Source organism: Kaistella haifensis DSM 19056, assembly GCF_000735695.2.
Lineage (GTDB): Bacteria > Bacteroidota > Bacteroidia > Flavobacteriales > Weeksellaceae > Kaistella > Kaistella haifensis.
Window position 1 is genome coordinate 1 of record NZ_JASZ02000018.1, and the last position, 48,203, is coordinate 48,203.

General features: G+C 36.4%; 46 protein-coding genes, 1 rRNA gene and 1 pseudogene. 31 read left to right on the top strand and 17 right to left on the bottom strand.

Going from position 1 to position 48,203, the window contains the following annotated elements:
- Positions 1–189: 189 nt before the first annotated feature.
- A 5S ribosomal RNA gene (gene rrf / locus AP75_RS08935) occupies positions 190–297 on the top strand.
- Between the two features lie 140 nt (positions 298–437).
- Here rrf and AP75_RS08940 read toward each other — a convergent pair.
- Positions 438–902 carry a DUF2059 domain-containing protein gene (locus AP75_RS08940; protein ID WP_031501581.1) on the bottom strand — a complete coding sequence of 155 codons (465 nt, stop codon included), beginning with the start codon at positions 900–902 and terminating at the stop codon, positions 438–440.
- 3 nt (positions 903–905) lie between these two features.
- The gene (gene hutH / locus AP75_RS08945; RefSeq protein WP_031501576.1) at positions 906–2,393 is read right to left on the bottom strand and encodes a histidine ammonia-lyase; all 1,488 of its coding nucleotides are present in this window, start codon (positions 2,391–2,393) and stop codon (positions 906–908) included.
- A gap of 128 nt (positions 2,394–2,521) precedes the next feature.
- On the opposite strand from hutH, the gene uvrC reads away from it, so the two are divergent.
- A complete protein-coding gene (uvrC, locus tag AP75_RS08950; protein WP_088264355.1) occupies positions 2,522–4,324 on the top strand; it encodes an excinuclease ABC subunit UvrC in 1,803 nt (600 codons plus the stop codon).
- A 12-nt stretch (positions 4,325–4,336) separates the two neighbouring features.
- Here uvrC and AP75_RS08955 read toward each other — a convergent pair whose 3' ends face one another.
- The 3 genes from AP75_RS08955 to AP75_RS08965 are packed head-to-tail and all read right to left on the bottom strand — an operon-like array spanning position 4,337 to position 7,081.
- The gene (locus AP75_RS08955; protein ID WP_143755847.1) at positions 4,337–5,086 is read right to left on the bottom strand and encodes a hypothetical protein; all 750 of its coding nucleotides are present in this window, start codon (positions 5,084–5,086) and stop codon (positions 4,337–4,339) included.
- Between the two features lie 25 nt (positions 5,087–5,111).
- Positions 5,112–6,194, bottom strand: a complete 1,083-nt coding sequence (locus AP75_RS08960) for a putative type IX sorting system protein PorV2 (RefSeq protein ID WP_031501579.1) — start codon at positions 6,192–6,194, stop codon at positions 5,112–5,114.
- Complete coding sequence (locus AP75_RS08965) at positions 6,194–7,081, bottom strand: DMT family transporter (protein WP_031501580.1); 888 nt, start codon at positions 7,079–7,081, stop codon at positions 6,194–6,196. Before AP75_RS08965 ends, AP75_RS08960 begins: the two co-directional genes overlap by 1 nt.
- Before the next feature lie 362 nt (positions 7,082–7,443).
- Here AP75_RS08965 and AP75_RS08970 point away from each other — a divergent pair, with 362 nt between their 5' ends.
- Both AP75_RS08970 and AP75_RS08975 read left to right on the top strand, forming a co-directional pair.
- A complete protein-coding gene (locus tag AP75_RS08970) occupies positions 7,444–9,072 on the top strand; it encodes an acyl-CoA carboxylase subunit beta (RefSeq protein WP_088264359.1) in 1,629 nt (542 codons plus the stop codon).
- Positions 9,073–9,090: 18 nt separating this feature from the next.
- Complete coding sequence (locus AP75_RS08975) at positions 9,091–9,696, top strand: hypothetical protein (RefSeq protein WP_031501798.1); 606 nt, start codon at positions 9,091–9,093, stop codon at positions 9,694–9,696.
- A gap of 42 nt (positions 9,697–9,738) precedes the next feature.
- On the opposite strand, the gene ygiD is transcribed toward AP75_RS08975, so the two are convergent.
- Positions 9,739–10,566 (bottom strand): 4,5-DOPA-extradiol-dioxygenase, encoded by an 828-nt coding sequence (gene ygiD / locus AP75_RS08980; protein WP_088264361.1) that lies wholly within the window; start codon positions 10,564–10,566, stop codon positions 9,739–9,741.
- A gap of 82 nt (positions 10,567–10,648) precedes the next feature.
- Positions 10,649–11,158 carry a YceI family protein gene (locus AP75_RS08985; protein ID WP_088264363.1) on the bottom strand — a complete coding sequence of 170 codons (510 nt, stop codon included), beginning with the start codon at positions 11,156–11,158 and terminating at the stop codon, positions 10,649–10,651.
- A gap of 270 nt (positions 11,159–11,428) precedes the next feature.
- Here AP75_RS08985 and AP75_RS08990 point away from each other — a divergent pair, with 270 nt between their 5' ends.
- A complete protein-coding gene (locus tag AP75_RS08990) occupies positions 11,429–13,567 on the top strand; it encodes a S9 family peptidase (protein WP_088264365.1) in 2,139 nt (712 codons plus the stop codon).
- 73 nt (positions 13,568–13,640) lie between these two features.
- On the opposite strand, the gene AP75_RS08995 is transcribed toward AP75_RS08990, so the two are convergent.
- Positions 13,641–14,189 (bottom strand): L-threonylcarbamoyladenylate synthase, encoded by a 549-nt coding sequence (locus AP75_RS08995; protein WP_031502075.1) that lies wholly within the window; start codon positions 14,187–14,189, stop codon positions 13,641–13,643.
- Between the two features lie 101 nt (positions 14,190–14,290).
- Between AP75_RS08995 and AP75_RS09000 the strand changes: the two genes are divergently transcribed.
- Positions 14,291–14,539 carry a VF530 family protein gene (locus AP75_RS09000; RefSeq protein ID WP_031502076.1) on the top strand — a complete coding sequence of 83 codons (249 nt, stop codon included), beginning with the start codon at positions 14,291–14,293 and terminating at the stop codon, positions 14,537–14,539.
- 1 nt (position 14,540) lies between these two features.
- Here the strand turns inward: AP75_RS09000 and AP75_RS09005 are convergent, their stop codons facing one another.
- From AP75_RS09005 to gldB, 6 genes are all read right to left on the bottom strand, one after another.
- On the bottom strand, positions 14,541–14,915 hold the full coding sequence (locus tag AP75_RS09005) for a YchJ family protein (RefSeq protein ID WP_031502077.1): 375 nt from the start codon (positions 14,913–14,915) through the stop codon (positions 14,541–14,543).
- Between the two features lie 40 nt (positions 14,916–14,955).
- Entirely contained in the window at positions 14,956–15,393 is a 438-nt protein-coding gene (gene tnpA / locus AP75_RS09010) for an IS200/IS605 family transposase (protein WP_055041481.1), read from the bottom strand.
- Between the two features lie 242 nt (positions 15,394–15,635).
- The gene (locus AP75_RS09015) at positions 15,636–16,139 is read right to left on the bottom strand and encodes a DinB family protein (RefSeq protein WP_088264367.1); all 504 of its coding nucleotides are present in this window, start codon (positions 16,137–16,139) and stop codon (positions 15,636–15,638) included.
- A 168-nt stretch (positions 16,140–16,307) separates the two neighbouring features.
- A complete protein-coding gene (locus AP75_RS09020) occupies positions 16,308–17,447 on the bottom strand; it encodes a cystathionine gamma-synthase (RefSeq protein WP_088264369.1) in 1,140 nt (379 codons plus the stop codon).
- Between the two features lie 87 nt (positions 17,448–17,534).
- Complete coding sequence (gldC, locus tag AP75_RS09025; RefSeq protein ID WP_088264371.1) at positions 17,535–17,861, bottom strand: gliding motility protein GldC; 327 nt, start codon at positions 17,859–17,861, stop codon at positions 17,535–17,537.
- A 35-nt stretch (positions 17,862–17,896) separates the two neighbouring features.
- Complete coding sequence (gene gldB, locus AP75_RS09030) at positions 17,897–18,877, bottom strand: gliding motility lipoprotein GldB (protein ID WP_088264373.1); 981 nt, start codon at positions 18,875–18,877, stop codon at positions 17,897–17,899.
- A 125-nt stretch (positions 18,878–19,002) separates the two neighbouring features.
- Here gldB and AP75_RS09035 point away from each other — a divergent pair, with 125 nt between their 5' ends.
- Genes AP75_RS09035 through AP75_RS09050 form a run of 4 tightly spaced genes read left to right on the top strand, consistent with a single transcriptional unit; the run spans position 19,003 to position 21,193 of the window.
- A complete protein-coding gene (locus AP75_RS09035) occupies positions 19,003–19,533 on the top strand; it encodes a GNAT family N-acetyltransferase (protein ID WP_031502335.1) in 531 nt (176 codons plus the stop codon).
- An 8-nt stretch (positions 19,534–19,541) separates the two neighbouring features.
- On the top strand, positions 19,542–20,333 hold the full coding sequence (gene nadE, locus AP75_RS09040) for an NAD(+) synthase (RefSeq protein WP_088264375.1): 792 nt from the start codon (positions 19,542–19,544) through the stop codon (positions 20,331–20,333).
- A gap of 28 nt (positions 20,334–20,361) precedes the next feature.
- Positions 20,362–20,871, top strand: a complete 510-nt coding sequence (locus AP75_RS09045; protein ID WP_088264376.1) for a ribonuclease domain-containing protein — start codon at positions 20,362–20,364, stop codon at positions 20,869–20,871.
- A 31-nt stretch (positions 20,872–20,902) separates the two neighbouring features.
- A complete protein-coding gene (locus AP75_RS09050) occupies positions 20,903–21,193 on the top strand; it encodes a barstar family protein (protein WP_031502334.1) in 291 nt (96 codons plus the stop codon).
- Positions 21,194–21,271: 78 nt separating this feature from the next.
- Here AP75_RS09050 and AP75_RS09055 read toward each other — a convergent pair whose 3' ends face one another.
- Together AP75_RS09055 and AP75_RS09060 are read right to left on the bottom strand one after the other, a co-directional pair.
- Entirely contained in the window at positions 21,272–22,492 is a 1,221-nt protein-coding gene (locus AP75_RS09055; RefSeq protein ID WP_088264378.1) for a hypothetical protein, read from the bottom strand.
- Positions 22,493–22,524: 32 nt separating this feature from the next.
- Positions 22,525–25,131, bottom strand: coding sequence for a TonB-dependent receptor plug domain-containing protein (locus AP75_RS09060; protein ID WP_088264380.1), 2,607 nt, complete (start codon positions 25,129–25,131; stop codon positions 22,525–22,527).
- A gap of 192 nt (positions 25,132–25,323) precedes the next feature.
- Here AP75_RS09060 and AP75_RS09065 point away from each other — a divergent pair, with 192 nt between their 5' ends.
- From AP75_RS09065 to AP75_RS09115, 11 genes are all read left to right on the top strand, one after another.
- On the top strand, positions 25,324–26,001 hold the full coding sequence (locus AP75_RS09065; RefSeq protein ID WP_088264382.1) for a response regulator transcription factor: 678 nt from the start codon (positions 25,324–25,326) through the stop codon (positions 25,999–26,001).
- 9 nt (positions 26,002–26,010) lie between these two features.
- Positions 26,011–27,045 carry a sensor histidine kinase gene (locus tag AP75_RS09070; protein WP_088264384.1) on the top strand — a complete coding sequence of 345 codons (1,035 nt, stop codon included), beginning with the start codon at positions 26,011–26,013 and terminating at the stop codon, positions 27,043–27,045.
- Positions 27,046–27,171: 126 nt separating this feature from the next.
- Entirely contained in the window at positions 27,172–27,759 is a 588-nt protein-coding gene (locus AP75_RS09075) for an IS1096 element passenger TnpR family protein (protein WP_031503732.1), read from the top strand.
- Positions 27,760–27,898: 139 nt separating this feature from the next.
- Positions 27,899–29,251, top strand: a complete 1,353-nt coding sequence (locus AP75_RS09080) for an alpha-amylase family glycosyl hydrolase (RefSeq protein ID WP_088264386.1) — start codon at positions 27,899–27,901, stop codon at positions 29,249–29,251.
- A 6-nt stretch (positions 29,252–29,257) separates the two neighbouring features.
- Positions 29,258–29,698, top strand: a complete 441-nt coding sequence (locus AP75_RS09085) for a hypothetical protein (RefSeq protein WP_088264388.1) — start codon at positions 29,258–29,260, stop codon at positions 29,696–29,698.
- A 72-nt stretch (positions 29,699–29,770) separates the two neighbouring features.
- Entirely contained in the window at positions 29,771–30,565 is a 795-nt protein-coding gene (locus AP75_RS09090; RefSeq protein ID WP_031503736.1) for a thymidylate synthase, read from the top strand.
- 71 nt (positions 30,566–30,636) lie between these two features.
- A complete protein-coding gene (locus AP75_RS09095; protein ID WP_088264390.1) occupies positions 30,637–30,879 on the top strand; it encodes a hypothetical protein in 243 nt (80 codons plus the stop codon).
- Positions 30,880–30,932: 53 nt separating this feature from the next.
- Positions 30,933–31,184: a hypothetical protein gene (locus tag AP75_RS09100; RefSeq protein WP_031503738.1), complete on the top strand. Its 252-nt coding sequence runs from the start codon at positions 30,933–30,935 to the stop codon at positions 31,182–31,184.
- Between the two features lie 77 nt (positions 31,185–31,261).
- The gene (locus AP75_RS09105; protein WP_031503740.1) at positions 31,262–31,489 is read left to right on the top strand and encodes a hypothetical protein; all 228 of its coding nucleotides are present in this window, start codon (positions 31,262–31,264) and stop codon (positions 31,487–31,489) included.
- A 15-nt stretch (positions 31,490–31,504) separates the two neighbouring features.
- The gene (locus AP75_RS09110) at positions 31,505–34,015 is read left to right on the top strand and encodes a M1 family metallopeptidase (RefSeq protein WP_031503742.1); all 2,511 of its coding nucleotides are present in this window, start codon (positions 31,505–31,507) and stop codon (positions 34,013–34,015) included.
- Between the two features lie 102 nt (positions 34,016–34,117).
- Entirely contained in the window at positions 34,118–35,443 is a 1,326-nt protein-coding gene (locus AP75_RS09115) for a hydroxymethylglutaryl-CoA synthase family protein (RefSeq protein WP_031503744.1), read from the top strand.
- A 79-nt stretch (positions 35,444–35,522) separates the two neighbouring features.
- Here AP75_RS09115 and AP75_RS09120 read toward each other — a convergent pair whose 3' ends face one another.
- Complete coding sequence (locus AP75_RS09120; protein ID WP_088264392.1) at positions 35,523–36,752, bottom strand: dicarboxylate/amino acid:cation symporter; 1,230 nt, start codon at positions 36,750–36,752, stop codon at positions 35,523–35,525.
- A gap of 91 nt (positions 36,753–36,843) precedes the next feature.
- Here AP75_RS09120 and AP75_RS09125 point away from each other — a divergent pair, with 91 nt between their 5' ends.
- The 10 genes and pseudogenes from AP75_RS09125 to AP75_RS09175 all read left to right on the top strand — a co-directional run.
- Entirely contained in the window at positions 36,844–41,067 is a 4,224-nt protein-coding gene (locus AP75_RS09125; protein ID WP_088264394.1) for a T9SS type B sorting domain-containing protein, read from the top strand.
- Between the two features lie 290 nt (positions 41,068–41,357).
- Positions 41,358–41,729, top strand: coding sequence for a PadR family transcriptional regulator (locus AP75_RS09130; RefSeq protein ID WP_055041457.1), 372 nt, complete (start codon positions 41,358–41,360; stop codon positions 41,727–41,729).
- Between the two features lie 4 nt (positions 41,730–41,733).
- A complete protein-coding gene (locus tag AP75_RS09135) occupies positions 41,734–43,431 on the top strand; it encodes a PspC domain-containing protein (protein ID WP_088264396.1) in 1,698 nt (565 codons plus the stop codon).
- Between the two features lie 318 nt (positions 43,432–43,749).
- Positions 43,750–44,316: a 1-acyl-sn-glycerol-3-phosphate acyltransferase gene (locus AP75_RS09145; protein WP_031504874.1), complete on the top strand. Its 567-nt coding sequence runs from the start codon at positions 43,750–43,752 to the stop codon at positions 44,314–44,316.
- A 15-nt stretch (positions 44,317–44,331) separates the two neighbouring features.
- Complete coding sequence (locus tag AP75_RS09150; RefSeq protein WP_031504872.1) at positions 44,332–44,760, top strand: PaaI family thioesterase; 429 nt, start codon at positions 44,332–44,334, stop codon at positions 44,758–44,760.
- A gap of 2 nt (positions 44,761–44,762) precedes the next feature.
- The gene (locus tag AP75_RS09155) at positions 44,763–45,740 is read left to right on the top strand and encodes a chorismate-binding protein (protein WP_088264398.1); all 978 of its coding nucleotides are present in this window, start codon (positions 44,763–44,765) and stop codon (positions 45,738–45,740) included.
- Between the two features lies 1 nt (position 45,741).
- On the top strand, positions 45,742–46,122 hold the full coding sequence (gene gloA2 / locus AP75_RS09160; protein WP_088264400.1) for an SMU1112c/YaeR family gloxylase I-like metalloprotein: 381 nt from the start codon (positions 45,742–45,744) through the stop codon (positions 46,120–46,122).
- A gap of 43 nt (positions 46,123–46,165) precedes the next feature.
- Entirely contained in the window at positions 46,166–47,281 is a 1,116-nt protein-coding gene (locus tag AP75_RS09165; RefSeq protein WP_088264402.1) for a 5-(carboxyamino)imidazole ribonucleotide synthase, read from the top strand.
- A 78-nt stretch (positions 47,282–47,359) separates the two neighbouring features.
- Positions 47,360–47,860 (top strand): 5-(carboxyamino)imidazole ribonucleotide mutase, encoded by a 501-nt coding sequence (purE, locus tag AP75_RS09170; RefSeq protein ID WP_031501744.1) that lies wholly within the window; start codon positions 47,360–47,362, stop codon positions 47,858–47,860.
- 130 nt (positions 47,861–47,990) lie between these two features.
- A pseudogene (locus AP75_RS09175) lies at positions 47,991–48,203 on the top strand (IS5/IS1182 family transposase); the annotation flags it as partial.

A 48,203-nucleotide genomic window follows, 5' to 3' on the forward strand; every position in this document is an offset into this window, starting at 1 on the left:
GTAACAGCATAGCCGAGTAGTACTAATTACCCGTAGATTTATAGCCTAATAAGGCGCACCGTAAGTGCATCAAAGGTTTACTCTTTGTGAAAGTTTTTATCGATAAATAGACATCAGATGTAAGACATCAGAAATCAGACCATAAAGTCTGAAATCTCTTATCTGAAATCTGCCATCTAAATACATATTTAGGGTGGTTTTAGCAGAGGGGCTCACCTGTTCCCATTCCGAACACAGAAGTTAAGCCCTCTAGCGCCGATGGTACTGCGAAAGCGGGAGAGTAGGTCGCCGCCAGTTTTTTTTAAAGCTCAATCATTTTTTTGATTGAACTTTTTTTTGTGCCTAAATTACTACTATTAAAAAATAATAGAAGGTATTATACTAAAAACCCCTTCGATTAAGATGATCGAAGGGGTCTTTATAATCTGCTATTCTACTTATTTAGTATTCATCGGAGGTGGTGAGGAATATTCTACTTTCGTAGAAACCGAAACTTCTTTTTCAATTTTTTGAGCCAATTCAATACCCCATTTTCTTCCAACTTCCATACTTTCTTGAAGGACTGTAGGCATTTTTTCAATCATCTTCTTTCCGGTCGATGTATTGTAAAAATTCAAAAGATCGACAATTTCCTGCTCTGTAAAATGTTTTGAATATACAGGAACCAGCTTTTGCACGAGTTCATTATAGTCAACATGTTTTAAGGAATTATCCCAATATTCTGACGAGATTTGTGGATTATTTTGTTTGTAATAGTTTATCATATACTCAAATGATGTTTTCATCGCTTGAGTACTGCCCATTGTTTCTAGCAATTCGGCAATTTTGACGTCTTTGCTAGATTGTGCATTTGTAAAAACTCCGAACACCAGAAAAGCGATTGCTAAAATATTTTTCTTCATCTTTTAAATTACTTCAAATTTTCTTTCACGAATTAATTCAGCAATAGCCAACATATCTTCGCCTATAAGTCGGTCATCTTCTAATTTTTCCACTTTTGTGCGGATGAGAGCGTATGCATTTTCAACATATTTCGAACATTTTGCGGGTCTTCGGAATTCTAATCCTTGCGCTGCAAACATCAATTCTACCGCGAGTATATTCTCTAAATTTCCTAAAACCTGATTGAATTTTCGTCCCGAAATACTACCCATCGAAACATGATCTTCTTGCCCTAAACTTGTCGGAATAGAATCCGCGGATGCCGGAAAGCATAAAGTTTTATTTTCGGTAACCAACGCAGCAGAGGTGTACTGTGGAATCATAAAACCTGAGTTTAAGCCCGAACTTTCGGTTAATAATCTTGGTAATCCAAATTTACCTTCAAGGAGCAAATAGCTTCTTCTGTCAGAAATATTTCCGAGTTCCGCTGCTGCCAAAGTGCAATAGTCTAACGGTAAAGCGAGCAATTGACCATGAAAATTACCGCCTGAAATAGATTCTTCAGCACTTAAAACAATTGGATTGTCGGTAACTGAATTTAGTTCTATTTCAGCAAGATTTTTCAGGTGCTCGTACGCGTTTCGGCTTGCGCCATGAACTTGTGGTACACATCGCATAGAATAAGAATCTTGTACGCGATGACAAAATTCGTGTGCGTGTAGATTTTCAGAATCTTTCAAGAATTTTAGCATTCTGGCTGCGACTTTTTTGCTACCGGAAAAAGGGCGAATATCGTGAAGTTCTTTTTTGAAAGGACTTGCGCTTCCTCGATATGCTTCTAAACTTAAAGCTGCAGTTAAATCTGCCAAATCAAGAAGATATTCGAATTTATTTAAACCTAAAATTGCATGAGCCAAGATAAATTGAGTCCCATTGATGAGTCCTAGACCTTCTTTTGGTCCTAATATTAAAGGTTTAATTCCTTTTTCAGCTAAAACGTCAGCCGTATTTCTGATTTCATTATTTTGCCAAACTTTTCCCAGTCCTAAAAGTGGTAAAACTAAATGAGCCAAAGGCGCCAAATCTCCGGAAGCTCCCACGGATCCTTGTTCTGGTACTACCGGAATAATATCCTCTTGAAGCATGAAAATTAATCTTTCAATAACTTCCAACGAAACTCCCGAAAATCCCTTTGAGAGGGCATGAATTTTCGAAATCATCATTACTTTTGAAAGTTCTTTCGCAATAGGTTTTCCAACGCCCACTGCGTGAGAAATAATTAAATTATGTTGAAGTTGAGCAGTTTCTTCCTCAGATATTTTCACATCGCATAAAGGTCCGAAACCTGTATTAATCCCATAAACAGTACGATCCGACGCGACAATCTGTTGCACGTTTTGCTGCGATTGCAGGACTTTTTGTTTGGATTCTTTGGTAAGTTTTGCTTTTTTGGGATCATCAAGGATCGCCATGATATCAGAAATTGTAAAGGTATCGATGCCGTAAATCATGAATATAAAATTTGCTTAAAAATACAATTATTTGCATAAAAACCTAAATCTTCTTTGCAGGTTTAAAATGATCTTATCTCCATCATAATCGATGACCAAATCAAAAATCAATTCCTTATTTTTGTAAGATGAATCCCGACCTTGAACTTCAACTCAAAACTTTGCCTTCGGAACCCGGAGTTTATCGTTATTACGACAAGAATAATCAGCTTTTGTATGTAGGAAAAGCCAAACATTTGAAGAAAAGGGTACTTTCTTATTTTAACAAAAATCTTTCAGGTTACCGAACCCGCATTATGGTTGGTAAAATCCATCGCTTGGAAACCACGATTGTTCCTAGTGAATATGATGCACTGTTGCTTGAGAATAATCTTATCAAAGAACATCAGCCATTTTATAATGTGATGTTGAAAGATGATAAATCGTATCCGTGGATTTGCATTAAAAATGAAGATTTTCCGAGAATATTTTTGACCAGAACAAAAATTAAGGATGGTTCGGAATATTTCGGACCTTACGCAAAAGTTCGTCCTGCGAAAGTTTTGCTCGATACCATTAAACATATTTACAAAATCCGCACCTGTAATCTGAATCTAGCTCCGGCAAAAATTGCAGAAGGAAAATATAAGGTTTGTCTGGAATATCACATCAAGAACTGCGAAGGTCCGTGTGAAATGCTCGAAACCAAAGAAAATTACGACCAGAAAATTGATGCAATACGGGGAATTATCAAGGGAGATTTCCGTCAGGCGAAAGAGTATCTGGTAAAGCAAATGACAAGGTATGCTGAGAATCTTGAATTCGAAAATGCCCATATCATCAAGGAAAAAATTGATCTCCTCGAAAATTATCAGCACAAACACACCGTGGTGAATCCAAATATTGATGATGTAGATGTTTTCGGGATGACGAGTGACGAAACTGCGGCGTATGTAAATTACTTCAAAATTCAGAATGGAAGCATCATCCAAAGTTTTACCACAGAAATTAAAAAAGTGTTAGAAGAAACTGATGAAGATATTTTGGAAGAAGCCATGATAGAAATTCGTCAGAAATTTAATTCTGATTCCAAAGAAATATTGATCCCGTTTCATCTGAGTCTGGAAATTCCCAATGTAAAATTGATTGTTCCAAAAGTTGGCGACAAAAAAAGAATCGTAGAACTATCTGAAAAAAATGCGAAAGAATACCGGATTGAAAAACTGAAAGCAGTACAGATTATAGATCCGGAACGTCACACCAACCGCATCATGGCGGAGATGCAAAAACTTCTGAGAATGCCCGAAGAACCGCGTCATATTGAAGGTTTCGATAACTCGAATATTCAGGGAACTAATCCTGTTTCTGCGTGTGTAGTTTTCAAGAATGGAAAACCAAGCAAGGAAGATTACCGTATTTTTCACCCAAAAACGGTGGTGGGACCGGATGATTTTAAAACGATGGAGGAAGTGATTTATCGCAGATACAAACGGCTTCTTGATGAAAATGATCCGCTTCCGCAACTGATCTTAATTGATGGAGGAAAAGGGCAGCTTTCCTCGGCGGTGAAAAGTTTAAAATTGCTAGGACTTTATGGAAAAATCACGATTATAGGCATTGCAAAACGCTTGGAAGAAATTTATTTCCCTGAAGATTCTATTCCTTTATATTTAGACAAAAAATCGGAAACGTTGAAAGTTTTGCAAAGAGTGCGCGATGAGTCGCATCGTTTTGGAGTGAGACACCACCGAACGCGAAGAAAAAATTCGACGATTAAATCTGAACTCGAAGAAATTCCAGGAATTGGCGAAAAAGCGATTAAACTTTTGCTCTCTAAACTGAAATCGGTGAAAAGGGTGAAAGAATCTTCCAGAGAAACTTTAGAGGAAATTTTGGGAAAAAGCCGTGGTACAAAGGTTTGGGAGTTTTTTAATCCTTCCGAAAACGGATAATTTCCAGACGATTTATTTCTTCAGAAACTCTTCTTTTGTATAACTTCCATCGGAATTAGGAATTTCAATCACGATTTTTCCGTTTTCCCAATAACCCAAAGTGTGGCTTCCATTTTCCAGTTGAACGTGGTAAACATCTTTTTTCGTAGATGTTTTAAAAATGGCAAAAGGAACGGAATTGTTTGGATTGGCAAGGATAAATTGATTTGGAGAAATAGTGATTTTGTTGAAAGTGAAAGTTCCGTTGCTGAAACTTTCTGCTTTGTTTTCTGTTGGAGCTTCGTTTTTTAGATTAGAATTTTCTGCTTTGGTTTCAGGTTTTTTTTCAGAAATTGGTTCCGATTTTTCTTTTATAATAGTTGTTTCAGTACTTTTTGGAGCTGAAACTGCAACATTATTTAGAGCAAACTGCAATGCTTCCTTCATTCCCGGTTCGAATTCTTTGATGCCCGATTTTCCTTCGTAGTTTGCAATCACTTTATCATTACAATCTTTAAAACTAAGCTGCACTTTATTTTTTATAAAATTGCTCGTATCCGAGACTTCCGCTTTAAGCATTTCGCAGCTAAATTCGGCTGCATTTTCTACGATGACGAACTTTTTTGCTTTCAATTTGCTTTTCAAGACATCTTTCAAACCATATTTGTTGGCCTTTGCATCAGCGAATTCTTTCGGAATGTAGATAGATCGATAATCTGAAATATTTTGGCTAAAAGCCGTTGTGAAAATCATCAACAAGGAAAAAGACATCAATTTTTTCATGAATAAAATTTTAATTAAAGATAAATTAATTTCTGAAATCTCCCATATCAAGTTTCAGGGAAAAGAAATTGGAGAAGAAATTAGAGCCTCCAACTCCGGAATTGGTAATTGCATAATCCAAAGTTAAACCGTGATATTTAATGCCGATTCCGCCACTTGGCTGAAAAGAAACTTTACGTTTTAAATCTTCCATATCTGTTACCGTTTGGAAGCGATTTACTCCTAAACGCACAAAAATCATATCTTGAAATTTCAGTTCAGCTCCGGCATATGGGGTGATACTGGCAAAATCTGTGGAAATTACTGCTGCTGTTTTTGCGAAATCGATGTTTAGACCAGCTTCTGGTTGCAATGTCAAATCTCGGTTGATTTCGAAATTTCTACTTATTCCTACATTGAGTTTTGGCATGGTGATTTCCATCTTATCTTTTGGAGCAGGGTTAAATTCTTCGCCATTTACCACTGCGGAAAGCTCTTTTTGGTTTACTGTCCAGAAATTAACGGTGGTAGTTGCATCTCTCAACATCGCTCCATAATTCCATCCGGAATCGGCATTATAGAGAACTCCGGCATCAAATCCGAAACCGTAACCGCTCGCAAATTTTCCCACATTTCGATATACCAATTTGGCATTCACCCCAACAGAAAGCCGATGATTGCCACCAGGACGAAACGCATAAGAAAGTAACGCTGCATAATCGGATTGGGAAAAACTGGTAATCTTATCGTAGTCAATATTTCCTTCAGAATCAATCATTTGTGTGGTGTTCAAAATATTATCAACACCTAGTCGAACCACGGAAATGGCAAAAACACCACTGTTATTATCTAAAGCTTTTGCATAAGCCAGATAATCATATTTTGCGATAGATTCGAAATATTCGGCGTGCATCGCTGCTCCTTGCCAATCTCTGTCGACTCCTATCAAACCAGCTGGATTCCACATCGGAGCATATACATCATTTTGGTTGGTAATTACTGCCCCGCCCATTGCAAGGCCTCTCGCGCCGGCTCCGATATTGAGAAATTCATTAGAATATTTTCTGATGATTTGCGCATCGGAAAATATACCGTAAAAAATAAAAAGGGTAAAGAGTATTTTTTTCATCAAATTTCTATTTTTTTATTGGCTTTTCTTGCTTTAATGATGCCATTTGCAATAATTGCCAAAATCATTACCGACGAAGCGGCATAAAAAATCGGGCTCATTTCTTCGGATTCTCCAAAGATAAAAAACGCAAGGATAATTCCGTACACGGGCTCTAGGTTTACCGTAAGAATGAGGGTGAAAGGAGAGATGTATTTCATCAGTTTCACCGATTCCAACATCGGAAATGCCGTAAAAAGACTTGCCAATAATATGATTAACGCTAAATCGCGGTAACTTATTTCATAGACTTGCGAAAGTTGGCCTGTAAAAAGATAAAATACCGAAAGAATTAGAAATCCTGAAAATATTTCGTAAAAAATGATATTTTCGGCAGAGGTTTTTCCGTAGATTTTTCCATTGAAAACTGAAAATATAGTTCCGAAAAGTGCTGCCAACACCCCAAAAAAGATTCCTACTTTATAATGAAACTCTGTTTTGAAAATAAGTCCCATACAAATCACGATTACGATTCCCATGATCACTTCAGAAATATCGATTTTGCGCCGGAAGATTATGGGTTCCAAAATAGCTGCAAATAGCGTGGAAAGCGACAAACAACTTAGCGCAATCGCCACATTGGAAACTTTGATTGAATAGAAAAAACATAACCAGTGAAACGCCATGAAGCCACCAATTACTGCCAATTGTAAGAACAGCTTTTTAGAAATTTTTAAGCGAACTTTCTTCACGAAACGGATGAAAATATATAAAAAAACCGCTGCAAAAAACATCCTGTAAAAAACCAAGACATGAGCATTGGCATGAATGAGTTTTCCTAAAATGGCGGTGAATCCCCACAAAAAAACAATAAGATGTAAACGAAATAGCGCAGAATTTTTGAACACAGATTTTTTAGATTTTATTTCTTGCAAATCTACAATTCCGTTTTAAATTATAGCAAAATTATCCGTTCAATTCCCGATTATTCCATAAAAAACCCCAAAAATCTTTGCAACTTTTGGGGTCTTCAAATAATAAACTATTAAAAAAATAAACTAGGAACCGGTTTGCTCAAACAAAAACCAAGAAACTATTTTAGGATTTCATTTCTATAAACGAAAAATCCGGAAAAATATTTTACAGAAATTATTTTTATATTTATTTTATGATTTAATTAAAATATTGAGATTCAGAATGTTAAACTCTGAGATTATTCTGCAAAGAAATATCCGCAAAAAACTTATCTTTAGACAAATTTTTTTCAACAATGGATTTAGAATTTAATAAAAGAGAAGATAAAAACAAATTAAAACTCGCAGAAATCAACCGATTGCTTGCCGAAATAAAGAAAGGAGGCGGTGAAAAACGTTTACAAAAACAAAGAGACGAAGGAAAACTAACTGCTCGCGAGAGAATTGAATATTTACTCGACAAAAATTCTGAATCAATTGAAATCGGCGCTTTTGCAGGTTTCGAAATGTATGAGGAACAAGGTGGTTGCCCAAGTGGAGGCGTGGTTGTGGTGATGGGATATGTTTCCGGGAAGCAATGTTTGGTGGTTGCCAATGACGCTTCGGTGAAAGCTGGCGCGTGGTTTCCGATCACGGCGAAGAAAAATCTCAGATCTCAGGAAATTTCGATGGAAAATAAGTTGCCTATCATTTATCTTGTGGATTCTGCGGGAGTTTTTCTGCCGATGCAAGATGAAATTTTCCCGGATAAAGAACATTTTGGACGAATTTTCCGAAATAATGCCAAGATGAGTTCAATGGGAATTATTCAGATTTCTGCGGTGATGGGAAGTTGTGTTGCCGGTGGCGCGTATCTTCCGATTATGAGTGATGAAGCGATGATTGTGGACAAAACTGGATCTATATTTTTGGCAGGAAGTTATCTCGTGAAGGCTGCAATTGGCGAAACCATTGATAATGAAACTTTGGGCGGAGCAACTACCCATTGCGAAATTTCGGGCGTTACCGATTATAAAGCGAAAGATGATAAGGATGCACTCGATAGAATTAAAAATATCATGAAATCGATTGGCGATTACGAAAAAGCCGGTTTCGATCGAATAGAAAGTGCACCTCCGAAAGAAAAAATTGAAGATATTTTCGGACACATGCCGGTTTCTCGAGCGGATCAGTATGATACTTTTAACATCATTAAATGTTTGGTTGATCATTCCGAATTCGAAGAGTACAAGCCCGATTATGGCAAATCGATTATTTGTGCAACCGCAAGAATTGATGGTTGGAGTGTAGGAATTGTTGCTAACCAAAGAAAACTGGTGAAAAACGGAAAAGGGGAAATGCAGTTCGGAGGCGTAATTTATTCCGATTCTGCGGATAAGGCAACAAGATTTATCGCGAATTGTAACCAAAGAAAAATCCCGTTAATTTTCTTGCAAGACGTGACCGGTTTTATGGTTGGGTCGAAATCTGAACACGGCGGAATCATCAAAGACGGAGCGAAAATGGTGAATGCAGTTTCAAATTCAGTCGTTCCGAAATTTACTGTAATTACTGGGAATTCGTATGGAGCAGGAAATTACGCAATGTGCGGAAAAGCGTATGATCCAAGGTTGATTGTAGCTTGGCCATGGGCAGAACTTGCGGTGATGGGTGGTGCACAAGCAGCAAAAGTTCTTGCACAAATACAAACTTCGACTTTAAAAAAACAAGGAAAAGAAATTTCAGAGAAAGAACACCAGGAAATTCTGGATTCAATCGCAAAAAAATATCAGAAACAAACCGAAGCTACGTACGCAGCTGCAAGATTGTGGACCGACGCAATTATCGATCCTGTTGATACCAGAAAATGGATTTCAATGGGAATTGAAGCGGCAAATCACGCTCCGATTACCGAAAAATTTAATTTGGGGGTAATCCAGGTTTAATCATTAAAAAAAATTAGCATGAAAAAGTTTTTACTATTTTTTGTAGTATGGAATGGTATTTTGTCTGCTCAATGTACCATCACCGGTGCAGAAGCTATTGAAGTTGGAGAAAAACAGATTTATAAAGTAACTGCACAAGGCGATGCTTGCGCAGATTGTTATGATTGGAGTTATCCTGATGAAAAGATTATTTTCGAAGCAGAAACCAACAAAAGTGAAATTAAACTAAAAGGATCGGTTCCCGGAGATGCTGTATTTTCGGTAAAAATTAATGCAAAAAATAATCCTTTAATATGCAGCAAACAAATTACAGTTATCGAACCTGCTACCAAATTCAGAGCGGGCGATACTGAGAAATGTGAAATTCCGGTTACGGATTTCAAAGAAATAAAAGTTGGGGACAAGAAGGTAGCTTTCGAAGCGGTAGCAGCCGAAGAAAATTATACTTATCTCTGGACCGCTTTTTACAGAGATGGAACTCAAAAAAAATCGACGGATCGGAAGCCGCAATTCGAAGTTACCAATGATCATGTGATCGATAAAGTAGAAGTTCAGGTAACCTTAAAGACCTGTACCAAAAAGATTTCGAAATCTTATCATTCCAATTTTTGGTATTTTTTCTAATAAAAAAAGAGACTGTCACGAAAAGGCAGTCTCTTTCTTTTTTTATCCGATTTTCACACTGGTCATGCTCAAACTTCCGCCGATGAGTTCGTCATTAAACAACGAAAGCGAATCAGATTTTTCTTTTAAACCTAAAGAATAAATCAAAGGTAAATAATGATCGGGAGTTGGTACCGCTGTTTGCAGTGCAACTCCGTGTTTTTGGTAATCTATTAAATTCTGAAAATTACCATCCAAAAGCCAATTGTTGGTTTTTTCGCGAGCTTCAATTGCCCAATCCCAACCTGCTCCAACAGTGTTGATGTTTTTCCAATCCACCATTCGGAGGTTGTGAACGATATTTCCACTTCCTATGATCAGGATTCCTTTTTCTCTCAGTTTTTGGAGTTTTTTGGCAAGATCAAAATGATATTGAGGTGGCTTGGTATAATCGATGCTCAGCTGAATCACAGGGATTTCAGCATCCGGATAAAGATGTCTAATAACACTCCAAGCTCCGTGATCCAAACCCCAATTGTGGTCTTCTTCTACAATTTCCGGGAGCAGAAGGGTGGCGGTTTCGCGGGCAAGTTCCGGACTTCCCGGAGCGGGATATTCTACCTCAAAAAGTTCTTTCGGAAAACCATAAAAATCGTGGATGGTTTTGGGCATATCCATCGCCGTTACAAAGGTTCCGTTGGTAAACCAATGCGCAGAAATACAGAGAATTGCGTTGGGTTTAGGAATTTCTTTGGAGATATTCCGGAAACCCTGTACAAACTGATTTTCTTCAATTGCATTCATCGGGGAACCGTGGCCCAGAAAGAGAACAGGCATTTTTTCAGTATTTTGAAATTGGCCTGAAATTTTGGTTAAATCGTTGATATTCATGATATATTCTTATCTAAAAAAATCAAAGTTCATCACAAGAAATCCCGGATGAACTTTGAAAAAAAATAAACTATGAAATTATTTACGCTTTCACGTATTGCAGTTCCCCTGCAATTTTCACTTCATCGGAAACCATTACGCCTCCTGCTTCCAGTGCAGCATTCCAGTTCAGTCCGAAGTCGCTTCTTTTTATTTTTCCTTCAAAAGAGAAACCTGCTTTGGTATTTCCCCAAGGATCTACATTAATTCCTCCGAATTCTACGTCTAAAGTAACCGGTTTTGTAATACCATTAATGGTTAAATTACCAGTAATTTCATCATTTAAAGAATTGGATTCAAAAGTAATCACAGGATTTGCGGCAACATTGAAAAATTCTTCACTTTTCAGGTGGTTGTCACGATCGGCGTTGTTGGTATTTACAGAATCTGTTTTAATGATAGTTTTTACCGTAACGTTTTTAAAAGTATCATCTTCACTTTCCAATTCCGAGGTGAAATCAGTGAAAGAACCTTTTACGTTAGAAATCATCATGTGTCTTACTTTGAAAGTAATTTCGCTATGAGTTGGGTCTAAATTCCATTTTGTAGCCATAATTTTTTATTTTTTTGATTAATATTTAAATTTCTTGATGCAAAGATAGTTCAGTCTGTCAACTCGCTACATTGATGTAGGTTAAGAAAGTATTTTTTAATTTTTTTTAATGGTATAAAATTTTTCATTAAAACCTTAATTTCTTTATTTAAATTAATTGAATATAAAATTGCAGCATTTTATTGATTAGCAGTGGTATTCCAACTAATCTTAACATTTTTTTAACAACTCGTTTTTATTTCTTACTTTTAGCCATCTAATTCTTAAGTAATGAAATTCTCAAAATTTTCTTTATTATTCCTAGTTGCAGGAAGCTCTTTATTTGCTCAAAGCCAAAAATTCACCATCGCAGAAGCAGTAAATGGTTTGAGGAGCAATCTCGCAACTAAAAACATTTCCCAATTTTCTTGGAGTGATGATAACAAATCCTTTTATCAATCAACTAAAAATGCGTATTTAACCACTGAAGTTGCCAATTTGAAACAGGATACTTTGGTTTCCCTTTATCAAATTAATAAAAATCTTGCACCAAACCTCCAACTGAAAAGTTTTCCAAGAATTACTTTTATCAATGGAAATAAAGGATATTTTACCCAAAATTCTCAGTATTTCTGGATTGAAAAAACCGGAAAAGATTGGAAAGTAAAAGAATGGATTGCGCTCGACAAAGCTGCGGAAAATGTAGAAATTCTCGGGAATAATCAAGGTTTTGTTTATACTATTAATAACAACCTTTATTTAAATTTAAACGGAAAAATCACCGCAATTACCAATGATGAAAACGAAGATATCGTCAACGGACAAGCGGTTCATCAGCGCGAATTCGGAATTGACAAAGGAGTTTTCGTGTCACCGGACAATTCGAAAATTGCATTTTACAGAATGGATCAAACGATGGTCACTTCTTATCCAATCATCGATTGGAGCGTAACCCCTGCGGTCAACAATAACATCAAATATCCTATGGCGGGAGCGCTGTCGCATCACGTTACTTTAGGAATTTTCGACATTAAATCCGGTAAAACTACTTTCTTGAAAGTTGATGGCGATCCGGAGCAATATCTCACCGCAATTACTTGGAATCCGGATTCGAAATCGGTTTTTGTGGGAGTTCTCAACCGTGATCAAAATCATTTGAAGATGAATCAGTACAATGTTGCTTCAGGTGATTTAACGAAAATAATTTTTGAGGAAAAATCTGAAATTTATGTGGAACCGCAACATCCTTTGTTATTTTTTCCGAATTCTACCACCGATTTTATTTGGCAAAGTCAGCGCACCGGTTACAATCATCTTTTTCATTATAATTTAGAAAAAGGTTTGGTTGCGCAATTGACTAAAGGCGATTGGTTGGTGACTGATGTTTTGGGATTTAATGAAAAAAAGAAAGAAATTTATTATACTTCAACTCAGGAAACGCCTTTGGAAAGGCATCTTTATAAAATCAATTGGAGCAATTTCAAAACACAAAAATTGGATGCCGAAGCCGGAATGCACTCCGGAATTCTTAGCAAAGATGGTTCTTGGTTGTACGATTCTTTTAGCAACGCTAATTCGCCAAGAGTTGTAAATTTAATCAATACCAACACCACGAAATCTAAAAATATTTTGACATCCGAGAATACTTTAAAAAATTATCAGAGACCGGAAATTAAAAATGTAACCTTAAAAGCCGATGACGGAACTCCACTTTACGGAAAAATAATTTTGCCAACGGATTTCGATCCCAACAAAAAATATCCAACCCTTGTTTACCTGTACAACGGTCCGCATGTGCAGTTGGTAACCAACAGTTTTCCGGCATCCGGGAATCTTTGGTACGAATTCATGGCGCAAAGAGGATACATCGTTTTCACCATGGATGGAAGAGGATCTGCAAACCGAGGTTTAAAATTTGAACAGGCCGTTTTCCGCCATTTGGGCGAAGTAGAAATGAAAGACCAACTGAAAGGCGTGGACTATTTGAAATCTTTACCTTATGTAGATGCCGATAAAATGGGGATTCATGGATGGAGTTTTGGTGGTTTTATGACGACGAGTTTTATGCTTAAACATCCGGAAGTTTTCAAAGTTGGAGTTGCGGGTGGACCGGTAATCGACTGGAAAATGTACGAAATTATGTACACCGAAAGATACATGGATTCGCCACAAAATAATCCTGAAGGTTACAAGCAAGCCAATCTTTTGGATAAAGTTCAGAATTTGAAGGGCAAACTATTAATGATTCATGGTGCGCAAGATAATGTCGTGGTTTGGCAACATTCAATGAAGTTTCTGAAAGCTGCCGTGGATAATGGTGTTCAACTGGATTATTTTGTTTATCCCGGCCACGAGCACAATGTTTTAGGGAAAGATCGGGTACATTTGATGCAGAAAATAACCGATTATTTTGATGAATATTTAAAGTAAGAAAACGCAAAAATCCGGAGGTTAATTCTGCCGGATTTTTTTATTGAATGATTTTAAAAATTGTGAATTTGAATTACTCACGCAACACTTTCACGCGGCCATCGTTCCACATTCGGATAATCGAAGAGCCTGCATATTCTGAGATTTTGTCGTGGTTTTCATCTGAAATTGCATCTACAGAATTGATGATTTCATCGTTGATGTCCGAAAATTTCATCGGAGATTTGTCGCCACTTAGATTTGCTGATGTAGAAACCAGCGGTTTGTTCAGTTTTCCGATGAGTTTTTTCAGGTAATTATCCTTCACCAAGCGAATTCCGATACTGCCATCTTCCGCAAGAATTTCTTTAGGCAAACCTTTCGGATTGTCGTAAATAATCGTCACTGGCTTTTCCGATAAATCCATAATTTCCCAAGCCAATTCCGGAACTTCCACCAAATCTTGCAAACGCTTTTCGTTTTCCACCAAAATAATCATTGACTTGTTTTTTTCACGCTTTTTAATTTCGAAAATTCGGTTGATTGCTTCAATATTTGTTGCGTCACAGCCGATTCCCCAAATCGTGTCGGTAGGATAAAGAATGGTGCCACCGGATTGTAAGGTATTGATGAGATTTTGCATGGATTTTTGTTTATACTAATGTTGCCACAAATTTACAATATTTGCAGAGAAAAAAGTTTTAAACTTAACATTAAATTTTATCAGTATTTTTACCAATAATTATGGAACAACAATCGAAAGATCCTTTACACGGAAAACGTTTAGACGCAATTTTAGAAGAATTGCTCGAATATTACGGAGGTTTTGAAGAGTTAGGAAAACAAATCAACATCAAATGTTTCACCGATAATCCGAGCATCAATTCCTCGCTGAAATTTCTTAGAAAAACGGATTGGGCAAGGGCAAAAGTGGAAAGTCTTTATCTCTACGTTTTAAGACAGAAAAAGAAGCAGGAGAAACGGAATCAATAAATTAATCCATAAATTTTCCGGAAACATAATACCATCTTCCGTTCAAATTTTTAAAAAGCGAATGTTCATGATGAATTTGCGGTTTTCCATTTTCATCATTATAGTAAGCATTAAATTCTACTTGGTTTAAAGTTGATTTCAAGATTTCCAATTTCGTCCATTCATTGATTTCTCCCCATTCCTGCAAATCTTTTTTGTTATGGAATTTTTTTTTTGTAGAGAGCGTTGTTTTCATTAAATATTCCCCATTCGGAATTGCAAAAGCCGAAAATCTCGAACGCATCAAAGCTTCCGCAGTGGGAGCGTGTTGTTCTCCCGTGTGAAAGGGTTTACAGCAATTTTCGTAAAGTTTTCCGGAGCAACAGGGGCAGTTCATATTTCTTTGCTGTATTTATTTCAATTAAGATTTAGATAAACTATGTTGTTGAATTTTGAAAATTATATTTTTCTATAAATTCTTGGTATTCTGTTGAAAAAGTTTTTTTTAGATGATGTTTTTCCTGATTTTTAATATAATTTCTCATATTTTCAACCATCGATTCAGAAACAGATACGGCAAAATATTCACTTTGCCAATTGAATTTTTCTTTGGTTAATTGATTTTTGTTAATCCAATGCGAGCTTTCACCTTTGATTAATTGAACAACAGTCTCGATATTTTGATTTGAACTTAACGAAATCAAGCAATGACAATGATCTGAATATCCATTAATCATATCAATAAAAATGCCTTTTTTGGTAGCATTTTCCTTAATATGTTTCCACACAGAAACCCTCAATTCTTTGGAATTAAGAAGTGGTTTTCTTTCTAAAGTTGAAAAAACAATATGTACATAAATTTTAGTAAATGACATGACAATTGGTTTATTCAAATATAGAAAATTTTGTAGGTTTTGGCTAAAGCCAAATTTAGAGTTCACAAAAAAAACGGGCTAAAGCCCGTTCCTATTGAATTTCGTAAATCTTCTAAGCGAAAAAATTATTAAAATTTCAATCGAATTTTAAGTTTCTGATTAAAAAAACATCAATAGGGGTGGGCTTTAGCCCACCTTTCAATTTGCGGATTAATTTGGCTTTAGCCAAAACTTATAAAAAATTAAAATTTTGATAAATACCTCTCCTCAATAATATTCAAATGGTGAATCGTATGACCTACTATTAATTTCCCTATCGTTTCTACCGAAATTTCATTTCCGTTCGCAACTCCTGTTTCCGAAAGTTGAATTTCATTTAAATTTTTGAAAAAAAGACTTGAAGATTTTCTCACTGTTTCAAATTCATCGATAAGACTTTGCAACGATCTCTCAGTAGAAAAATAATGTTTTGCGTAGGTTTCTTCATCCCAACCCGGAAGATCGGTTTTGTCTTTTCTGGCAAAACGAAGAGCGCGGTAAGCGAAAATTCTTTCCGCATCAATTAAGTGTTGCAAAAGTTCTTTCAGGGTCCATTTTCCTTCCGCATAAGCGAAATCTGATTGTTTTTCTGTTAAATATGAATAAAGTGAAGCGGTCTTTTTACCTGTTTTTTTCATTTCTTCCAGCCAATTTTCAGTTGGAATAAGGTCTAAATATCGTTGAATGTATTTTTGAAATTCTGTCATTAGTGAACGATAAAAAAACCACAAAAGTCACAAAAGCTTAATTACATGAAAGCCGTTTTATTTAACTTTTTAAAGTAAAAATAAGTTCAACTTTCTGCGCTTTAAAAAGAATTAATTCATCTTTTCAAAAAACAACTTTTGTGACTTTGTGGTTAAAAAATATTAATGTTAAGAAAAAGCTTTTTCCAAATCTGCAATCAAATCCGCTTCATCTTCAATGCCGACACTTAGTCTTACCAAATCGTCGGTAATGCCCAATTCTGCACGTTTTTCTGCAGGAATCGAAGCGTGAGTCATCAACGCAGGATGATTTGCCAAAGATTCTACACCGCCTAAAGATTCTGCCAAAGTGAACACTTTCACTTTTTCTAAAAATTTGATGGCATCTTCTTTTTTTCCAGATTTAAAGGTGAAAGAAACCATTCCACCGAAATCTTTCATCTGTTTTTTTGCCAAATCATGTTGAGGATGAGATTCCAAACCTGGATAAATCACTTTGTCCACGGCTGGATGAGATTCCAGATATTTTGCAACAGCCATTCCGTTTTCCGAATGTCTTTGAACTCTTAAAGCCAAAGTTTTAATGCCTCGAAGCACCAAATAAGAATCGTGTGGACCGAGAATTCCGCCGCTCGCGAACTGAATGAAATGTAATTTCTCTCCCAGTTCTGCAGTTTTTGCAACCAAAGCACCGGCAATTACATCGGAGTGCCCGCCGAGATATTTTGTCGCCGAGTGCATCACGATATCGGCGCCTAAATCAATTGGTCTTTGTAAATATGGAGTCGCGAAAGTGTTATCAACCGCGACCAAAATATCTTTTCCTTTTGCTAAGTCGGTCACTGCTTTGATGTCAACCAATTTCATCAGTGGATTTGTTGGAGTCTCAATCCAGATTAATTTAGTTTTATCATTAATTAAATCTGAAATTTTCGAAACATCATCAAAATTCACGAAGGTAAATTTCAGTTGGTATTTTTCGAAAAGTCGGGTGAACATTCGGTAAGTTCCGCCGTAAAGATCGTCAACCGCGATAACTTCATCGCCCGGATTTAATAATTTAAGAACACAATCAATTGCCGCCAAACCGGATCCGAAAGCCAAACCTCGCGCGCCGTTTTCAATGCTTGCCAAACTGTCTTCCAAAGCTTGTCTGGTAGGATTTGCCGCTCTGGAATATTCGTAACCGGAATGAATTCCCGGCGATTTCTGCGCATAAGTTGAGGTTAAAAATACAGGTACATTCACCGATCCTGTCGCGGATTCGTGGTGTTGCCCACCGTGGATTACTTTGGTATTAAAATTCATGATATTTTTTATTATTCAATTTGAAGTTTAAATCATCTGGAAATACTGAATTTGCATCTTTTAAATGATTTATTTTTCAAATTTGTTTTACATTTTTATAGCTGATCTTTGGGCAAATTCTTCTGCAATTTCCTCCATCCATGCGGCTACATCTTCCTCACCGGTGGCTCTTTGGTAAGTGTGGCTCATAGAAATAAGGATTTGGTGAAGAAACATTTTCATTTGATCAACCGGCATCTCTTTCGTCCAAAGATCAATTCGTAGGGCTTCCATTTTTTTGTCGTCCCATACTGAAATCATGGTGGCTTTGGTTTCTTCTTTTTCTATTCCGCCGTCTTGTGCGTGCCACATCATTTTTTCGGGAACGTGGTTTTCGTCAAGCTCTACATCTATGGTGATTTGGGTTTTTTTCATGTCTTTTTTATGAGAATTAAAGGGCTTTTCAGCAATTAATTTTTAGGTTTGTATTTACTTTTGTTAAAGATTTCCTGCGCATCCATTTTTAGGAAATCTGCCAATTTTACTTCCGGATTTTCCTGGAAAAATTTTCTGCAGATCTGCCATCCGGTAAAAATACCAATTTGTGGCGATGAATCGTTGTCGATTTCGGTATAGAATTTCGAGAAAGGTCCAGGATTGATAAATCGCTCGTTCAATCGCAAATCATCGCTGAAAACCAAGTTGTTTTCTACAAAATAATTCCAAATATTCACCTCGTTTTCTACCGCCCATTCGTATTGTTTTTGGGTGTAGTTCATTTTCAAATAATCGGGAAAACTCGGTAAAAATGCATCCTGAAGGGTTACTATTTTTCCGTTATAAATTAATTCATCAATAAATTTTTGATTTTTAATGTTTCGTGGAACAAAAGACTGCGCGAAAACTTCCGAAACTTTCGGAACTATGTTTTGCGGATTCATCGATTTCTGGAAATAAAGTTCCAAACCTTGATAATTTGGATTGTTTTCTCCCATAAATGCAGAAATATCGATAAACAACATATTTTCTTCAGGTTTATAGAAAATAGGTTCCATAATTCCTTGCAACGCCGATGAATAAAGATATACTTTCGGGGCGATAAATTCCGGGAAATAATGATGAATGTGAGAAAATAAACTCGATAAATCTTTGTTGAGTTTGGCAACATCGATTTTTGCAATGGCTTCTTTGTAAATTTTGGCTTCGTTGGCGTCCGCTCTTCGCACCGCATAATCTTCATCAGAAACGGTTCCCTGAAACCAAGGAAATTTATTTTTAAAATCTTCTAAAGGAACATTGGGATCGTAAAATAGCCTGGAAATATCGACGATTTCTATCTTTTTTGTGGAATCTTCTATTTCGATTTCCCAAATGTTTTCAGGATTTTTTTTGCAGGCAACTGCTCCAAAAACGAAAATACATGAAAACAATAAATATCTAAAAAACTTCATTATTTTTACATCAAAATTTATGTGGCAAAAATAAGGATATAAATATAAACTTATGCTGAAAAAGGTTTTTTTTGAAGTGATGCAAGTTATATTTAACTAGGTACAATAAAATATATTTAAAAATCATGGAGGTCCATATCGAAACAGAAAGACTGATTCTTCGAAAATTTGCAGAAGAGGATATCGAACGTCTTTTTTTGCTAGATTCCAATCCGGAAGTGATGAAATATATTGGAATGCCACCACTTTCTGCAGTTGAAGAATCCAAAGAAGTGGTAAAGATGATCATGCAGCAATATGAAGAAAATGGAGTTGGAAGACTTGCTGTGATAGAAAAGCCAAGTGGACTTCTAATTGGTTGGAGCGGACTAAAATTAAATACTTCATTGGTGAATAATCATCAAAAGTTTTATGAGCACGGTTACCGATTTCTGCCAAAAACTTGGGGAAAAGGTTATGCTACCGAATCGGGAAGAGCATCTTTGAAATATGGTTTTAATGATTTGAAAGTGGAGATAATTTATGCTTATGTACATTCTCACAACGAAGCTTCAAATCAGGTTTTAAACAAACTTGGTTTCGAGAAAACAAGTGAATTTACGGAACCGGATGGAGTTTGTTTCTGGTATGAATTAAAGAAAGAAAATTTTAAGTAATAAAATACATGCAAAAAGAAAAAATAACAGAAAAGATCGTAAACTGGCTGAAAGATTATGCCGAAAAAGCACATGTGAATGGTTATGTAATCGGGGTTTCCGGAGGTGTAGATTCCGGTGTGGTTTCTACGCTGTGTGCGATGACTGGCTTAAAAACACTTTTGATCGAAATGCCGATTCATCAAAAGGAAGATCAGGTAAGTCGCGCGTTGGATCATATCGAAAATTTGAAATCGAGATTTCCAAATGTGGAAGCTATTTCAGTGAATTTAACTAGCACTTTCGATGAGTTGTATAAATCTTTTAATGTAAAAGATGGAGATTTTCCTAACGAAAAACTTGCTTTAGCCAATACCAGAGCGCGTTTACGAATGCTTACCTTATATTATTTTGGGCAGCTGAATGGTCTTTTGGTTTGTGGAACCGGCAATAAAGTGGAGGATTTCGGGATTGGTTTTTACACCAAATATGGCGATGGTGGAGTAGATGTTTCCCCAATTGCGGATTTGTACAAAACGGAAGTTTATGAACTTGCGAAGCATTTAAATCTAATAGAATCTATCCAAAACGCTATTCCTACCGACGGTTTGTGGGATGTGGACAGAACCGATGAGCAACAAATTGGTGCAACTTATCCGGAGCTAGAAAAAATTCAGAAAGAATGGGGAACAAAAACTGAAGCGGATTATTCGGGAAGAGATTTGGAAGTGTATAAAATCTTCAGCAGAATGAATAAAGCTGCACAGCACAAAATGCAACCCATACCGGTTTGCGACATCCCTGAAGAGTGGAGGAACTAAGATTGACAAACAATTTTAACCCATTAAAATGAATAAAAATAGCGCGAAACTGGCTCTTTTTTTCATCATCGGAATGCTAAGTGCATTTCTGGTTATGTATCTGATTGGTAATTACAGAATCGAAAAGAGAAACCAAGACTCGGAAATTGCTGAAAATACCATTGGAAAAGATGAAAAAGCTAATCGTGAGGAAATTTCACTTGAAGAACATTCGATTCAAAATTTAACCAATGAAGTTAAAGTCATCAATTATGTAAAATCTAACCACGAATTACCCGAATATTATATTACTAAAAGTGAGGCAAGAAAGCAAGGTTGGGTTCCTTCTGAAGGGAATCTTTGCGATGTTTTGCCGGGAAAAGCCATTGGTGGTGATAAATTCAGTAACCGTGAAAAAACTTTACCTTCCGGAAAACAATATTTCGAAGCCGACGTAAATTACAATTGCGGAAACCGGAATGCCGATCGCATCGTTTTTACAAAAGAAGGTGAAGTTTATCTCACAAAAAATCATTATAAAAGTTTTCAAAAACAATAAAAAACAGATTTCTTAATCTAAAAATAATTTCATGACAAATACGGTATATATCGACTTCGCAGAGCTTGGTGACTATGATGATTTCTATGTTCAATTAAAAGAAAAGCTGAAGCTTCCGGAATTTTTTGGTGATAATTTGGATGCATTGTACGATTCCATTACGGGGTTTGTCGCATTACCACTTCATTTGGAATTTGTAAATATGAGTGTGGAACAACTCGAAACCTTCGAAGATTTATTGGTCACTTTAGAAGATGCCGATGACGAATTGGACGATTTCACGTTTGCTTATTATCTGGAACAATATGAAGATGAGGAATAGGATTTTTTTTAATAAATTTAAATCAAAAAACCACCTGAAAGCAGGTGGCTTTTTTTTGATATGAAAGAAAAGAAGAACTTATTTCAATGCAGCTAAAAGATCTACACCGTTTACATTTGCCCAATTTCCTGTAGTTAATGTTACTTTTTTCACATTAGAATCGCTGGTGAAAGTTTTCCCTCCATTCGGAGTAAAGGCATATCCCCAAACATTTAGGTTATCAGAATTCACATGGTTAGCAGGCTCTACTTTAATTTTCCCTTTGTTTACTTGCTCAGTTTCTGTTGCCGAATCTTGGATTAAAACAGCGTAAGCATTTTTGCTATCAGTGTTTTTGTATCCATCCATATACACGTTAGAGAAAATTCCAGAACCATGTTTTTTGAATTGAATTGCGGTAATTTCTATAGAACCAGCGGTTTCAGGTTTTGTACCAGTTTCGCGAATAAGGGTAATGTTATTAATTTTTGGAGCTGTATTATCAGCATTTCCTGAAGATTCAATTTCCATTCCGAAATTTCCGATAGCTGTTTGGAACGCAAACCAGTTGCTGTTGCTTTGTCCACTCCAAGAATCTTGCCAGTCGAAAGAATCATCATAATTTCCGTAAGAAACCAAGTTTTTTCCGCTTACTGTACCACCAAAAAATTCATAACCATCATCTGTTCCTTTATAAGAAACTAGATTTTCCAACACTGTACCAGCTCCTACAGCATAGAAAGTCATTGAATTGGTTTCGGATGTTCCGTCTCCAATTTTTTTACCACCGTATTCAACTCTTACATATTTTAAAACACCTGAATTATCATTAGGGTTATCTCCACCATAATAAACATTGTTTCCGTCTTCCGAAAGGGCTCTTGTAGCTCCGTTTATAGCTTTGATAGGTGCATTACCGTATAGAGTAACTCCTCCCCAGTCACCAGGTTTTTTGTTGTCTGAAGTGAATACAATTGGCTCAGATGCAGTACCTTCAGCTAAAATTTTACCACCTTGTAGTACTACCAAACTGCTTCCTACAGATGTTTTTGCGGTGAAAGTTGCGCCAGCTTCTATAGTAAGAGTGATTCCTTCAGGAACTTTTACGATTCCTTCTAGTGTGTAATTTCCTTTTTTTACTAATGTATTTTGAGTTAAAGTTCCGGTAAGAGTTCCTGTTCCGTTCAATACAGCTCCTGTAGTTCCTGTATTGGTTTGCCCGTTTCCATTAATATCGGCATCTTCACGGATTTCTACCGTACAAGATGTTACCGAAAGTACCATTGCTAAAGTAAGTAATGATAAGATGTGCTTTTTCATATTATTTTATTTTTTATTAAATTTTTTTTATTTTAAAATGTATATCCTGCGGTGAAATTTACAGAGGTTCCGCGTTTGTAATCAGTATGGAGGTTGGTTCGTACATCCAAAGGAATTGTGCCGTCTTCGCCTTGTTCTAATTTATAAGTACTGTTCAGAATGTTGAGGATTCCTAGTTTTACGTTCCAGTTTTTGGTAAGTTGTGCATTGTACACAAAATCTAATTGATGGAAAGGTCTTTCATATATATGATCGAGACCTGACGTTCCTACCGTGAAGATTTTAGATCCCGAAACATTATATACCAAAGATGCTGTATGTGGTAGGTTTTGTCCGTTTTTGAATTCATACTTCAAATCAGCGTTTACTGTCCATGGTGCTGCACCTTGAAGTTTTCTTTCTTTTAAAGTTCCTGTGAAGTTTACTGGCTTTTCCTGATCGAGTTGTTCTGGACTTCTTTCAACTTTAGAGTACATAAAAGTAGCATTGGCTCCTAAGCTCCATTGGTTTAGAGATTCTGATAACCTAGATAAATCTAATATTCCTTCTAATTCTGCACCTCCTAAGATTGCGTTTTTTGCATTTAAGAAAGTAATAGCAACACCGTTTGAGTTTCCGGAGGCTGTATAACTTCTTTCGATAGCATTATTTATTTTTTTAGCAAAAAGATTGATGGCAAAAAGTTCTTTATTGGTAGGGAAAATTTCGTATTTCAAATCGAGGTTATAATTTTCGCTATTCTTCAGATCTTTATTTCCAATAATATTTTCGTTATCTGGATTGATATATACAATCGGCATATATTCAATAAGAATAGGTCTTGTAATGGTTTTACTAGCTGCGAAACGAATATTGGATTTGGAATTGAGATTTTTCTTTATTGAAAGCGAGGGCAAAATAAAATACTGGTTTCTGGTAAGATTATTGAAGTTTAAGTCACTCTGCTCTTTGTATCGTGTAATATTGATATTGTTTTCTACACGACCACCAACCAATATATCCCAAGAATCATCAGGTTTATAATTAAGGTTAAGATACCCCGCATTTACGAATTGATAAAGATTAGAACGGTAGCCATTTTCATTAGTATCTTCTTTGAAATGGAAAGCGCCGTTCAAAATATAGTTGTCATAAGTTTGCTGTGGGTTATCAATATCCACAACTACGGTTCTTAAAGCTACATTGTCGAGGTTAGAGGCGATGAATCGGTAGGAGTTGCTTCTTTGGTCGAAAAAACCATTGTATCCTACTGAAAGTTGCCAAGGATAACTTTGACGGTCTCCCTTTTCTCCTAATAGAACTGAATATTCAGCCAATCCGGAAAGGTAGTTGTTTCCATCAACATCCAAATACTGGCGAATGAGGTTGTTTCCACCGAAAGTCATTTCTACTTCATTAGGTCTTCCGGTAAGGAAACCTTCAGAAATTTTTCTGTCGGGCTGTTGAAAATTATTTTTCACCCAGCTTCCACCTATTTTGAAAAGATGTCTTTCTCCGATTTTCTGGCTTGCCCAAAGTTGCACATCCAAAAATTTAGAAATATCCATTTGATCTACCCTGAAAAAACGTTTTCCTGCATCCTGCTCCTTCTGATCTTTGTAACCTGTAAAATCTGAAATTCTGTTGGATGAATTTTGTAAGAAAATAGCGTTTAAAGCTACATTTAAACCTTTATTTTTGTATCCCAAACCTACCATTGCAGAAGACTCCAACTCATAGATGTATTCTTTTCGGTAAAGATCATTATTCATTTTTCCTACCGTTTGCAAAGAGATAAACTGGTTTTTGTTCCCCGAAGTAATTTCATATTTTGTACCTTGGTTCAGGGATAATAATAATCCTAATTCTCCGGTATCACTAACTTTGAATTTTTGCGATGTTGTGAAACCAATATTGGTATTGGGTAATGCTTTGATTTGATCTGCATTCCACCCATCTTTAAATGATTTTACTGATTCTTCCTGAGTGAAATTATAGTTGGAAGGTACATAATTTCTTACTTCACCCGGAAGTTGGCGGTCTTGTGAGTTGAGCCCTAAATATCCGTTCATCGTGTATGCATTTGGATTTACTTTGAAATCCTTAAAGCTAGATTGGGTATTGTAACCAAAACCGAATTCTACTTTCGAGAAAGAACGATCAATAGTAAGCGTTTCTATATCGAAGGTAGCTCCTGCAAAATCAGCATACAAATTGGTGTTAAATGTTTTATAAATATTAAGTTTTCCTACTACATCTGTCGGAAACTGTTTCAAGGCAATAATTTTTTGGAAAGGGTTATTCGATGGTGATCCCAAACCATTCACAAGCAAGGTATTGTATCTCTCTTCCAAACCTCTTACGAATAATCCTCTGCCTTCTACGGTGGTAATCCCCGTTACTTTAGTCAATCCTTGCTCTACATTCGATATTCCTTTTCTTGTAATTTCCTCTGCACCAATTGATTGTTTCTGTATGATTGCTTTTTTTTGATCCAGCAGCAATGCTGTTTCCGATTTTTTATTTCCATTACCACGAATAATGACACCTTCGAGGTTTTTCTCCTTTTTCACTGTATCATTTACTACTTGCTGGCCGTAAATCATCCCAGATGAAGTAAGTAAAAATAGGACCGCAACGCTCAGTTTTCTTATTTTCATTTCTTCTTTTAAATTAGTTTCTATTTCGATGCAAAGGAAGATATTGTATTGCGATTGGGTGTTGCCTCACTTTTAATTTTACATTAAAGATTTTTGAACAAAAACAATCGAATGTTAATTATTTGTAAATAAAGATCAGTGTTGCCTTTGCCTTGGTATTTTTTATTAATTTTGAAAGGTTAAAACGTAAAAATGAAACAGAAAAAAATTCTTTTAATTGATGATGAACAGGATATTTTGGAAATTCTTTCCTATAATTTAGAAAAAGAAGGATACGATGTTTCTACCGCCCAGAACGGAATTGAAGGAATCGAAAAAGCCCGCGAAATTATTCCGGATCTCATCCTTCTGGATGTGATGATGCCAGAAAAAGACGGCATCGAAACGTGCCAGGATTTAAGAAAAATTAAAGAATTACAACAAACCCTCATCGTTTTTCTTTCCGCAAGAAGCGAAGAGTTTTCCCAATTAGCCGGTTTCCAGGCAGGTGCCAACGATTATATCGTGAAAATCATTAAACCAAAAATTCTTATTTCTAAAGTAAATGCACTTTTGCAGCTTACTTCCAGAGTTTCAGATTCTTCCAAAAACATCGAAATTGGTGATTTAATTATCGATAAAAACAACTTTCGCGTTTCCAAAGCCGGTCAACAATTTTTGCTTCCTAAAAAAGAATTTGACCTCTTGTATCTGCTTGCTTCCAATACCGACAAAGTTTTCAAAAGAGAAGAAATCCTCGAAAAAGTTTGGGGAAATGACGTGATCGTGGGCGAAAGAACCATCGATGTACACATCCGAAGACTTCGCGAAAAACTCGGCTTGCGAACCATTCAAACACTGAAGGGGATTGGTTACAAATTAGTTGTGTAAATTTGTGGAATGAAGTTTCACAAGCTTACTTTAGTAGCATCGGTTTTTTTAACCGTCGTGATGTCGATTATCGCAATGATTTTCGATTATTCCAACGATGTCGTTTTCCATGAAAAAAACAATTTCTACCTCACACTTTTGCTTTGTGTGATTTTTATTTTTGTCCTTAATTATTTGATTTTAGAATATCTCTTTAATTATTACGGCAAAAAACAAATTAAAAAAATCTCTACGATTTTGCCCGGCGATTTCTTACCGCAAGATGAGAATGATATGAACTTTAAGGAATTGGGAGAAAGAGTTTCCGAATTCAGCCAGAAAAATGCCACCGAAATCGATACCATGAAGGAAATGGAAACCTATCGGAAAGAATATATCGGAAACGTTTCTCATGAACTGAAAACACCGCTTTTCTCCATTCAAGGTTATGTAGAAACATTGATCGACGGCGGAGTAGAAAACCTCGCAATCCGCGATAAATATTTAGAAAGAATCGATAAATCCGTCGAGCGACTTCTGAATATCGTGAAAGATCTCGATATGATCAACCAATACGAATCCGGCGAAATTACTTTAAATTTAAGCCGATTCGAACTTAATTCATTAATCCGCGAAGTAATCGATTTACTCGATTTGGAAGCGCAACGAAAAACTTCTGTTGTTCAACTCCAAAGTTCTGCAAATCAGATTTTTGTGAATGCCGACAAGCAGAAGATTTCTCAAGTTTTGATTAATTTAATCTCAAACGCAATTCACTACGCCAACCGGGAAAAAGCGCAAATCATCATCCGAACTCATGTCCTGAAAAATAAAGTTTTAGTAAAGGTAGAAGACAACGGAATGGGAATAAAACCGGAAGTTCTGACCCGTATTTTTGAACGGTTTTATCGGGTAGAAACCAGCCGAAGCCGGAACGAAGGAGGATCCGGTTTAGGGCTTGCTATTGTGAAGCATATTTTGGAAGCTCATGGTGAGAATATTTCCGTAGAAAGCGTATATTTGGAGGGCACGAAGTTTAGTTTTATGCTCAAAAAAAGCATTTAGAAAACGGCAAAATGTAAGCAAAACTTTTTTAATAAAAACGCTTAAAATTTTTTTTTGTCAAATTGCAATTGTTTTATATTTGCACCCTAATTCATACTAAAACTCATCTTAAACTTTCATACTATAATGGTTTATAAAATCCGCATTATTTTAGATACCAAGGACGATATTTTCAGAGATGTCGAAATTAAAGATAAGCAAAATCTTTGGAATCTCCATTTGGGAATCAAAAGTGCATTTTCTCTTTTGGGTGAAGATTTATCGCTCTTCAATATTTTGGATCAAGATGGTACCGTGACAAAAACGGTTCCATTAGAAGATATGAGCGACGATGGCGACGGAGAAATCATGTCCGACGTATATATTAATGAAGCATTCGAGAAAGTAGGCGACAAGATACATTTTCAATATGGTTTCTTAGATTTGTGGGAATTTTTCTGCGAATTGGTTGAAATTATTGACGAAAAACCAGCCGTAAATTATCCGATCACTGTGTTCCGTTTCGGCAATATGCCTCTAAAAGCACCGAGCAAATCTGGTGGAAAAAAAGGAACCAAAAACGCTGCAATTCCTTTGTTGGATGATGATTTTGAGAGTTTTGATGATAATTTCACTTCCAGAACGTTTGCTGATGAAGACGAAGGGTTCGATGATGAAGAAGAAGATGATTTCAATGACGATTTCTTCGAAGAAGAAGATGCCGACGAAATTTAAAATACATACAAAGCCCCGAAATGTCGGGGTTTTTTTATGCTCGGTTACTTGAGTTCATTTTTTTTTTAAAATTGATTTTTAATAATCTATCGTTCGGATTTTCCATTTAAAAATAATACATTTGCTACAAATCATTAGCATGAAAAAACTGATACTTTTAGCCATCATTGGATTAGGAATTATTTCCTGCACTACCCAAAAATCAACTAAAATGAACGATTTGCCCAAAGAATGGAAGCATACCACCAATATTTACGAAGTTAATATCAGACAATATACCAAGGAAGGAACTTTCCGCGCGTTCGAAAAAGAAATGCCGCGACTGAAGGAAATGGGCGTGAAAACGCTTTGGTTTATGCCGATCACACCGATCGCTCAAAAAAACAAAAAAGGACCTCTCGGAAGTCAGTACGCAGCACAAGATTACACCGCAATCAACCCGGAATTCGGGACCATGGAAGATTTCAAACACATGGTGGATGAAGCACACAAAATGGGTTTCAAAGTCATTATCGATTGGGTGGCGAATCATACCGGTTGGGATCATGTTTGGACTAAAACCAATCCCGATTTTTATTTGATAGATCCAAAAACAAACGATTTCCAAAAAGCTTCCGGAATGGATGATATCATCGAACTGGATTACAAAAATCCGAAAATGCGTCTTGCAATGATCGATGCCATGAAGTTTTGGGTTCGTGAAACCAATATTGATGGGTTCCGTTGCGATTTAGCATCATGGGTTGAGGTTGATTTCTGGCAACAAGCAAGACCGGAAGTTGAAAAGTTGAAACCTCTTTTCTGGCTCGGCGAATTCGATGAGTTGGAAAATCCGGAATACGGAAAGGTATTCGATGCAAGTTATGTCTGGAGTTGGATGCACAAAACCAAAGATTTCAACGAAGGAAAAGCTTCTTTTGGTGAATTGAAAGACCTTCTCGGGAAATATTCAGCAATCGGAAATGGCTCGATGAGAGCTTGGTTCACTTCCAACCACGATGAAAATACTTGGAACGGAACTGAATATGAAAAGTACGGCGCTCTGGCAAAACCTTTGGCAGTGTTTTCCATCACTTGGAACGGTGTTCCGTTGATGTATAATGGACAGGAACTTCCTTTAAAAACCAAAAGATTAGAGTTTTTCCAGAAAGATCCAATTCCATGGACAGGAAATAATGAATTGCACAATTTCTATAAAACTTTGCTCCAGCTCAAATCGAACAATCCTGCGCTTCGAGGTGGTGATGACGCTGCAGAAACCTATATCCTGAAAACTTCTGCAGACGATAAAGTTTTGGCTTATGTTCGAAAAAACGGCAAAGATGAAGTTTTAGTGGTGCTGAATTTTTCTAAAGATAATGTTTCTTTTACCATTGATGATGCCAATGCTGCAGGAGTTTTTTATAACGTTTTCAGTGGACCGGTGAAAGATTTTTCGTTGGATAAAAATTTCTATTTACCAGTCGGAGGTTATGCGGTGATGAAAAAATAATATTGGATGTACAAACCCGAAATCCTGAAAATCATTCATGATAAATTATCTGAAAAAATTGATCATTTAGAATATCTAATTGCCGAAACCCGCGCTGCAAATAACGAAACCAAAAGTTCGATGGGCGACAAATACGAAACTTCTCGAGAAATGGTTCAGCAGGAAATCAATAATCTGCAAATCCAATTGAATGAAAATATTCGGTTGAGAAATTCTCTGAAATCGATCAGTGTAAATCCACATCAGAACGTAGGTTTGGGAAGCTTGGTGGAAACGGATAAGGGTTTATTTTATATCGCAGTTTCATTGGGAATGATCGATTATGAAAAAAAGAAAATATTTTTAATTTCTCCGGAAAGCCCATTAGCACAAGCCATGAACGGAAAAACGGAAAGCGAGATATTTTCAATGAATAGAACTCAACAAAAAATTATAAAAATTTGGTAAATTTGAGCAGTCATATTCGCATGAATTTCAATTTCCGAATGGACTGATTATGACCTTTTCAAACTAATTTCAATGCAAAACTATCTTAATCTTCTGCAGCATATTTTAGACAAAGGAACAGTTAAAACTGATCGAACCGGAACCGGAACCAGAAGCGTTTTTGGGTATCAGCTTCGGTATGATCTGTCAGAAGGTTTTCCGTTGGTTACCACTAAAAAAGTTCATCTAAAATCGATTATCTACGAGCTGTTGTGGTTTTTGAAAGGTGATACCAATATTAAGTATTTAACTGATAACGGCGTCTCCATCTGGAACGAGTGGGCCGATGAAAACGGAGATCTAGGTCCGGTTTACGGCGCGCAGTGGCGAAGCTGGAAAGGTGCTGATAATAAAATTGTTGATCAAATTTCTGAAGTGATCGACCAGATTAAAAAAAATCCGGATTCGCGACGATTAATTGTTTCCGCATGGAACGTTGCAGAAATCCCGAATATGGCTTTAGCGCCTTGTCATGCGATGTTTCAGTTTTATGTAGCGAACGGAAAATTGTCGCTTCAATTGTACCAAAGAAGTGCCGATGTTTTCCTCGGAGTTCCGTTTAATATTGCGAGTTATGCGCTTTTATTGATGATGGTTGCGCAGGTTTGCGATTTGGAAGTGGGCGATTATGTTCACACTTTCGGCGATGTGCATATTTACAATAACCATTTCGAGCAAGTCAATAAACAGCTTCAAAGAACACCAAAAGCTTTACCAAAAATGAAATTGAACCCGGAAATCAAAGATATTTTCAATTTCGATTTTGGAGATTTTACTTTAGAAGATTACGAACCTTATCCGGGAATTAAAGCGCCGGTTGCGATTTAATATTTTCTATTTTATTCTTTTTCAGTGATTTAGAAAATTATTTTCTAACTTTGAATTAAAATTTAAACAAAATGGAACTTACCATTCAATTAGAAGATCATGCGGATTTGGCTTTTATCAAAAAACTTTTGACACAAATCAAAGGCATAAAAAGCGTGCAAGTTTCAGAAGAAGATAAAACCTATTCCTGGGAAGAAATCGAAAATTCCAAATATTTCGGGAAAGTGATGGAGCAAAGCCGTGAGCAGATAAAAAAAGGAGAATATATTGAGCATTCCGAAGAATTAATGAATTCTATTTTTGGAAAAAAATGAAAGTAATATATTCGAAAATTGCTTTATAATCGCTTCAAGAAATTATTGAGTTTTTGGAAAATAAGTGGACGGATAAAGAAATCCGAAACTTAAATAATGATTTGGAAAATTTAATAAATTCTTTAAATGATAGAATTATTTCGTATCCAAAAATAAATTCTAAGGATAATTTAAGATTTGCTTTAATTGGAAAGAAACAAGTAAAAGTATTTTTTGAATTAAAAGACGATTGTGTTGAAATCTTATTATTCTGGGCAAATAAAAAGAATCCCGAGAATGTAAAACATTTATTGAATATCAAATAGAATATTCAAAATTATAGTGAAGTTTCATACTTCACTTTTTTTGTAACTTTTCCTGAAATTATAAGACTTATTACCCAATGAAATCATTAAAAATAAATCTTGATGAAAATGCCAGTTTCGAAAAACTGACGGAACTTTTGCTTCAGATCAAAGGCATCAAATCTGTAGAAATCATCGATGATGAAAACACAGAAAGCGATCTGAAAAAAGCATTTACCAAAAGCAAAGAACAATTGAAAAAAGGAGAATATGAAAGCATCGTCAACGATATTTTCGATATCCTAATTACCAAAAAAGCAAAATAAAAATTATTATTTCAAATGAAGAAACTTATCCTATCCATCAGTTTACTCGGAATTTTGTTTACCGGAAATGCCTTCGCGCAGACCGAAACTTCCGGACGAGCAAAAGTGTACCGACAAACCCATACCAAATCTACCGAACTGAAACATACGAAACTGAAGGTGAGTTTCGACTATGCGAAAGAGCAGATGAGTGGCGAAGAATGGTTGACTGCAAGTCCGTATTTTTACCCATCGGATTCTTTGGTTTTGGATGCAAAAGCCATGTTGATTCACGAAGTGGCTTTGGATAAAAATGGTTCGAAAACGCCTTTAAAATACGATTATAAAAATGATGTCCTGAAAATTAATTTAAACAAAACTTATAATCGAAACCAGGATTATACTGTTTACATCAAATATACGGCTCGTCCGAATGAGGTTAAAGACAAAGGAAGCGCAGCGATAACTGATGCAAAAGGACTTTACTTCATCAATGCGCAAGGAAAAGACACCGATAAACCAACTCAAATCTGGACTCAAGGAGAAACCGAAGCTAGTTCCGCGTGGTTTCCAACGATCGATAAACCCAACCAAAAAACCACTCAGGAAATCTACATGACTGTTCCGGATAAATACGTCACTTTATCCAATGGTTTGATGAAATCTTCAACCAAAGAAAACAACGGAATGCGCACCGATCATTGGGTGATGGACAAAAAACATGCGCCATATTTATTCTTCATGGGAGTAGGCGAGTATGCTGTGGTAAAAGATAAATGGAGAAATATTCCTGTAGATTATTATGTGGAGAAGGAATACGAACCTTACGCAAAACAAATTTTTGGAAATACTCCGGAAATGATAGAATTTTTCTCGAAGCGATTGAATTATGATTATCCTTGGGCTAAATATTCGCAAATTACTGCAAGAGATTATGTTTCCGGAGCAATGGAAAATACCACAGCGGTTCTTCATCAGGAATCTGCTCAACAAAAACCTGGAGATTTAATCGATGAAAACAAATGGGAAGATGTGATTTCTCACGAGCTTTTTCACCATTGGTTCGGCGATTTGGTTACCGCGGAAAGCTGGAGCAATCTTACTGTTAATGAGTCTTTCGCCAATTATTCCGAATACCTTTGGAACGAATACAAATACGGAAAAGATTTTGCCGATTATACTTTAATGAAAGCATCCGAAGGGTATTTCCGCGATCCATCCAATGTTTCCAAAGATTTGGTAAGATTCGATTATCATTCCAGAGAAGATATGTTTGATGCAGTTTCTTATAACAAAGGAGGTTCAATTCTTCATATGCTCAGAAATTATTTGGGTGATGATGCATTTTTTGAAGGATTAAATGATTATTTGAAAACCAATGAATACGGAACGGGCGAAGCACAGCAAGTTCGTCTTTCTCTGGAAAAAGTTTCCGGTAAAGATCTTAACTGGTTCTTCAATCAATGGTATTACGGAAGCGGCCATCCGAAAATTTCTTACACCACATCTTTTGAACCGGTGAAGAAAACGGTAACTGTGACTATTAATCAAAATCAAATTGGAGAAAATTTCCAGTTTCCATTGGCGATTGATGTGTACGAAAACGGAAAACCAACCAGAAAAAATGTTTGGGTTGCAGCGAGAGAAAAGAACGATTTTACTTTCCAAGTTGCCAAAAATCCTGATTTCATCAATATTAATGCAGAGGGAATTTTGTTAGCAGAATTCACCGAAACCAAAACACCGGAACAGTATTTCACGCAATATACCAACTCCAAAGAATTTTTGAGTAGATATAAAGCAGTGGAAAATGCGGTAGAAAACAAAGGTGTAAACCCGGCTTCACTCAAAACATTGGTTGCTGCGTTGAAAGATACCAACTTTAGAATCCGAATGAAAGCTTTGAGCGGATTAGATCTTTCGAAACCAGATCAGGCAAAAGCAGCGCTTTCGGAAGTTGAAAAAATGGCTTCTAACGATCCGAAAACTTTGGTTCAAAGTGCAGCGATTTCAGCTTTAGCAAAAACAAAAGACAAAAAATATTTGCCGCTTTTCGAAAAAGGAATGAATGCTATTTCTAATTCGGTAAAAGGAAGTTCACTCAGCGGGATTTCGCTTGTAGATCCTGCGAAAGTTGCCACGTTGGCCGACAAAATTGATTTGGAAAGCGCTAGTGAGGATTTAATTTCCGAACTTTTACCGGTTATCGTAAAAAACAAAATCGAAAAACAAATGCCTGCAATTGCTTCTACAGCGGCGTTTTATCCTTTCATTAAATTCCAGAATCCGGAATTGGGAGCAGCAGCTGAAGAAGGTTTTAATTGGATTATGAGTTCCGATAATTTGAAAGCTACGGAAAATGTAACTAAAATTTTAACCCAAGTGAAAAAACAAATTGGTGAAAATCCACAAGCCAAAATGATGATTTTACAAATTTTGAAAGATGGACTTGCCAAAAAGATGACTATTTTAAAAGTAAATCCTTCGAGCCCAACCATCAATCAACAGATTGATGCGCTTAATAAAGCGATTGAAGCATACAAGTAGTTTTTACTTTGCCCATAATTTTTTTGCCGGAGCTTGTAGTTTCGGCTTTTTTATTTTTCAGTGGAAAATATTTTTCAGAAATTTGTTTAAAATTTAAGCAGTATGAACTATGGTATTGAGGCGGCAAGCTTCCACGTTCCTTCCCTTTATTTGGAAATTAAGGAGTTAGCAGAAAAAAGAAATATAGAACCCGCAAAACTCGAGAAAGGTTTGGGTTTACACAAAATGGCTTTACCCGATGTACATGAAGATGCAGCTACATTCGCAGCAGAAGCTTTACTGAAACTTATTGAAGATAACCAGCTTAACCCCAAAGATATTTCCCGAATTTATCTCGGAACCGAAAGTGCTTTAGATGCGGCAAAACCGACAGCGACTTACGCAATGCAAATGGTGGAAAACGTTTTGGAAAAAGATTTCGGGAAACGTTGTTTCAAAAATTGCGATGTGGTGGACATGACTTTCGCGTGTGTAGGCGCGGTAGATGCGCTCCAGAATTGCTTAGATTTTTGTAGAGTAAATCCAGGAAAAAAAGCCGTTGTTATTGCTTCTGATTATGCAAAATATGAGTTGGCAAGTTCCGGAGAATACACCCAAGGTGGCGGTGCAGTAGCACTTCTTTTGTCCAATAATCCTCAGCTTTTAGAAATAGAAAATGTGTACGGAGTGGCTACAGAAAGCGTTTTTGATTTCTTTAAACCAAGAAGAATTGCCTTGAAATCCGATTTAGCTTCAGCTACAGAATTCATGCCCGATAAAATTGAGATTTTCACGGATGAACCGGTTTTCGACGGACAATATTCCAACCAATGTTATCAAGACAGAATTCGCGAAGCTTACGAGCATTATAAAGAACAAACAGGAATTGAAAAGCCCTATGAAAACTGGCGTTACCTGATTTTCCATTTGCCGTATGCATTCCATGGGAAAAGGGTTTTTACCGAAATTTACAGCTTAGAAAACGGACTTTCTTACCAAAGCCCAGAAGAGCAAAAAGCGGTTGCCAAATCCGAAGATTATATAAAATTTATTAATGAAAAAATAGAACCTTCGCAGCGCGCTTCTTCGGAAGTTGGGAATATGTACACGGCTTCTATTTTTATGGCTTTGCTTTCTGCGATGCAGGTGAGCTACGATCAAAATGAAAATTTAGAAGATCAAGAAATCGGATTTTTAGCTTACGGAAGCGGTTCGAAAGCTAAAGTTTTTGTCGGACAAGTTGGAAAATCTTGGCGAGAAGTGGTTCAGAAATGGAATATTTTCGAAAATCTGAAAAACAGAAAAGCTATTGATTTTGAAACCTACGAAAAACTCCACCGAAAACAATTGGAATCATCGGTAAATCCGAATTATAAAGGATTTGGACTGAAAAGTATCGAAACTGAAAACCCACTTTCTTTGGGAGCAAGATTTTATCATTATCAATAATTTTTAGTTTTTAAAAGAGAAAAGCCGTTTCAGTTGAAGCGGCTTTTTTTAATTAATGATATTAAATATTTTTAAAAAATTACACCGCAAATTCCTTTGGTTCCTGAAATTTTTCCCCGGAAATTTTGGTGACAAACATTGCGGCAACGGTGTCTCCGGTAGAATTGAGAACAGTCGCCAACGGATCCACCAAAGTTCCAATAATCATCACCGCCGGAATGGCTTCCACAGGAAGTTGGTAAACGGAAATCATCAACATTTCGCCGATGTAGCCTCCATTCGGGATTCCGCCCGCAACAATACTCACGAAAATGGTAATTCCTAATGCTAAAAGCAAATTCATTGGATCGAAAAAATCGCGCCCAATAATGAGAAATGCAACATAAATTTTAATAATAGAAGACATCGACGAACCGTTTTTGTGAAGCGTACTTCCAATCGGAATTACGATATTGGCGATGGCATCGGGAACGCCAATTCTTGCGGCTGCTTGAAGATTTGCGGGCATCGTAGCGAAACTACTGCAAGTGGATATTGCCGTTAAACTTGGGTAAATATTGTTTTTCCAAAAGATTTTTACACCATCTTTTCCTTTTGCTACAAATGCATAAATCGAGAAAAAAACAAGAAAATAAACCACGCCGGCTGCGTAATACAAACCGAGCGGTTTAGCATAAAAGCCAAAAAGTTGAGGTCCAACCGTCGCGACCTGATAAGCGAAATAAGCACCCAAACCAATGGGAGCGGCCTTCATTACTAATAATAAAAGTTCTTTCATCACTTTGTAGCCGGAAGCGAGAAAAAGGGTAAAATGTTTTCCTGCATCACCGGTTTTTCTGGCTGCGGTTCCGGTGAGAAAGGCGAAAATCAATAATGCAAGCATATTTTTTCGAGAAAAAAGTTCGGTAAATTCTCCGACTGTGAAGAAACTTACAATTCGATCGCCCCAAGTTGCGTTGTTGCCGGTTTCCAGGATTTCTTTAGAGGTTGAAGGCAATGCTTCAGTGGGAGAAAAATACACCGCGGTAATCGTAAAAAGAGCTGCAATGATGATGAATAAAAGAAATGTAAAAATCATTGAGAAAATAATTTTACCAAATTTCGATTGCTCTTCCAGTGAAGCAATGGAATTAGAAACTGCGAAAAAAACCAATGGAACGACACTTACAAACAATAAATTAAGGAAAATATCGCCAAGTGGTTTAAGAAAATCCACCGCTTTTGGAAAGAAAATCCCAATGAAACTTCCGGCGGTGATCCCGATAATCAGAAGTATAATTCCTGAATAATTTTTTATTAATTGTTTCATAAAGTTCAAAATTTAACCTTGCAAATGTAATTGTTTAGAACGACATCAACTTGGTGAGAATCTTTATACATTTGCATATATATTTTTTAGTGTGAAGAATTTTTTTACTTTTTTAGTGGTCCTCACTTCATTTTGGCAATCTTTTTATGAAGCTCAGGTTTGTCAGTCGCTTTCTGTAACCGATGCAGTGGGAAATAGTGATGTTTTGGTGGATTGTAATTATCCGTTGGTGAACAATAATCGGTGTTTGACTCTTAATGCTTCTGCGCCTACAACTCGCGCAACCGATACATATTCGGTATCTTCGACTGCTTATTCGCCGTATATTCCTTATAATAGTGGAACCGCTCTAAATGCAGATTATGATGATTTATTTGCTTCTTCGATTGATATTCCGTTCACGTTTTGCTTTTTCGGAAAATATTATAACAAAGTTGTTGTGGGTTCCAATGGTCTCATCACTTTTGACCTTTCTCAATTAAATAAAATCAGTTTTCCAAATATTGCGCATAATAATCCGCATCCTTTGTTACCTGGAAATTCAATTTTCGGAGTGTATCAGGATTTAACTTTCCCGGCTTCGGAACCTTCGGAAATTTATTATTCGGTGATTGGAACGGGTTTTTGTAGAAAATTGGTCATTAATTTTTATCAAGGAAGATTGGTTGGTTGTGATGAAAGAGTTTCTACGCAGATTGTACTTTCAGAATTCACTAATGAAATTGAGATTTTTGTTGAAGATAAAAAATTACCGTGTTCTACAGCCAGATTTTCGAATTCACTTTTAGGAATTATGAATGAGGACGAAACGCTCGGATATTCGCCTACCAATAGGAATACCGGAGTTTGGGCAGCACAGAATGAAGGCTGGAAATTTTCACCAAACGGAGCTGTAATCGGTCCGGTCATTGATTGGTTTGATGTTAATAATTCTTATTTGGGAACTGGAAATTCTATTTCGGTTTGCCCGGAAAACAACACGACTTATCGAGCTAGAGCGACTTATAATATTTGTGGAGCACCACAGGTTTTCACGGATGATATTAATGTCAATTTTGCTCCGGATTATCCGCTTGCCAAAAATTTCACCAAAACTTTTTGTATAACCAGCGGAGCTTCGGAAAGCATCAATTTGGATGATTATCAACAAAATGTAACTCCCCAAAATGTTGGAAATTTTAATTTTACTTATCATAATTTAGCAACCGATGCGGGAGCTGGGAATAATCCAATCGGTGCGAATGTTTCCATAAATAGCAATACGACTTATTTTGTAAGAATTCAGAATAAGACGAATCCAAACTGTTTCCGAGTTGCTGAGTTGATGTTCGAGTTCATCAGTAATGTACTTTTGGGAACAAGGGTAAATTTATGTGATTCAAATAACGATGGAGTTGAAAATAATTACCAGCTTTCGAAATTCGATAATCAATTATTTACTCCCGGTTCTGGCGCAACAATCAGTTATTACGCCAATCAAGCAGATGCAGATAATGCGATAAATCAAATTACAGTTGCGGATATTACGTCAACTACGCAATTTTGGGTGCGATATGCTACAAGTTCTTGCTCGATGGTTTTTGGTCCTATTTCAATAAGTTTTACTCCTGGACCGGCGGTGACTACGCCGATTAATTTTCCGGTAACCACTTGCGATTTTAATGATGATAAACAAGAATCTTTCGATTTTTCTACCAATCTCGATAGTTTGGTGACCAGCGAAACTGGTGTTACAATTTCGTATTATAGTACTTTTCAAGAAGCGTATGATGGTTTTGGGTTCAGTTTGAGTACCATTCATAATGGGCAATATTCTGTATTTGCAAGGGTTGCTTATCCGGGAGGATGTTTTTCTATTGCAGAAATTAAATTTGATGTTACTTTTACAAATGTTCCTGCCACTGCGAAATCGATTTCTATTTGTTTTAATGGTACAGACGATGTTCCGGTAGATTTGGTAGCGCTTTCCCAAACAATGTACAACAGCACAGCTCCCGGAATTACGGTTACCTTTTACAATAATCAGAATGATGCTGAATTTCCTCAAAATGCAATTTCACCATCTCAAGTGATTACAGGTGATGGATATCAAGTGTACAAAACTTTTTATGTGCGTTTTGAGAATGCGGATCATTGTTATACTGTTCGGCCTTTAACTATTTCTCTTATTCATCCCGTTGCGATGAAAACCGATTTCGGTGTTTGTGATACAGGAAATAATGTTAGCGAATCCGTAAATCTTACCGACTATAGTTGGCAAATTGCAGGTTCGCAAACCGCAACGATTTCTTATTTCCTAAGCAATGCGGATGCAGTAAGTGGAGCTAATCCTCAAACGAATATTCTTTTATCGGACACTCAGATTTATTATGTTAAAGTTCAGGTCGAAAGTTGTGTGGAAATTTATCCGATTACCGTTAAATTAGTGGCTGCTCCGAATGTCAATTTTAATAATAATTTTACGGCAAATAATATTTGCGACAACAATAACGATGGACAGGAACCTTTTGATATTACTCAATATGAAAGTTCTATTTATAATGATACGGCGTCCGTTTATTTTAGTTATTACCGAAATTATGATCCGTCATATCAATCTTTAAATAACCCAATTTACAATCCGAAATCTTATTTAGCTTCTGCCAATAATACGGTTTATGTGAAAGTTCAATTCACCGCAAGTGGATGTTTTTCGATTGTTGCATTAAATTTGAAAATTAATTTTTTACCTACGATTATCCTTTCTGAAGCAACTTTAAGAAGATGCGATCCGTCTTTTGATCTTAATGAAAGCTTTAATCTGAATGAGGCAACTTCTACGATGTTTGATCAGTCGCAAAATTCAGTTCAGCTTTCCGATACTAAAATCACCTATTACAAGACGTTAGCGGAAGCGAATGCAGGTTTGGTTTCTTCCCAAATTCCTTCTTCTCAAACTACCGATAATGCGCTTACCACAATCTATGCGAGGTTTGAGTCTTTACTGACGGGTTGTTTTTCGGTACAAGCAATTCATTTGAAAACTTATTTTCCGCCAAAAGCGATTAATTCAGTAATCAGTGGAATTTGCGATAGCAATTTGAATGGTAAATATGAAGTTAATCTTTTGAATTATACTTCTCAAATGGTTGATTTCTTTGATCCTGAAAACCATTTTAAATTTTATTTAAATGAAACAGATGCTCAGAACGATCAGAATGAAATAACCAATCCTCCCAATTTTGAAATTGCTGCTTTGCCTGCGAGAATTTGGGTGAAAGTTGAAAATGTTCCGGGATGTAATGACCTCGCATTCATCGATTTACAAGCTAGAGCTAAGGTTGTATTGGCTAATTCTGGTCCGTTTACTTCGGAATCTTGCGATGCTGGAAACGATGGAAGTGAAGTGGTAGATTTAACCCAATTTGAAGCGCAAATGCTTGCAGGCGGAACCTTTACTTATTATCCGTCGCTTGCAGATTTGAATAACAATACCAATGCGATCACCAATCCGAAAGCGTTTCTGTTTAAAATTGGTCCCGGCGAAAATCGTATTTATGTGAAAGTGGATTCAGCGGGTTTTTGTCCGGAAATGACAATTATTAATGTTCGTTTCAAAGTGACACCGTTTTTTTCTATTCCTGATCATTATTTTTGTCCGTACGATGGCGATGCTGTTGACATAAAACCAAATTTTTCAGGATTAAATCTCGTTTCTTATGAATGGAAAAATCCAGCAGGAGAAGTGTTTTCTACAGATTCGGAATTGCTTGGTGTGAATCTCGTGGGTACTTACTCAATCACGGTTACAGCTGAAAATGGTTGTCCTTTCACCACAACTTTTGAAGTGAAAAATTATGAAGTTCCGATTATCACGCAACTTGTTCCGAACGATAATTCGTTTACGGTAATCGCCACAGGAAGCAAACCTATTTTATATTCCATTGATGGAATTAATTGGCAAACGAGCAATGTTTTTGTGAATTTACCGAAAGGGGTAACAACTTTTTATGTGAAGTTTGAAAATGAAGAATGCAGAGGATTACCAAAAAAAGGCGTTGTTCTAGATATTCCGAATGTGTTTACTCCAAATGAAGATGGAATTAATGATTTTTGGACGATCAAAGGTTTGGATGTTTTTGAAGGTCAACAATCTTCGATTCAGGTTTTTGATCGTCAACAAATCATGGTTTTCGAGCAGAAATCGGCGGATCAATTTGTTTGGAACGGAAAATGGCTCGGTCGTCCGGTTCCTACCACAACTTATTGGTATGTTATCACGCTTCCCGATGGGCGACTTTATAAAGGTTGGGTAGTGGTGAAAAACCGAAATTAAAACCCAAATTTTCAGAATAATCCTAGCTTTTAATAAATTAAAATCCGTTTCAGCAATGATTCGGATTTTTTTTTTGAATTTAATTTTAATTTATAAATATCATGGGAAGGCTTATTAATAAAAGAATTTTCAAGGTTTATTAATTTTTTAATAAAAATATTTTTAAAAATTTCACTACTTTGTATTGCATATTACTAAACTTATTTTATATCTTTGCATTGTAAGAATGAGATTCCAAATTTAAGAGATGGAAAATATTAGAAAGAAACCAATTAATAACCTCAAATAATATGAACACAGAAAACACCAAAGCGCAAATGCGGAAAGGAATTCTGGAATTCTGTATTTTGAGTCTTATCGACCGACGAGAAATGTATGTTTCCGACTTGATCGACGAACTCAAAAAAGGAAAACTGGATGTGGTGGAAGGTACCCTTTACCCTCTGCTTACAAGATTGAAAAACGGAGAATTCCTCTCGTACCGATGGGAAGAATCTACCGGAGGACCTCCAAGAAAATACTATCAGATTACCGAAAAAGGCAAACTTTTTCTCGCTGAACTGCTCAATACTTGGAATGAACTGACCGAATCTGTAAACCAAATTACTAAAAACAATAACCCGACGAACGCACCTGAAAGCTCGTTCCAGCCAAATACTTAAAACTATGAACAAGACACTCTCAATAGGACTCGCCGGTTTCTCTTTCACTATCGAGGAACATGCATACATCAAACTCAGCGATTATCTTGCAGCACTCCGAAACTCTTTGGATGCAAACGAAGCAGATGAGGTAATGCACGATATCGAAATCAGAATGGTGGAAATTTTCAAAGATACTCTTGGTAAAAGAGAAGTTATCAACGATGCTGATGTGGAGAAAGTAATTTCCCAAATCGGAAAACCTGAGCAAATCGAAGAACAAGAAGAAGCTTATTTCTCGGAAAAAAATGCCAGAAAAGAAAGTAAATCTGCAGGTAATAGCGGCCAAAAACAACTTTTCCGTGATCCTGAGAAACAAAAAATCGCTGGAGTTTGCGCCGGATTGGCTCATTATGTTGGAATGGATATCAGTGCGATGCGCGCCATTTGGTTAGGAATCGCGATTTTAGGAGTTTTCACTGCGGCAATTTCTACTTCATTAATCATTTTAATTTATGTAATTCTTTGGATCGTTTTGCCAAAAGCAGAAACTGCAACAGATTTTTTGAAAATGAAGGGAAAGCCCATGAATTTTGACAATTTAAAAAATGAATCCAACAAATTGGTGCAATTCGCCAACGAATCTACCCAAAGAGTAGGCGAGATTTACAACGAAAATAAACCTTATATCAACACAGCCGGAAGCGGTTTGTGGAACGTGATAAGATATGTTTTAGGAAGTCTTTTCGCTGTCATGGCATTAATGTGTATTGTAGGTGCATTTTTCCTCTTCGGAATGTTTGGGACCAATGAATTTCCACCGCTAAGAGAATTTAATTTTCTTTTTGAAGATGGCGGAATGAGCAATGTTTTATACGGAATGATGATTATCGGAGTATTGATTCCTGCACTATTATTCAGCTTGCTTTCCATTAAATTAATCTCACCGAAAACTCAATTAAAAAACGTTGGATATGTAGTTGGAGCTTTATTTTTGATCCTTTTGGCATTCGGAACTTATTTCGGAATCAACATGGCGAAAAAAGATATGATCTACAAAGGTCATAAAGAAGACACCGAAAACGTGGCGATCAATACCACTTCCGACAGTTTGTATGTAGACGTAAAACAGGTCGTGATTCCACAGAATTTCATCGGATATGATGACGATATTTATTCCGACAAAAAAGAAGTGTATGAAGAAGATTATCCTTACGTAAATGTAACCCGAAAAGCGGATGTGAAAACACCATATTTAATCATTAAAAAAGAAGGAGAAGGTTACAATGTTCCGATTCAACTGAACGTTCCCGTGGAAATTGAAAACAACAAAATCCTCTTGCCAAATTTCGTGAAATATCCTTACGCTCACCGTTTCCGCGATTATAATGTGAATTATGAATTGGTAGTTCCGATGTCCACAAAAGTTTTCAAACTGAAAGAAAACGGCGTAAACCTCGATGGCGACATTGATGGCGACGGAAATGATGATGAAAATGACGACAACGGCGTGGTGATCGAAAAAGATAAAATTAAGATCAACGGTTCTACGATTCAGTACAATTCCAATGATGCCGACAGTGTAATCATCAACGGAAAAAAAATGCCAAAAGTAGAAGCTGATAAAGTGATCGATTCCATGAAAGTAGATTTTGATAAACTTCAGGATGTGAATATTTCCATCAAAGACGGGAAGAAAGAAATCTCCATCAAAACTAAATAATGAGAGTGGATAAGCAAAGGCGGAGGTATTTATCAATATAAAAAATCCGCTTTTCGCTTGTTCCTCCAATGCAAATTTTAATAAAATTTAACACCGGAATTTGTATTTTAATTAAAAAAAATGCTAATTTCGTACAGTTAATTTCGATCAGCTATCAGTTAACATTTAAAAACATCAAATCATGGTACAGTTCGTTATTGAAATCGCAATCAAAATCATCGATTTCGCAAGCAGTTTATTTTAATTAAAATATTAATTCAATATATTTGTAAAGTATAACCAATATATGGTTATACTTTTTTGTTTAAATATTTCAAAATGAAAAAATTCTTCGGAAAACTAATCTTAAAACTCCTCGGGTGGAAAATCGCTCTCGAAGGCGATGTCGATAATCTCAACCGATGCATTCTCGTGGTAGCTCCACATACTTCTAATTCCGAATATATTTTAGGGAATTTGGCATATTGGGCGCTAGGTAAGCCGCTGAAAATCATCATCAAAGATGCGCATACCAAAGCTTGGTATGGCTTTATCGTAAAAGCTTTGGGTGGAATTGGGATTGATCGTTCACAGAAAAACGATTTGGTCAATTTCGTAGCCAATGAGTTTAAAAAAGACGATTTCAGCCTCGTAATCACTCCCGAAGGAACCAGAAGTTGGGTGCCGAAATGGCGCAAAGGTTTTTATCACATGGCGCTCGCTGCGAAAGTTCCGATTGTAGTTGCTGCAGGCGATTTCAAACACAAAGAAATTCACCTCGGGTACAAAATTTCCGTAGAAGATTTAGAGACCCGAACCTTCGAAGATATCATGCAGGAAATGGAAGATTATTACAAAAAAATCACTCCGAAATATCCTGAAAAATGGAATCCTAAAATCTATTAATCTCTAAAATTCAACATGGAAGACAGCAAAAAAAACGAAATATTACATCGATTAAATAACTGGGGTGGCGAAAATTTAGGCAAAACGTTAGAAATTATTTTCACCGATGTTACCGACGAATCGCTCACTGCGACGATGCCGGTTACTCCAAAAGTTCATCAACCTTTCGGGATTTTGCACGGTGGTGCGAGTTGTGTTTTGGCGGAAACTTTGGGATCTTGTCTTTCGGTTTTGCACGTCGATACCGAAAAAGTTGTTCCGGTGGGAACCAATATTAATTCCAACCATTTGAGAAGTAAAAAAGAAGGAATCGTCACCGGAACCGCACGATTTATCAGAAAAGGAAATACCATGCACGTTTCCGAAATCGAAATTCGTGACGAAAAAGGAGCACTGATCAATCACACCACGATGACCAACAATATCATTCCAAGACCGCAGTAGATATGGTTTTTTTTAGATTTCCTTTCTCCGAAACGTTGTGGACAACCGAGAAAAACTCTGCTCCGCAAAATGTTTCTTTTCATTCTTTTGATCAATCCGAAAGAATTGATTTTGAGGGAGATTTAAAAGAAATTTCGTTTTCTGATTTTCAAAATCTGAATTTTTTAAGTTCAAATTTATCAAGTGAATTATTTGATTTTCAAGAAGAAAATCAGGTTGAATATCAGCAAAAACTGGAAAATGTAATTGATTTTATTAAAGAAAATAATCTTTCAAAATTGGTGATTTCCAGAAGAAAATTGGTTGATTTTGAAGTATTTCCCGTTGATTTGAACCAAACTTTCTTGAATTTATGCGAATCTTATCCGAATGCTTTTGTCTATTTTTTTATAAAAGATGATCGTTGTTGGATCGGTGCATTTTCCGAAGTTCTTGGGAAATTCAATAAAAAAACTTCCGAATTTGAAACCATGAGTCTCGCGGGAACGCTTCCTGTCGAAGAATCGTGGACTTCAAAAGAGTTGGAAGAACAAAAACCGGTCACACTTTTCATTAAAAATATTCTTAAAAACTTGGCTTCAGAAGTCAATGAATCGGAAACTTACGACCACATTTCCGGAAATATTAAGCATCTGAGAACAGATTTTAAAGCTAAAATAGAAAAAACTGACCTCGAAAATCTCATCGCAGAACTTCATCCAACGCCGGCTGTTTGCGGAATACCGAAGGATTTTTGCCAAAATGCAATTGAAAATTTCGAATCTCACCCTCGAAAATTTTATGCTGGATATATTCAAGTTGAAACACAGGAAACGATTCAATATTTTGTCAATTTGCGATGTGCTGAGTTTTTCAAAAACGCAGCTTTAATCTATGTTGGAGGTGGTATTACTGCGGAAAGTTCACCTGAAAAAGAGTGGCGAGAAACCGAATTAAAATCTCAAGCGATTTTGAAAAATCTGGAAATTAAAAAACATTAAAATGTACATTCATCATATCGCGATTATTTGTTCGAATTACGAAATTTCCAAAAAATTCTATACCGAAATTTTAGGACTTCGTATTTTACATGAAGTTTACCGCGCTGATCGTGATTCATATAAATTGAATTTGGGTATTGAAAATCAGTATGTTATCGAATTGTTTTCTTTTCCTAATCCGCCGAAAAGGCCTTCACGACCAGAAAGTTGCGGGTTGAGGCATTTGGCATTTGCGGTAGAAGATGTGGAGGAAAAACGAGCGGAATTGGTTTCAAAAGGATTGATTTGTGAGGAAATTCGGGTGGATGAATTTACCAACAAGAAATTCTTTTTCACTCAGGATCCGGACGATTTGCCGCTGGAATTTTATGAAATGAATTAAAAAAAGGAATAAATTATTTTTAAATAAAATTGAATCTATAAAAATGAAAATCGGAATTTTAGGAGGTGGTCAATTGGGCCGAATGTTTATTCAAGAAGCGTTGAAATACGACGATGAATTCCATGTTTTGGATCCAAATCCCGAATGTTCGTGTGCTGGAATTTCTCGTTTTGTGAAAGGTGATTTTAATGATTATGATGATGTTTTAGCCTTCGGAAAAGACAAAGATGTCGTAACGATTGAAATTGAACATGTAAATGCGGAATCTTTGGAAGCTCTTGAACAACAAGGTATTAAAGTCGTTCCGAATTCCGGAAGTGTAAAAATCATTCAACAAAAAATCCTTCAAAAATCCTTTTATTTGGAAAATGAAATTCCAAGTCCGGAATTTCAAGCGATTCAAAATGCTTCGGAAAGAAATTTTTCACTTCCGTTTGTTCAAAAAATGAACACCGGTGGATATGATGGAAAAGGCGTTCAAATCATTAAAACAGAAGAAGATTTGCTGAAAATGTGGGATGTTCCGTCGGTTTTGGAGCATTTGGTAGATATCGATAAGGAATTGTCGGTGATTATCGGAATCAACGAATCTGGTGAAAGCCAAACCTTTCCGGTGACTGAAATGGTGGCTGATCCGAAACTGAATCTTTTGGATTTTAACATTTGTCCCGCGGCAATTTCTGCGGATGTTGAAGATCAAATTGCCAAAATTGCGGAACGATTTACAAAAGCCATTGCATCGCCAGGTTTGTTTGCTATCGAACTTTTTTTGGATAAAAACGGAAAAGTTTGGGTAAATGAAACTGCGCCGAGACTGCATAATTCCGGTCATCAAAGCCAAGAAGGAAATGCCAATTCCCAGTTTGAGCAGTTTTATCGCGTGGTGAAAAATTTACCTTTAGCAGATACCACAAACTTTGGGTTTTCAGGAATGTTGAATTTGGTAGGAGAGGAAAATTACTCCGGAAAAGTGAAATATGAAGGGTTAAATGAAGTGATGAAACTTCCTCAAACTTACATTCATCTTTATGGGAAAACCGACACAAAAGCCGGCAGAAAAATGGGCCACATCAATGTTCTAGCCAATTCCCGAGAAGAACTTTTAGAAAAACTCACTCACATTAAATCTTTGGTGAAAGTGAAGGCGGAAACAATATAACAAAGGTCGAACGTCCAAGTTTTATTTTTGTAAATTTGAAAATATTATCTTTTTAACGATAGAAAAAATTAAAAAAAAATGGTAGGAATTATAATGGGGAGCAAAAGCGATTTGCCGGTGATGCAACAAGCAGCGGATTTTCTGAAATCTCTTGAAATTCCTTATGAATTAACGGTGGTTTCGGCTCACAGAACGCCCGAAAGAATGTTTGAGTATGCAAATTCTGCTAAAGATCGCGGTTTGAAGGTAATTATCGCCGGAGCGGGCGGAGCGGCTCATTTGCCGGGAATGGTGGCGAGTTGCACTACTTTGCCGGTAATTGGTGTGCCAATTTTATCGTCAAATTCTATTGATGGTTGGGATTCTGTTTTGTCGATTTTGCAGATGCCATCTGGAATACCGGTGGCAACTGTAGCGCTGAACGGAGCCGCAAATGCGGGAATCTTAGCTGCGAAAATCATTGGAACTTCTGATGAAACTGTCGCAGCCAAATTGCAAAAATATCAACATTATTTAAAAAATAAAGTCCTCGATACGGTAGATGAAATCAAGCAATTCCATCCGAATTCGTTTGATTGATCTGCTGAAATTATCTAAATAGTCTCTCCTTAAACCACTTATAATTTACTGATTATTAGTATTTTGGGTTTAAAATAGCTTGTTTTTTATTGCAAGAATTTGTATATTAGAGCTTTAAAACCTTGCAAATATGTTAGGAAAAAATCCAGAAAAACTGCCAGAATTATTCCGCCCGATGTTGGTTGATTTTATTGATGATAAACACGAACTCGTTTTGCTTTCAGATAAAATAGATTGGAATTATTTCGAGAACGAATTTTCGCCGTTGTACTCTAAAGTGGGCAATCCGAGCCATCCGATTCGTTTTATGGTGGGCTGTTTGCTTCTGAAACATCTTTATAAT

Bases quoted from the DNA above. Each gene is read 5' to 3' on its own strand.
- AP75_RS09000 (WP_031502076.1), top strand. From the start codon at position 14,291: ATGGAACAACAATCGAAAGATCCTTTACACGGAAAACGTTTAGACGCA.
- AP75_RS08960 (WP_031501579.1), bottom strand. From the start codon at position 6,194: ATGAAAAAAATACTCTTTACCCTTTTTATTTTTTACGGTATATTTTCC.
- AP75_RS09020 (WP_088264369.1), bottom strand. From the start codon at position 17,447: ATGAATTTTAATACCAAAGTAATCCACGGTGGGCAACACCACGAATCC.
- nadE (WP_088264375.1), top strand. From the start codon at position 19,542: ATGCAAAAAGAAAAAATAACAGAAAAGATCGTAAACTGGCTGAAAGAT.
- AP75_RS09075 (WP_031503732.1), top strand. From the start codon at position 27,172: ATGGTTTATAAAATCCGCATTATTTTAGATACCAAGGACGATATTTTC.
- AP75_RS09090 (WP_031503736.1), top strand. From the start codon at position 29,771: ATGCAAAACTATCTTAATCTTCTGCAGCATATTTTAGACAAAGGAACA.
- AP75_RS09110 (WP_031503742.1), top strand. From the start codon at position 31,505: ATGAAGAAACTTATCCTATCCATCAGTTTACTCGGAATTTTGTTTACC.
- AP75_RS09015 (WP_088264367.1), bottom strand. From the start codon at position 16,139: ATGACAGAATTTCAAAAATACATTCAACGATATTTAGACCTTATTCCA.
- gldC (WP_088264371.1), bottom strand. From the start codon at position 17,861: ATGAAAAAAACCCAAATCACCATAGATGTAGAGCTTGACGAAAACCAC.
- AP75_RS09115 (WP_031503744.1), top strand. From the start codon at position 34,118: ATGAACTATGGTATTGAGGCGGCAAGCTTCCACGTTCCTTCCCTTTAT.
- ygiD (WP_088264361.1), bottom strand. From the start codon at position 10,566: ATGAATATCAACGATTTAACCAAAATTTCAGGCCAATTTCAAAATACT.
- AP75_RS09065 (WP_088264382.1), top strand. From the start codon at position 25,324: ATGAAACAGAAAAAAATTCTTTTAATTGATGATGAACAGGATATTTTG.
- tnpA (WP_055041481.1), bottom strand. From the start codon at position 15,393: ATGTCATTTACTAAAATTTATGTACATATTGTTTTTTCAACTTTAGAA.
- gloA2 (WP_088264400.1), top strand. From the start codon at position 45,742: ATGTACATTCATCATATCGCGATTATTTGTTCGAATTACGAAATTTCC.
- AP75_RS08940 (WP_031501581.1), bottom strand. From the start codon at position 902: ATGAAGAAAAATATTTTAGCAATCGCTTTTCTGGTGTTCGGAGTTTTT.
- uvrC (WP_088264355.1), top strand. From the start codon at position 2,522: ATGAATCCCGACCTTGAACTTCAACTCAAAACTTTGCCTTCGGAACCC.
- AP75_RS09085 (WP_088264388.1), top strand. From the start codon at position 29,258: ATGTACAAACCCGAAATCCTGAAAATCATTCATGATAAATTATCTGAA.
- AP75_RS09130 (WP_055041457.1), top strand. From the start codon at position 41,358: ATGAACACAGAAAACACCAAAGCGCAAATGCGGAAAGGAATTCTGGAA.
- AP75_RS09005 (WP_031502077.1), bottom strand. From the start codon at position 14,915: ATGAACTGCCCCTGTTGCTCCGGAAAACTTTACGAAAATTGCTGTAAA.
- AP75_RS09105 (WP_031503740.1), top strand. From the start codon at position 31,262: ATGAAATCATTAAAAATAAATCTTGATGAAAATGCCAGTTTCGAAAAA.
- AP75_RS08985 (WP_088264363.1), bottom strand. From the start codon at position 11,158: ATGGCTACAAAATGGAATTTAGACCCAACTCATAGCGAAATTACTTTC.
- hutH (WP_031501576.1), bottom strand. From the start codon at position 2,393: ATGATTTACGGCATCGATACCTTTACAATTTCTGATATCATGGCGATC.
- AP75_RS09050 (WP_031502334.1), top strand. From the start codon at position 20,903: ATGACAAATACGGTATATATCGACTTCGCAGAGCTTGGTGACTATGAT.
- AP75_RS08975 (WP_031501798.1), top strand. From the start codon at position 9,091: ATGAAAAAGTTTTTACTATTTTTTGTAGTATGGAATGGTATTTTGTCT.
- AP75_RS09080 (WP_088264386.1), top strand. From the start codon at position 27,899: ATGAAAAAACTGATACTTTTAGCCATCATTGGATTAGGAATTATTTCC.
- AP75_RS08990 (WP_088264365.1), top strand. From the start codon at position 11,429: ATGAAATTCTCAAAATTTTCTTTATTATTCCTAGTTGCAGGAAGCTCT.
- AP75_RS09145 (WP_031504874.1), top strand. From the start codon at position 43,750: ATGAAAAAATTCTTCGGAAAACTAATCTTAAAACTCCTCGGGTGGAAA.
- AP75_RS08970 (WP_088264359.1), top strand. From the start codon at position 7,444: ATGGATTTAGAATTTAATAAAAGAGAAGATAAAAACAAATTAAAACTC.
- AP75_RS08955 (WP_143755847.1), bottom strand. From the start codon at position 5,086: ATGAAAAAATTGATGTCTTTTTCCTTGTTGATGATTTTCACAACGGCT.
- AP75_RS09135 (WP_088264396.1), top strand. From the start codon at position 41,734: ATGAACAAGACACTCTCAATAGGACTCGCCGGTTTCTCTTTCACTATC.
- AP75_RS09035 (WP_031502335.1), top strand. From the start codon at position 19,003: ATGGAGGTCCATATCGAAACAGAAAGACTGATTCTTCGAAAATTTGCA.
- AP75_RS09150 (WP_031504872.1), top strand. From the start codon at position 44,332: ATGGAAGACAGCAAAAAAAACGAAATATTACATCGATTAAATAACTGG.
- gldB (WP_088264373.1), bottom strand. From the start codon at position 18,877: ATGAAGTTTTTTAGATATTTATTGTTTTCATGTATTTTCGTTTTTGGA.
- AP75_RS09120 (WP_088264392.1), bottom strand. From the start codon at position 36,752: ATGAAACAATTAATAAAAAATTATTCAGGAATTATACTTCTGATTATC.
- purE (WP_031501744.1), top strand. From the start codon at position 47,360: ATGGTAGGAATTATAATGGGGAGCAAAAGCGATTTGCCGGTGATGCAA.
- AP75_RS09070 (WP_088264384.1), top strand. From the start codon at position 26,011: ATGAAGTTTCACAAGCTTACTTTAGTAGCATCGGTTTTTTTAACCGTC.
- AP75_RS09060 (WP_088264380.1), bottom strand. From the start codon at position 25,131: ATGAAAATAAGAAAACTGAGCGTTGCGGTCCTATTTTTACTTACTTCA.
- AP75_RS09165 (WP_088264402.1), top strand. From the start codon at position 46,166: ATGAAAATCGGAATTTTAGGAGGTGGTCAATTGGGCCGAATGTTTATT.
- AP75_RS09055 (WP_088264378.1), bottom strand. From the start codon at position 22,492: ATGAAAAAGCACATCTTATCATTACTTACTTTAGCAATGGTACTTTCG.
- AP75_RS09095 (WP_088264390.1), top strand. From the start codon at position 30,637: ATGGAACTTACCATTCAATTAGAAGATCATGCGGATTTGGCTTTTATC.
- AP75_RS09045 (WP_088264376.1), top strand. From the start codon at position 20,362: ATGAATAAAAATAGCGCGAAACTGGCTCTTTTTTTCATCATCGGAATG.
- AP75_RS08995 (WP_031502075.1), bottom strand. From the start codon at position 14,189: ATGCAAAATCTCATCAATACCTTACAATCCGGTGGCACCATTCTTTAT.
- AP75_RS09155 (WP_088264398.1), top strand. From the start codon at position 44,763: ATGGTTTTTTTTAGATTTCCTTTCTCCGAAACGTTGTGGACAACCGAG.